Raw genomic sequence first — 56,513 nt, forward strand, 5'->3', positions numbered from 1 at the left:
GCGGGCGACACCGGCAGCGACCCGGAGGCCCGCAAGGCCAAATACGCCGAGGCGCTGACGCGGATCGCGCAGGAGGCCTACGCCCTGCCGATGTTCTCCTACCCCTCGAACTACGCCTTCACGCAGGACCTGAACTTCACCGCCCAGCCGGACGAGGTGCCGCGCTTCTACGCGGCCTCGTGGAAGTGAGGCGGCCATGCTCGGCTTCGCACTCCGCCGCATCCTGGTCGCGGTCAGCGTCGCGGTGACCGTGTCGGTGGCGAGCTTCATGCTCCTCCACCTCTCGGGCGACCTCGCGACGGCGATCGCCGGCCCCGAGGCCACGAGCGAGCAGATCGCGGCGATCCGCCGGCAATACGGGCTCGACGAGCCGCTGCTCGCGCAGTTCATGGCCTGGGCGGGGCGGGCGCTCCAGCTCGATTTCGGCCATTCCTTCTACTTCCGCGAGCGGGTGACCGACCTCATCGCCGCGCGCCTGCCGGTGACGCTGACGCTCGGCGTCATCGCCCTCGGCGTGGCGCTGGTCGTGGCGATCCCCCTCGGGGTGCTGGCCGCGGTGAAGCGCGACACCTGGATCGATCGGGCGGCGCTCGCCGTCTCCGTGATCGGCCAGGCGATGCCGAGCTTCTGGTTCGGCCTGACCCTGATCATGGTCTTCTCGGTCAATCTGCGCTGGCTGCCGGTCTCGGGGAACGCGACCTGGAAGCACTTCGTGCTGCCGGCGGTGGCGCTCGGCTACTACGCCATGCCCGCCGTGATGCGGCTGACCCGCAACGGCATGCTGGAGGTGCTGGCCTCCGACTACGTGCGCACCGCCCGCGCCAAGGGCCTCCCGCCGCACAAGGTCCTGCTCCGCCACGCCCTGCGCAACGCCGTCATCCCGGTGATCGCGCTCGCCGCCGTGCAGTTCGGCTTCATGCTCGGCGGCTCGATCGTGATCGAGGCGGTGTTCTCGCTCCAGGGCCTCGGCCAGCTCGCCTGGGAATCGATCGCCCGCAACGACTTCCCCGTCGTCCAGGCGATCGTGCTGGTGCTGGCGATGGTCTACATCGCCCTGACGCTGGCCGCCGATCTCCTCAACGCCCTCTTCGATCCGCGCCTGCGCTCATGACGACCCAGCCCGCCTCCCCCATGGCCGCGTCCGGCCGCGCCGCCGCCCCGGAGATGCCGATCCCGGCCGCCCCGGAGAACGCTGCGCCGCTGGCGCCGGCCCGCTCGCCGACGGCGCTCGCGCTCCGGCGCGGCCTCCACCATGGCGGCTTCCTGCTCGGGGCCGGCATCCTCGGCATCATCGTCCTGGCCGCGCTCGCCGCCCCGCTGATCGCGCCCCACGACCCCTATGCCCAGGACGTCGCCCGGCGCCTGATCCCCCCGGTCTGGCAGGCGAAGGGAAGCTGGGAGCACGTGCTCGGCACGGACAAGCTCGGGCGCGACTATCTCAGCCGCCTGATCTATGGCAGCCAGATCTCCCTGCTGATCGGGCTCTCGGCGGCGCTGATCTCCGGCCTCATCGGCACCACGCTCGGGATCGTGGCCGGCTATTTCGGCGGCCGGGTCGACGCGCTGGTGAGCTACGTCGTCACCACGCGCCTCGCCATGCCGGTGGTGCTGGTCGCCCTCGCCATGGCCTCCCTGGTCGGCGGCTCCCTGAAGGTGGTCGTGCTGGTGCTCGGCCTGCTGCTCTGGGACCGCTTCGCCGTCGTCACCCGCGCGGCGACCCGGCAGGTGCGGGGCCAGGACTTCGTGGCCGCCGCCCAGGCCGCGGGCTTCGGCACAGCCCGGATCCTGTTCCAGGAGATCCTGCCCAACATCCTGAACGCGCTGATCGTGGTCGCGACCCTCGAAATGGCGCACGCGATCCTGCTCGAGGCGGCGCTGTCCTTCCTCGGTCTCGGCGTGCAGCCGCCGCTGCCCTCCTGGGGCCTGATGATCGCCGAGGGCAAGCAGTACATGTTCTTCCAGCCCTGGGTGATCACCATCCCGGGGGTGGCGCTCCTCGTTTTGGTGCTGGCCATCAACCTGCTGGGCGATGGCGTGCGCGACATCACCGCGCCCGAAGGCCGGCACTGAAAGCCGGCTCCCCCGACCGTCCCGACCATCAGACCCCACGGAAAGCCATGTCCCGATCCGACGCCGTCGACCTGGCGGAACGGCACTACGACGACGGAACCTTCCTCGCCGCCCTGCAGGACGCGGTCGGCCGTCCCACGGAGAGCCAGGCTCCGGGCCAGCTGCCCCGGCTCCAGGCCTATCTGAGCGACTTCGTGGAGCCGGCGATCGCCCGGCTCGGCTTCGAGAGCCGCATCCTCGACAACCCGGACGGCGTGAACGGCCCCTTCCTGATCGGCAGCCGCCACGAGGGCGACGCACTCCCGACCGTGCTGGTCTATGGTCATGGCGACACCGTGCGGAACTATCCCGAGCAGTGGCGCGCGGGGCTGCATCCGCTGAAGGTCGTCGTCGAGGGCGACCGCTGGTACGGCCGCGGCACCGCCGACAACAAGGGCCAGCACGTCATCAATCTCGGCGCGCTGGAGGCGGTGATGCGGGCCCGCGGCGGCCGGCTCGGCTTCAACGTGAAGCTCCTGATCGAGATGGGCGAGGAGGCCGGTTCGCCCGGGCTGCGCGAGATCTGCCGGCAGGAGGCGGAGACGCTCCGGGCGGATCTCCTCATCGCCTCGGACGGGCCGCGGGTCAGCGCCGAGCGGCCGACCCTGTTCCTCGGCTCCCGCGGCGGCTTCAGCTTCGAACTCGCCGTGAACCTGCGCGAGCGCGGCCACCATTCCGGCAACTGGGGCGGGCTCCTGCGCAATCCCGGCACCGTGCTGGCGAGCGCCATCGCCAGCCTCGTGGACAAGCAGGGCCGGATCCTGGTCGAGGCGCTGCGCCCGCCGCCGATCCCGGAAGGCGTGCGCGCGGCCCTCAGCGACATCGCGGTCGGGACCGATCCCACCGCGCCGGCGATCGACCTGGATTGGGGCGAGCCCGGCCTCACGCCGGCCGAGCGCGTCTTCGCCTGGAACACCCTGGAGGTGCTGGCCTTCACGTGCGGCGATCCCGAAGGGCCGGTCAACGCCGTGCCGCCCTCCGCCAGGGCGACGCTGCAGCTGCGCTTCGTCGTCGGCACCGACTGGGAGAACCTGATCGCCGCCGTCCGGACCCATCTCGACCGGCACGGCTTCCCGATGGTCGAGGTCCGCCGCAGCCCCACCGAGATCTTCCGCGCCACGCGCCTGCCGGTCGAGGATCCGTGGGTGTCCTGGGCGCTCGCCTCCCTCGCGGCGAGCACGGGCAAGCGGCCGGCGCTGCTGCCCAATCTCGGCGGCTCGCTGCCCAACGACGCCTTCTCCGAGATCCTCGGCCTGCCCACCCTCTGGGTGCCGCATTCCTATCCGGCCTGCTCGCAGCACGCCCCCGACGAGCACCTGCTCGGGTCGCAGACCCGCGAGGCTCTCGGGCTGATGGCCGGGCTGTTCTGGGACCTTGGCGCGTCCGGGGCGGACGTGCTCGCCCGCCGCCGCGCAGGAGCGCACTGACCATGACCGAGCCCGTCGTCCGCATCGAGAACCTGACGCTCGCCCTGCCGAAGGGCGCCGACCGGCCGCATGCCGTCGAGGGCCTTTCCCTCGACCTCATGCCCGGCAAGATCCTCTGCGTCGTCGGCGAGTCGGGCTCGGGCAAGTCGATGAGCGCCTATGCGCTGACCGGTCTGCTGCCCCGGTCGCTCAAGATCGCGGGCGGGCGCATCACCTTCGAGGGCCGGGACCTCCTCACCCTCGACGAGCGCGCCTGGCGCGGCCTGCGCGGCCGGCGCATCGCCATGATCTTCCAGGAGCCGATGACGGCCCTGAACCCGGTGATGCGCATCGGCGACCAGATCGCCGAGATGTTCGAGGCGCACGGCCTCCACACGGCCGCGGAGCGGCGCGCCCGCGCGGTGGCGCTCGCCCGCGAGGTCGGCCTGCCGGAGCCCGAGCAGATCGTGCGGGCCTATCCGCACCAGCTCTCCGGCGGCCAGCGCCAGCGGGCGATGATCGCCATGGCGCTGGCGCTGGAACCGACCGTCCTGGTGGCCGACGAGCCGACCACGGCCCTCGACGTCACCACCCAGGCGCAGATCCTCAAGCTGATCCGCGAGCTCCAGCAGCGGCGCGGCATGAGCGTGCTGTTCATCACCCACGATTTCGGCGTGGTGGCCGACATCGCCGACCACGTCGCGGTGCTCCAGCGGGGCAAGCTCGTGGAGAGCGGCACCGCCCGCGCCGTTCTGGAGAATCCGCAAGCCCCCTATACGCGGGCTCTGCTCGCCGCGGTGCCGAGCCTGACGCCCCCGGAGCGCCCGCCCGTCGCGGCGAACCCGGTCGCCCTGTCGGTGATCGGCCTCGGCAAGACCTACACCACCCGCAACGGCTTCTTCGGCAAGCCGCGGGTGGTCGACGCGGTGAAGGAGGTGACCTTCGACCTGCGCCGCGGCGAGACGCTCGGCATCGTCGGCGAGTCGGGCTCGGGCAAGTCCACCACGGCGCGGCTCGCGATCCGCCTCGTCGAGCCGGACCGCGGCACGGTGCGGCTCGGCAGCCTCGATTTCACGGCGCTGGGGCCGAAGGCCCTGCGCGCCGAGCGCCGGCGGATCCAGATGATCTTCCAGGATCCCTTCGCCTCGCTGAACCCCCGCCGCACGGTCGAGCAGATCATCACCGCCGGGCCGATCGCCCACGGCACGCCCGCGCGGCAGGCGCGGGCCCGGGCCCGGGAGCTGCTCGACTTGGTCGGCCTGCCGCCGAGCGCCGCCGAGCGCTACCCGAACGCCTTCTCGGGCGGCCAGCGCCAGCGCATCGGCATCGCCCGGGCGCTCGCGATGGAGCCGGACGTGATCGTCGCCGACGAGGCCGTCTCGGCCCTCGACGTTTCGGTGCAGGCGCAGGTCCTCCGGCTGCTGGAGGACCTGAAGCAGCGCCTCGGCATCGCGATGCTGTTCATCACCCACGACCTGCGCGTGGCCGCGACCATCTGCGACCGGATCGCGGTGATGCATCGCGGCGCCATCGTGGAGGAGGGCCGCACGGCCGCGCTGTTCGCCGCGCCGGAGCATCCCTATACGCGCAGCCTTCTGGCCGCGGCGCCGGGCGGGGGAAGCGTGTTCGCGCAGGCGCGGGAGGCCTGCGCCTGACCCCATGGCGGGGGCGATCTCCCGGCCACGGTTCCTCGCAGGGGTAGGGGCGGCGCGGGAGGCGCGGTATAGGCGCAGCCGACTTGCGAGGATGCGGTGACCCTTCCCCCGATGCCGGCCGCTGGGCCGGAACCCCGCCCGCCCGGGCCTGCGGTGCCCGCGCCCGTCCTGCGGGCGGAGCCGACCGTCTGGTTCAACCCGCGCCGGGGAGAGGCCGCGGCGATCCTGCCGGGCCTCGCCCTCGCTGAGGTCGACATGCGCTCGGCGCAGGCGCGCTGGCGCCGCTTCGATCCCCTCCTGGCCCGGCTGTTCGACGGGCTCGAGGACGGGCGGATCGACTCGCCCCTCATTCCCCTCCCGCCGGAGACGGCCCGCAGCATCCTGCACGGCGCACCCGGCGCGGTCTGGGTCAAGGCGGATCACGACCTGCCGGTCACCGGCTGCATCAAGGCGCGCGGCGGCGTCTACGAGGTGCTGGCCCATGCCGAGGCGCTCGCCGGGACAGCCGGCCTGCTGCGCCCCGGCCTCTCCTATGCGGATTTCGCGACGGAGCCCTTCCGCGCCCTCTTCGCGGGGCACACGATCGCTGTCGGCAGCACGGGCAATCTCGGCTTCAGCGTCGGCGTGATGGGACGCGCGCTCGGCTTCGCGGTCGAGGTGCACATGTCCCACGACGCCAAGGACTGGAAGAAGCGGCGCCTTCGCGCGCTCGGGGCCCGCGTCGTCGAGCATCCGGGGGATTACGGGCTCGCGGTGGCGACGGCGCGGGCGGCCTTCCGCGGCCGGAGCGACGCGCATTTCGTCGATGACGAGGATTCGGTCGACCTGTTCCTGGGCTATGCCGCGGCGGCCCTCGACCTGCAGAAGCAGCTCGCGGCGGCGGGAATCGTGGTCGACGCGGCGCATCCGCTCTTCGTCTATCTGCCCTGCGGCGTGGGCGGGGCGCCGGGCGGCGTGGCCTTCGGACTGAAGCTGCTGTTCGGCGACGCGGTGCGGCCGGTCTTCGTCGAGCCGGTGGCCGCCCCCTGCATGCTGGTCCAGCTCGCCTCCGGGCTGGATCGCCCCGTCAGCGTCTACGATGTCGGCCTCGACAATCGCACCGCCGCGGACGGGCTGGCCGTGGCCAGCGCCTCCCTGCTCGTGGCGCGGACCGTGGGGGGCCTGATCGAGGCGGTCGTGACCGTGACCGACGACGCGCTGTTCGGCTGGCTCAAGGCGCTCTGGACCGGCGCGGGCCTGCGCCTCGAACCCTCCGCGGCCGCGGGCTTCGCCGCCGCCGGCCGGTTCGTCGCCGCGGCGGGCGCGCCGGATCCGGCCCGGGCCACCCACGTGATCTGGACGACGGGAGGCGCCCACCTCCCGGAGGCCGAATTCGAAGCCGCCCTCGCCCGCGGCTGACGCCCGCTTTCAGAAGCGACGGCGGTGCCGAGCCGGCCGCCATGGGCCGCATTGCTGTCTCTCCGCCGCCTGCGCCCGCACGAACCGGCGGACGCCAGGAGCCGCCATAGGAGCCCCGGTGGTTGATCCGAAGGACGCGTCGACTCGAAATGTCATCGTTGCCATCAGAGAGAGCATCCGCGGTGCGTCAACTGCAGCTTGACAGCTCAGGCTCATCTTGTGGGCGGATCCCTCATAAGGAGAGTAGATCAACGCATGAAAAAATCAAATTATTAAATTATATTATTATTTTACTAGAATTGCGGAATGTCTTCTGAGGGGAGGTTTCCAAGAAAAGATTTGTACGCTTGAGAGAACGCACTAGGATCCTTATATCAGCCATCAATGCAATTGTCTTTATTTCATAAATACCAAGTTTTATCTGATCTCTTGCCCATTCAAGGGCAATTTTCCGAGAATAAAGCCCTGGAGACTGTCCGAATATTTCTTTAAATCCTTCATTTAACAAATTTTTATTCAAGCCAGATCTCCGGCATATTTCTTCTATGTTGGGAGGGTTCCCGATTTCTTGACGAAAAATATCCGCGGCAATCTCGATTTTTTGCTTCATGATCTGATCTTTGGAATAACTAGACATAAGATTTGGCTTGCCGCGCGCGACACTCAAGGCATGAACAAGCTCGCAGACGAGTTCTTCTACTTTTGATTTAAAAAAATTATCTTTTAATTTTCCAGTCATGTCCGTTTTTTGCAGCATTTCTATGGATAGAATGCTGCGCTGCGGAAGCGCGATCTTGAAAGCGCTTGTCGGCGAATTTGGATTGAAAAGATGTCTTTTAAACGAGGGGGGCAACCAATCAGGGTCTAATCCATAGTGATCGACTAAGGCCATTGGCTCTATAAGAAAATTTATTCCTTTAATGTGCATGCCTTGCGGCGCTATCAGGCTTACACATTCTTTGCCCTTGATAACAAGCGCCTCTCCACAAGTCATGGATTGTATGCCGTATAGATGATTGAACTTATGGGATTCACGTAGATAGAAGCTTATCCGTATCAATCCCCCATAGTAACCATTTAATTTGATTGATTTGTGGAATAAGGTGTCAATGTGAAAATAATATCCGACGCCATAATGATCTAATCCAAATGTTTTATTTTCAGACAATGATCTGATTCCTCCAATATCGCTGTGATAGAAATAAACTTTCCTCGTTGATCTCAGATCAATGCATAAATCATCGAAAAAACATCAGACTTAATTGGCCTGTATCTTGCCATAATAAGCTCCATTTTATCTGATGGATTTCTTATAGACTGAAATATTAGAATTGATAGTGAATTTATTGCGCCTCTAAATCAAATCTAATTGAATCATCAGCGGCTGGTCTCTTGAGTGGCCGAACCGGCAGATTGTCACAAACTGCATGCCCGGCGTCACACCTGGAAAATCTCCCATTGAGAATATGAATATAAGCAGTATTCTGCCCGGTTTGATTTGATAGTATGCTGTATAAATATTTGTTATTTTCTTGAGTTAATACAATATTAATCATTATCTTGCAACGTCTACAGAATTGAAGTCGAGAGGCACATGATATGTTCCGGATCATCAGCAGCAACCGCGAGGGGATTCAAGGGACGATCACGCTGGATGCCCTGCGCACCAATGTGATGGTTGCCGATGCAGGCTTGAATATTACTTATATAAATCCGTCGCTTAAATCGTTCATGAAAGAAGCTGAGCAGGATCTCAAAGCCGAGCTTCCCCGATTTAGTCTGGAGACTCTGATCGGCAGCAATATCGATATTTTTCATAAAGACCCAGGCCATCAGCGCAGATTGCTTTCTGCTCTTGTGAAACCGCACTCGGCGACCATCCGCGTTGGACCACGGGTCTTCGATCTCCTCGTTACCCCTCTCATGGACGGGATGAAGTCGATTGGCTTCGTCGTCGAGTGGAGCGATGCCAGAGAACGTCTGCTGAATCTTGACTATAATGCGCAGATTGCCGCCATAGGCCGCTCCCAGGCGGTGATCGAATTTGCTCCGGACGGTCACATCCTGACCGCCAATAATATTTTTACTGATTTGATGGGCTACAAAATCGAGGAAATATCCGGAAAACATCATAGTTTTTTTGTTGAACACGAGCAAATCTCAAGCAATGATTACTCAAAATTTTGGGATAATCTCCGTTCTGGCCAGTTTCAGGCCGGAAAGTTCAAGATGATTACTAAGATTGGCAATGCGGTATGGCTCGATGGGTCTTACAACCCAATTTTTGATCGATATGGTAAGGTATCAAAGGTCGTAAAATTTGCATCGGATGCCACATCTCAGGTCAAGCTGTTCGCGGATCTGAAGACGCTGATCGATAAAAACTTCTCCGATGTCGATGCGGCGGTCTCGGTGTCTTTATCGGGGGTTCAACAAACGCGTCAGGCCGCCGCGCAGGCCTCTGACAGCGTGCAGACTGTAGCGGCTGCGGCCGAGCAGCTGGCCTCATCGATCAACGAAATTTCTGCGAGCATGACCAAGGCTCGCCAGATCAGTGACGACGCTCATTCGCAAGTCTCTGTTGCTGGAGATTTGACGCGTAAACTGACTGAAACCGCAAATGCAATGACGAGCGTTGTGGATGTGATCAATTCGATTGCGGGCCAGATCAACCTCCTTGCCCTGAACGCCACGATCGAGGCTGCGCGTGCTGGGCCTGCCGGCCGCGGTTTTGCTGTCGTGGCCGCTGAAGTCAAGAATCTCGCCGCTCAAGCGAGCCGCGCCACAGACCAAATCGCGAGTCAGATTAGCAATATACAAGGCGTATCGGGTGGGGTTGCGAATAATCTGTCTGAAGTATTGCATTCTGTCGAGACGATGCGGATGCATGTCTTGGGAACTGCGTCTGCTGTCGAGGAGCAAAGTGTCGTCACGCGCGACATGTCTGTGACGATGCAAGATGCGGCAGATCGCGTCCAGGTCATTACAAGGAGTTCTCAGGAAATATCTCAATCCGTCGATCGGGTTTCGCAGGCCGTCGAGGCCACCAAATCCGCTGCAATTGTACTGTCACGGTGAATGAGATGACGAACATTCACGTGATTTTGCCGAAAAATGAAGAAGATGTGCAAAGACAGATAGACATTATCTCCTACGCATTGCGTGAAGGATTTGATCTGGGGTCTAGGAGGGATCACATACGCGCACTCAGCATTTCTCTCCATGGCATGCTGTTGGATCTGATCAAAATGATCGGTCAAGACACTAACCGCGCATTGTACACATGTAGTTTAAATGGAAAGCGCTCTCTGGAGCAGCTTCTGATTGCCTATCTGCAAAATATCGAAAATATCATAGGTCTGGCGGACGATAGTCAGAGCAGGCTCGAAGCGAATTTGAATCTAAAGCTGTCTGGCGATCGAGGCGATCAGAGTTCTAGAGCGGCATCTGATCAGGTTGCATCGTAGCCAGCGGCGGCGAGGTAGGCTCGGCACTCGGCTGGCGCGAAGCGGGTCAGGCTGCGTCGGATGGCGTCCCAGAGGTCCGGGATGGTCCGCGCCGCCGCGCTGCGCAGCAGCGCCTTCAGCTTGGCGAAGGCCATCTCGATCGGGTTGAAGTCGGGGCTGTAGGCCGGGCGGTAGAGCAGCCGGGCTCCCACGGCCTCGATGCGTCGCGGACGCCGCTGACCTTGTGGGCCGGCAGGTTGTCGAGCACGACGGTGTCGCCGGCCTTGAGGGTTGGGGCGAGCACGTCGGCCACATAGGTGCGGAAGGCCTGCCCGTTCATCGCACCGTCGAGCAGCCACGGTGCGATGATGCCGTTGCTGCGCAAGGCCGCCGTGACGGTGGTGGTCTTCCAGTGGCCCTGAGGCACGCTCATCCGACAGCGCTCGCCGCGGGGCGCACGTCCGTAGCGGCGGGCCATGGCAGTGTTGGCGGCCGTCTCGTCAATGAACACGAGGCCATCCGGATCGAAGTCGAGCTGGCCCTCGAACCACGCCTCGCGCGCCGCCCTCACATCCGGCCGGTCCTGCTTGGCGGCGTGGCCCGTGTTTTTTTTCGCGAGATGCCATGGCGCTTGAAGAAGCGCGAGAGGCTGCTCTGGGCCACGCTGACGCCGCGCTCGGCCAGGGCCGCACGGAGTTCATGCAGGTAGATGCCGGGCTGCGCCTCGTAGAGCGACAGGATCAGGTCGGCCTGCGTCTCAATCCGGTGCGAGCGTCGATCGCCGCCCATCGGCTTGGGCGCGACGTGGCCCGCCCGGGCGCAGTGCCCGCACCAGCGGCTGGCGCTCGCCAGACTGACCCCGAAGCGTTCAGCCGCCTGATGCCGGGACGCCCCAGCCTCGACGGCATGGACCACGCGCTCTCGCAGATCGACGGACAAGGCTGAGGACATCGGCACTCTCCTTCACCGACCAACCTCATCACCCTGCCAGTCGTGTCAGCCCGCTCGGATGCCGCTCTAAGTGATGGCCGACCACGGTCGGGATGAACCCGATGGCCCGCTCGCGCTCGATCAGTCCGAGCAATTCGGTCTTCCGGGCGGGAGAGGTCTGGCGGCAGGAAACGAGGTGCGCGCCACGTTCAAAGCTGAAGCCGTTGCAATCACCGGCGGTGTCCCCGCCGCGGGGAGCGCGAGGACAATTTTGGGGCCTGGTTCCAAAGTCAATGCAGGGTCAGGATCACTGGGGCGTGATGCCCGTCTATAGGGCTATCGTCGCGTGTCGCGCGCCCGGCGGCCGCTCAAGGGCGGGCATCGGGATTGCCCGTCATCCCGCCGCCGCCTCCTTGCCCTCCATCAGACGCAGAGTGCGGCGCAGGGGCTGTGGTGGGTGGCCGAAAGCGCGTCGCATGCGGTCGCGGTCGGTAAAGCTGAACCGGCAGTCGAAGCAGCGGATCTCAGGAGTTGGCTGAATGGCGTGCAGGCGTTGATCGAAGACCTGACCATTCTACCGGATGGGCCTGTAGCAGGCTTTGCGATCTAAGCCTGTGAACGCCTCATCGAACGGGCTGGTATCTCAGAGCCGCTGCGGATCGATAGTGGGGTTGAAGTGGTAGCGAGGGAGGGATTTGAACCCCCGACACAAGGATTATGATTCCTCTGCTCTAACCAGCTGAGCTACCCCGCCACACGCGGGCATCGGCTTGCGCCGGGATGCCGTTGCGGGGCGGGGTATAGGGAGAAGGGCGCGGCCGTGTCAACGGAATCCCGCGGCGCGCGCGGAAGAATCCCGCATGGACGATCGGAGGGGCCTCGTCCCGGTTGCGGAGGGGGAGAACCGGGTTGGCCGATCGGGTGGCGGGCGGCCGGCCGCTTATGGGAACGTGGATCCTGGGCTTGCGGATCCTCGCCCCGGAGCATGTGGGTGGCTCCGCCTGGTCTCGGCAGGCCGTTGCCCTGCTGCCCGCGTGAAAGGTTTCCTTCTGGCGTCCGTCGCCCTCGCCGGCCAAGGGCCGGTCGGGCTCGGCCCATGCCCGTCCGGTCCGGCTGTCCGGACGGGTCGCGCCGCGGCATCGGCCGTCGTCCCGGGCCGAAATGGGGGCGTGCGCCGCGGCACCGGCACGGATGGCGGCGCTGGGCGCAGCGGTAGGGCCGGGGGGCTTGTGCGAGGCGAACGCTTTGCCCGGCTCCAGCGGAGAGACGGACGTCGCAGGGATCGGGCCCGGCGCGTCGGAGCTTTGTGCAGTGTCGGCGGGATCAGGAGCGGGGCGTCGTTGGTGGAGCTAAGCGGGATCGAACCGCTGACCTCCTGCATGCCATGCAGGCGCTCTCCCAGCTGAGCTATAGCCCCACGGTCAACACGACGTGGTCACGTAGATGAGTATGGTGGAGCTAAGCGGGATCGAACCGCTGACCTCCTGCATGCCATGCAGGCGCTCTCCCAGCTGAGCTATAGCCCCACTCTCAACACCCCGGCGGCTGGTCGGCGCGGGGTGGTCGATACGCCGGCGGGGCGTCCCGTCGGCGTGAGCGGCTCTATAAGCGGGCGGCGGATCGGACTCAAGCCCCGAACCACATCCGCCCGTCGTTTTTTAGCCGGCGGACTTGGGCGGCGGGCTTCAGCCCTCTTCGTCGCCGTCGCCCTCGTTGTCGATCAGGTCGGAGACGTCGTCGTCGCCGTCCTCTTCCTCGAGGAACGTGTCGTCGTCGCCGCCGGCATCGGTGCCGCCTTCCTCGTCGTCCACGTTGATATCGTCCACGTCGTCCTCGGAGGCTTCGACCTCATCGAGGGAGACCATGTCCGGGCCGGCCTTCTCCTCGTCCTCGTCATCCTCCTGCGTGGCGCGGGCGGCGACGGGGGCGGCGACGCGGCTGCTGGCGGCGACCTGGTAGATGGTTCCGCATTTGGGGCACACGGCGGGATCGCGGTCGAGGTCGTAGAACTTGGCGCCGCAGCTCATGCATTGACGCTTCAAGCCGAGTTCCGGTCTTGCCACGGGCGGTAACCTCAAGAAAACGGGGGGAAAGCGGCCGGTTAGTCGGCCCTGGCGGCCATGTCAAATACTGTCGGCCGCGCTCGAATCCGGGGGATGCCGGACGCCGCACGCTCGGGCTCCGGCGGGGCGTTTCGCGCAGCGCTCCGAAAGGGCCGCTGCGGGGCCGCCGCGGATGACGCGGCGGCGAGGCCGTGGTAACCGCCGCCATCCCCTCCCGAAGCCATGCCACGCCACCCGCGGCGCGGCCGCGGTGCGGGAGCCATGAAGACGAATCGCCTCCCAGGCGCAGGAAGCCCCGTGTCCCACGCCCCCGCCCAATCCCTCACCGCCGCGCCGGGCCACCCCTTGCGGGGATCGCTGCGCCCGCCGGGCGACAAGTCGATCTCCCACCGGGCGATGATCCTCGGCCTGCTCGCCATCGGCGAGACCCGCGTCGAGGGCCTTCTCGAAGGGGACGACGTGCTGCGCACCGCCGCCGCGGCCAAGGCGCTCGGCGCCACGGTGGAGCGCCTGGGCGAGGGGCGCTGGCGGGTGGCCGGCGTCGGCATCGGCGGCCTGTCCGATCCGGCGGAGGTGCTCGATTTCGGCAATGCCGGCACCGGCTCGCGGCTGATGATGGGCGTGGTCGGCGGCCAGCCGGTCACCGCGACCTTCGACGGGGACGCCTCCCTGCGCAAGCGGCCGATGCGGCGCATCCTCGACCCGATCCTGCGCATGGGCGCGCAGGTGGTGAGCGAGGCCGAGGGCGGGCGCGTGCCGCTGACCCTGCGCGGGCCCCGCGAGGCGATCCCGATCACCTACGAATCGCCGGTGGCCTCGGCCCAGATCAAGTCGGCCGTGCTGCTCGCCGGCCTCAACGCCCCGGGCACCACCACCCTGATCGAGGCCGCGGCCTCGCGCGACCACACCGAGCGGATGCTGCGCCTGTTCGGCGCTACGGTGGCGGTGACGCCCCACGGCCCCGGCGGCCACGGCCGCTCGATCGCGCTCACCGGCCAGCCCACCCTGCGCGGCACCGCGGTGGTGGTGCCGGCCGACCCGTCCTCCGCCGCCTTCCCGCTGGTGGCCGCCCTGATCGTGCCCGGCTCCGAGGTGACGATCGAGGGCGTGATGATGAACCCCCTGCGCACCGGGCTGATCACCACCCTGATCGAGATGGGCGGCGAGATCGAGCGCCTCAACGAGCGCGAGGAGGGCGGTGAGACCGTGGCCGACCTGCGGGTGCGCGCGAGCCGCCTCAAGGGCGTCGACGTGCCCGCCGAGCGGGCGCCGTCCATGATCGATGAATATCCGATCCTCGCCGTGGCCGCCGCCTTCGCCGAGGGCGAGACGCGGATGAACGGCCTGCACGAGTTGCGGGTGAAGGAATCCGACCGCCTCGCGGCGGTGGCCGCGGGGCTCGCCGCCAACGGCGTGCGCCACGCCATCGCCGGCGACGACCTGATCGTGACCGGCGACGGCACCGCGCCGCGGGGCGGCGGCACCGTCGAGACGCATCTCGACCACCGCATCGCCATGTCGTTCCTGGTGATGGGGCTCGCCGCGCGCGACGCGGTCACCGTCGACGACGGGGCCATGATCGCCACGAGCTTCCCCTCGTTCCGGCCGACCATGCAGGCGCTCGGCGCCGCGATCGGGGGCTGAGCCGATGCCCCTGGTCATCGCCATCGACGGGCCGGCCGCCTCCGGCAAGGGCACCCTCGCCAAACGCCTGGCGCTGCATTACGGCCTGCCGCATCTCGATACCGGGCTGCTCTACCGCGCCGTGGCCCTGACCCTGCTCGATGCCGGGAGCGCCCTGGGCGACGAGCGCGCCGCCGCGGCGGCGGCCACGGCGCTGATCGCGGACCGCCTGGCCGATCCGCGCCTGCGGGAGCGGGCGATGGGGGAGGCGGCCTCCCGCGTCTCCTCCGTGCCGGCCGTGCGGGCGGCGCTCCTGTCCTGGCAGCGGCGCTTCGCGGAGGCCGATACCGGGGCCGTGCTCGACGGGCGCGACATCGGCACGGTGGTCTGCCCGGAGGCGCGGGTGAAGCTGTTCATCACCGCGGCGCCCGAGGAGCGGGCGCGGCGGCGCTATGTCGAGCTGACCGGTCGGGGCGAGGAGACGACGCTCGCCGCCATCCTCGCGGATATCCAGAGCCGCGACGCCCGCGACCGCGACCGGGCCACGGCGCCCCTGCGGGCGGCCGAGGACGCGGTCACGCTCGACACGACGGAACTCGACGCGGACGAGGCGTTCCAGGCGGCCCGCCGCATCGTCGACCGGGCGCGGGACCAGTAGGGCCCGGAGCCGGCCTCAGCTTGTCGGGAAGCCGCCCTGGGCCTGGTCGAAGTCGAGATAGGCGGTCTCGATCACGATCTGCGTCCGGCTGATCACCTCGAGCTTGCGCAGGATCTCGGAGACATGGGCCTTCACGGTCGAGTCGCCGACCTGCAGCTCGTGGGCGATCTGCTTGTTGAGCTTGCCCTGGCGGATCATCATCAGCACGCGCAGCTGCTGCGGCGTCAGCCGGGCGATGCGCTCGGCGAGCGGCGACTTGCGCCCGCGGCCCGGGGGCGGGGCGAGGGGCGCGCCGAGATCCGGCGGCATGAACAGGGCGCCGTTCAGCACCTCGGAGATCGCGCGGGTCAGGGTCGCCTTGTCGACGGCCTTGGGCACGAAGCCGGCCGCGCCGTGATGGATCGCTTCGTGCATGATGCGCGGATCCTCCAGGCCCGACACGATCAGGATCGGCACGCGGGGGAAGCGCGTCCGGATGGTGACGAGCCCGTCGAACCCGTTCACGCCCTGCATGGTGAGGTCGAGGAGCGTCAGGTCGATGCCCGGCGTCGCCGCCAGGATCTCGCAGGCGCTGCGGATGCCGTCGGCCTCGTGCAGGCGGGCGCCGGGGAAGGCGAGGTGGATCGCGCTCGACAGCGCGTCGCGAAACAGAGGGTGATCGTCGACCACGAGAAGCTCGACCGCGCCCTGTGCGGGCGCCGTGCCGGGGATCGTGCCGCCGGTCGGGGAGGGGTCGTTCGCCATGAGGGTGGCCGTCATCGAAGTCGCGCCATCGTCGATGCGGGTCGCGCCGTCCCCGCGGGAGCCGGGAAAGCCGGCCCCCGGCGGGACCACGGGGTTCCGCCGGGCGCCATGGTGAAGGGGTTCGCGGGGCGGCGCAATCGCCGCCGCCCCGCCGCCGGTCACCGCGTCAGCGGGCGGCCACCTTCTTCGGCAGCTTGAAGGCCCAGAAGCTGCCGCCCTGGTTGATGCCGGCGGTGGACTTGGCCACCTCGCCGCCCCAGAGCGGAACCGCGCCGCCCCAGCCGGCGGTGATGCCGATCCACTGCTCGCCGTCCTGCTCCCAGGTGATCGGGGAGCCGACGATGCCGGTGCCGACCTGGAACTTCCAGACTTCCTCGCCGGTCTTGGCGTCGAAGGCCTTCAGGAAGCCCTCCGGCGTGCCGGTGAAGACGAGGCCGCCGGCGGTGGAGAGGACGCCGCCCCAGAGCGGAGCCTTGTTCTTGTAGTTCCACACCACCTTGCCGGTGGCCGGGTCGATGGCCTTGAGCGAGCCGATATGGTCCTCGAAGAGCGGCTTGATGGTGAAGCCGGCGCCGAGATAGGCGGCTCCCTTCTTGTAGTTCACCGGCTCGTTCCAGATATCCATGCCCCATTCGTTGGAGGGCACGTAGAACAGCTTGGTGTCGGGGTTGTAGCCGATCGGCATCCAGTTCTTGCCGCCGAGGAAGCTCGGCACCGCGAACACGGACTTGCCCTTCTTGCCGTCCTCGGACTTGGCCGGGTCGCCCGGGCGGAACTCGGGGTCGTAGATCGGGCGGCCATCCTCGCCGATGCCCTTGGCCCAGTTGATCTTCTCGACGAACGGCGTCGCCGAGATGAACTTCCCGTTGGTCCGGTCGAGCACGTAGAAGAAGCCGTTGCGGTCGGCGGTGCCGCCGGCCTTGATGGTCTTGCCGCCCTTGTTCAGCTCGAAGGGCACGAACTCGTTCACGCCGTCGAAGTCCCAGCCGTCATGCGGCGTGGTCTGGAAGCCCCACACGATCTCGCCGTTGTCCGGGTTGAGCGCGATGCGGGAGGCCGACCACTTGTTGTCGCCGGGGCGCAGGGCCGAGTTCCACGGACCGGGATTGCCGGTGCCGAAATAGAGGAGATCGGTCTCGGGATCGTAGGTGCCGCCGAGCCAGGTGGCGCCGCCGCCATACTTCCACATGTCGCCCGGCCAGCTCTCGTTGACCTTGCCGGTCATGGTCGAGGGCTTGCCGTTCAGTTCGCCCATATGGCCTTCGATCACGGGGCGCTTCCACACCACCTCGCCGGTCTCGGCGTCGCGCGCCTCGACCCGGCCGACGATGCCGAACTCGCCGCCCGACACGCCGGTGATGATCTTGCCCTTCACGATCAGCGGAGCGGCGGTGTAGCTGTAGCCCGACTTGAAGTCGTCGATCTCCTTGCGCCACACGACCTTGCCGGTCTTGGCGTCGAGGGCCATCAGCTTGGCGTCGAGCGTGCCGAAATAGACCTTGTCCTTGTAGAGCGCGGCGCCGCGATTCACGACGTCGCAGCAGGGCAGGATGCCCTCGGGCAGGCGGGCATCGTATTCCCACAGCTTCTCGCCGGTGCGGGAATTGATCGCGTAGATGCGCGAATAGGAGCCGGTGACGTAGAGCACGCCGTCCTTGACCAGCGGCTGGCTCTCCTGGCCGCGCTGCTTCTCGCCGCCGAAGGAGAAGGAATAGGCCGGCACGAGGCCCTTCACCGTCTCCTTGTTGATGGCCTTGAGGCCGCTGTAGCGCTGACCCTGGGTGCCGAGGCCGTAGGTGACGACATCCTCAGGGGTCTTGGCGTCGTTGAGGATGTCCTGCTCGGACACGCCGGCCGACGCTGCGGCCTTCTCGGGCTCCCTGGCCTGGACGCTCAGCGCCGCCGAGGCGACCAGCAGCGAGGCCATCCCCGCGGCCGCCAGAAAACGGTCACGCACTCTCATGACATTCCCTCCTCGTCACGGGCGGCCTCGGCGGCTGCGCCGCCGATAGGGGAATTCCCCCTTTTATGACTTGAGCCACGCCCTTGATTCCGAGACTACCGGCTGGTTCCCCGCCGGGTTATTGGCCATAAGTCGAAGATAAGAGTTTTTGCGCCCGAGACCTCTGCTGATCGGCGCCCCTGCGCGATCAAGGCCTGTAAAGGCCGAAGCGAATGCGCGGGATCTATTGTTGATTTGATCGACAAACGCCGCCGGCGCCCGCGTGCGCGGACGCCGCAACCATCTTGGACCGGGGCTCGTCCCGCCGGAAACCTTCGGGATCAGAAACCCTGCGGGGCGGTGTAGGTCACCCCGTAGCGGTCGCAGATCGTCTTCACCGTGCCGTCCGCGATCAGGGCGGTCACCGTGTCGCCCACGGCGTAGCCGAGATCGCGGGAATTCGCGCGCACCGCGCCGCCGAGGTCCCATTTCGCGCGCATCATGCCGGGGATGGCGATCTCGACGACGGGGTTCTCGTCTCGCGGCGCCTTGGCGGCGAACAGGGCCGCCTCGATCGCCGCGCGGGAACCGGCCAGGATCGGTGCCTCGCCCGCGAGATAGGCCTGGGCCGCGGCCTCCGTGCTGCGGAAATGCAGGAGATTCTCCCGCAGGTTTCCGCCGCCGGCCATCAGGAGCTGCGCGTCGGAGGCGCTGTTGCCCTCGAGCGCGACCTTTTTGCCCTCGAAATCCTTCAGGCTCTCGAGCCCCTCCAGCTTGTCCTTCTTCCAGGCGAAGGCGAGGTGCTGGTCGAAATAGGGGGTCGTCATGAAGACCTGCTCGTTGCGCAGAGCGAGCTGCTTGTCGTTGGGCACGTGCAGCATCAGGTCCGCGAGGGGCGAGCCGGCGAGGTCGCCCTTCCAGAGGTTCAGGCGGAAATCGCCGTCGACGTTCTCCCCGGCATCGACGATGCGCAGGTTCAGCTTCACCTTGAGGCGGTCCGCGATCGCCTGGGCGAGATCGACGTCGATGCCGACGGGCTTGCCGTCCTTCATCTCGGAGAAGGGGGCGTTGTCGCCGTAGAGCGCGACGATGATCTCGCCCGCGGCCACCACCTCGTCATAGGGGCGGGCGGCGGCGGGGGCGGCGAGCCCGAGGACGAGCGCGCAGGCGAGGGCGAGGCGGCGGGCCTTGCGGGTCATGGCGTCGTGCCCCGGCCTATTCTTCGTGCTTGGCGTCGATGTAGGAGCGGATCGCCCAGAGGGCTTCCTGCGAGAGCACGCCCTCGAAGGCGGGCATCTTGGTGACGCCGTTGATGACCGCGCCGTGGCGCATGCGCTCGACGAAGTATTCGTCGCCTTCCTTGCCCTGGGGCAGGTAGCGCAGGTCCGGGGCGAGGCCGCCGGAGATCATCTGCAGGCCGTGGCAGCGGGCACAGTTCTGGTTGAACCCGGACGAGCCGATCGCGATCGCCTTCTCGTTGCCGCGATAGGGGTTCTCGCTCTTCCACTCCGTGCCGAGGGGCTCGAGGCCGGCCGTGTCCACCGGCTGAGGCTGGACGTCGCCATGGGCCCGGGCCGCCCCCTGCGCCAGGGCGAGGCCGAGCGCGAGGCTCCCGGCGAGAACGAGCGCCTTCTTCATCGAAACGTTTCCTCCGGTCCATGCCGCGGCTCGTGACCGGCCGCGTGCCGAGCGACGGGCTGTCGCGCCGGCCGCTGATCTTGAGGAACGCTACCAACCCCCCGGCGGGGAACCCATTGTGCTTTGGTACGACGCCGGGAAAGACGCTCTTCCGAAACCACCTGCGACCTTGGTCCAATATCGGCCCGCCCGAGGCCCGGCCTAACCTGCCGCAAACAAGACCATGGGCGGAAACGAGACCTGTCTCGGGATGTGGGCACAGGCTGATCGACGTGACGGCCGGTCGTCCCGTTTCCGGGGCGTGGCCGTCCTGCTGGGCCTCGCCGTGGCGATGCTGCCGATGGGGCTCGCGCCGCCGGCCGCGGCGGCGGCCGAGAGGATCCCCCTCACGATCGGCTATTTCGAGCACCGCATCGAGCGCCCGACGCCCCTCAATAACGAGGATCCGGTTCCCGAGGACGAGGGCCTGCGCGGGGCCGAGCTCGGCCTGCAGGATTCCAACGCCACCGGCCGCTTCGTCGGCCTCGGCTTCTCCCTGAAGCAGGCGGTGGTCGAGCCGGAGGGCGACGTGAAGGCCGCCTTCGCGGCCTTCATGCAGGCGGAGAGGCCCCGCTTCGTCATCCTCAACGCCCCGGCCGAGGACGTGCTGGCGCTCTCCGGCATGGAGGAGGCGCGGGAGACGGTGCTCCTCAATATCGGGGCGCCGGACACGCACCTGCGCGACGCCGATTGCCGGCCGCGCCTGCTCCATGTCCTGCCCTCCCGGGACATGCTGGCCGACGCGCTGATGCAGCTCCTCGTGTTCAAGCGCTGGAACCGGATCCTGCTCGTCTCCGGCCCCAATCCCGGCGACCGGCTCTACGCGGAGGCCCTGCGCCGGAGCGCCAGGAAGTTCGGTGCCCGCATCGTGGCGGAGGCCGCCTTCGACGCCAGGGGCGCGGACCTGCGCGATTCTGCCCTGAAGGAATTCCCCGTGATCACCCGGGGCCCCGAGCACGACGTGGTCGCGGTGGCCGACGAGCTCGGCGAGTTCGGGGCCAACCTCGTCTACAACACCGCCTCGCCCCGCCCCGTGGTCGGCACGCAGGGCCTGACCCCCGCCGCCTGGGGCCGCCCCGTCGAGGCCTGGGCCGCGGTGCAGCTGCAGCAGCGCTTCCGCCGGCTCGCGGGCCGGGCGATGTCGCCGGTCGACTGGGCCGGCTGGATGGCGGCCCATGCCGTCGGCGAGGCGGCGGTGCAGCTTAAATCCGCCGATGCGGGCGCTGTGCGCGACCTGATGCTCTCGCCCACCTTCGAGGTCGGCGGCTTCAAGGGCCGCTCCCTGAGCTTCCGGCCCTGGAACGGCCAGCTGCGCCAGCCCCTGTTCGTGCTCTGGCCGGGGGCGGTGGTCGCCGCCGCCCCGGTCGAGGGCTTCCTGCACCGGCGGACCGATCTCGACACCCTCGGGCTCGACCAGCCCGAAAGCGCCTGCAAGGCCTTCGGAGGACCCTGACGATGCGCCGCGCCGCCCTGCTCCTCGTCCTGTCGCTCGCGGCCGCGCCGGCGCGCGCGCACGAGGTCTATGTCACCAACGAGCGGGACAACACCGTTTCGGTGATCGATTCCGCCACCTGGGAGGTCACCCGGACCTTCCCCGTGGGCCGCCGGCCGCGGGGGCTCACCTTCTCGAAGGACGGCGCCCGGCTCTTCGTCTGCGCCAGCGATTCCGACGCGGTGCAGGTGATCGATCCGGAGAGCGGCAAGCTCCTGCACAACCTGCCCTCGGGCGAGGACCCGGAGCAGTTCGCCCTCTCGCCGGACGGCAAGACGCTGTTCATCGCCAACGAGAACAACGCCACCACCACGGTGGTCGATGCCGACAGCCGCAAGGTGCTGGCCCAGATCGATGTCGGCATCGAGCCCGAGGGCATGGCGGTGAGCCCCGATGGCCGAATCGCGGTGACGACCTCCGAGACCACCAACATGGTCCACTGGATCGACACCGGCACCCTCCAGGCCGTCGACGCGACGCCGGTCGGCCAGCGCCCGCGCCACGCGGAGTTCTCGAAGGACGGCAGCCGGCTCTGGGTCTCCTCCGAGATCGGCGGCACCGTCTCCGTGGTCGATGTGGCCAGCCGCAAGGTCGTCGAGACGATCGGCTTCGCGGTGAAGGGCATCTCGGCCGACCGGATCCAGCCGGTCGGCATCAGCCTGACCGAGGACGGCCGCCTCGCCTTCGTGGCGCTCGGCCCCTCCGACCGCATCGCCGTGATCGACGCGAAGACCTACAAGGTGCTGAGCTACGTGCTGGTCGGCCGCCGGGTCTGGCACACGGCGCTGACGCCGGAGCAGGACCGCCTCGTCACCACCAACGGTGTCTCCGGCGATGTCACCGTCATCGACGTCGCGACCCTGAAGCCGATCAAGAGCGTCAAGGTCGGCCGCTTCCCCTGGGGCGCCGCCTTCCGCCCCCGGGGCGGGGAGGCGACGCCGCAGAACCGCTCGGCCGGGGTGGTGGAGTGAGCGCCGCCCTCCGAGCGCTCCTCCTCCTCCTCCTCTTCCTCGTCCTCCTCGCCCCCGCCGAGGCCGGCACCCTGGACCGGGCGGGGATGGAGAGGCTGTTCCCGGCGCCCCTCGTCGTCGGGGAGAAGGACGAGGTATTGTCGGTCTGGCCGATCCTGAAGCAGCAGGCGGGATCCTACGAGGTCTTCGCCTACGCCTTCGAGTCGATCGACTTCGCGGCGATCCCGGGCTTCGGCGGCACGGCGCCGAACCTGCTCGTGGCGCTCGCGCCGGATGGCAGCTTCCGCGACGTGAAGGTGCTCTCGCATCACGAGCCGGTCTTCCTCGAAGGGCTCGGCGCCGAGCCGCTCTTCGCCTTCGTCGAGCAATATGTTGGGATGTCCGCCCGGCGGCCGATCCGGGTCGGGCGGCCGAACGCCCGGGCGAACGGCGCCTCGCCCCTCGGCGTGGTCGACGGCGTCTCCATGGCCACCGCCTCGACGCGGGTGATCAACGAGACCCTGCTCGCCTCGGCGCTGGCCGTGGCCCGGGCGAAGCTCGGCTTCGGCCAGGCGGCCCAGGTCGGGCTGAAGGTCGAGGCCAAGCCCGACCTCTACGAGCCCCTCGACGGGCCGGCCCTGCTCCGCCGGGGCTGGCTGAAGCGCTTCCGGCTCGGCAACGGGGAGGTGGACCGGGCCTTCGCCGGCACGGCTGTCGAGGGCGTCTCGGAGGGTGCGCCGGAGGAGACCTTCGCCGATCTCTTCCTCGCCTATCTCAACGCGCCCTCGATCGGGCGCAACCTCCTCGGGGAGGCCGCCTTCGCCCGGCTGATGCGGGAGCTCGGCCCTGGCGACCACGCGGTGATGGTGGTGAGCGCCGGCCCCTGGAATCTCCTCGGCGAGAGCTTCGTGCTCGGCTCGATCCCGGACGGGCTCTCGGTGGTGCAGAACGGCCTCGCGGTGAATGCCCGCGACATGGCGATCGAGCGCCGCGGCCTCGGGGAGGCGGGGCTGCCGGAGGGGCCCTGGACCATCCTCAAGATCGTGCAGCAGGCCGGCTTCGACCCCTCCGCCCCCTGGACGCTCACCATGAAGGTCACCCGCGCGCGCGGGCAGATCTTCCCCGAGCGCGTCACGAAGGAATTCTCCACCGATTACGTCCTGCCGCCGAACCTGTTCACCCGCGAGAAGCCGGAGGACGGGCCGTCCTGGACCGAATCCTGGCGCGCCCGTGCCCCGGAGATCGGGCTGATCCTGGCGAGTTTCGGCCTGCTGGTGCCGGTGCTGGCGCGCCAGCGCGGACTGGTGGCCGACCGGCGGCGCTTCCCGGTCTTCCGCCTCGCCTTCCTGGCCTTCACCCTCGGCTTCGTCGGCTGGTACGCGCAGGCCCAACTCTCGATCGTCACCGTGGTTGGCGCCGTGCGCGCCGCCCTCGTCACCCACGATGTCGCCTTCCTGCTCTACGATCCGCCCTCGCTGGTGATCTGGGCCTTCGCCCTGGCCGCCCTGTTCGCCTGGGGGCGGGGCACCTTCTGCGGCTGGCTCTGCCCCTTCGGCGCCCTGCAGGAACTCGTCGCCGCCCTGGCGCGGCCCCTGCGCCTGCGCCCGATCGCGGTGCCCGAGCGGGCCGACCGGCTGCTGCGGCTCCTGAAATATGGCGTGCTCGCCGGCATCGTCCTGGCCGCCGCCGCGGGCTCGCCCCTGGCCGACAGCCTCAGCGAGGTCGAGCCGTTCAAGACCTCGATCACCCTCTATTTCCTGCGCAGCTGGCCCTTTGTCGTCTACGCGGTCGGGCTCGTCGTCCTCAACCTCTTCGTCTTCAAGGGGTTCTGCCGCTATCTCTGTCCGCTGGGCGCCACCTTCGCCCTGCTCGGCAAGGTGCGGCTCCTCGACTGGATCCCCCGCCGGGCCGAATGCGGCAGCCCCTGCCAGCTCTGCAAGGTGCGCTGCCGCTACGGCGCCATCGCGCGCTCCGGCCGCATCGATTACGACGAGTGCTTCCAGTGCATGGATTGCGTCACCATCGTCCGGGATCCCGGCCTCTGCGTGCCGCAGATCCTGGAGCGCAAGCACGCCCGCCCGAAGCCGCTCCAGCCCCTGGCCGCCGAATGACCCGCCCGATCCTCCCCTGGCGCCCGGGGCGGCGCCGGCTCCTCCTCGGCGGAGTCGGGGCCCTGGCGGGCCTCGCGGCCGGGCCGAGGGCCTTCGCGCGGCTCTCCCGCGACCACGGCCTGCAGGCGCGCAGCCGCGCCGGCCTCGCCTTCGGCACCACCGTCGCCCTGACCGTGGCGGGGCCCTATGCGGAGGCGCTGGAGGCGGGGCTGCACGACGCCTTCCGGGCGATCCGCGCCGTCGAGGCCGCGGTCAGCCTGTTCCGGCCCGACAGCGCCCTGTCGCGGCTGAACCGCGACGGCCGCCTCGATGCGCCCGATCCGCTCCTGCGCGCACAGCTCCGCGTCGCCCTCGAGCTGGCCCGGGCCAGCGCGGGCGCCTACGACCCCACCGTCCAGCCGCTCTGGACGCTCTGGGCGCAGGCCTCCGCCCGCGGCGAGCGGCCGGACGGGGCCGCCCTGGCGCGAATCCTTCCCCTGGTCGACTGGCGCGGGATCGAGATCGGCGAGGAGCGCATCCGGCTGACCCGGCCCGGCATGGGGATCACCCTGAACAGCCTCGCCCAGGGCTTCGCCGCGGACCGAGTGATGGCGGCCCTGGACGCGGCCGGGATCCGGGACGCCTTCGTCGATACCGGGGAGTTCGGCGCCACCGGCCGCCACGCCGACGGCACGCCCTGGCGCCTCGGGCTCGCCCGGGTGCGGGCGCCGGGGGAGATCGCGGCGGTGATCGATCCGTTCTCCGGCTTCGCCTCGACCTCGGGGGACGAGTCCACGACCTTCTCGGCGGACCACAAGGACCATCACATCTTCGATCCGCGGACCGGCTTCTCGCCGACCGCCCTGTCCGCGGTCACGGTGACGGCGCCGAGCGGGCTCCTCGCGGACGGGCTGTCGACGGCCGCCTTCGTGCTCGGGCCGGAACGCGGCGCGGCGCTGGTGGCGCGCTACGCCGCCTGCACCGCCCGCTTCACCGCCAAGGTCTGAGCGTTGATCCGCGCGACGAGCGCCGGGTCGGGCTTCCGCGGTCCCGGCGGCGGCAGCAGGGCGAGGGGCGGCTCCGTGCCGCCCCCGGGCAGGGCCGGTATCCCCTCGGCGGCGACGTAGCGGTCGGTGTCCGCCTTCGACATCGGCTTGCCGAAGAGGTAGCCCTGGCCGAAGTCGCAGCCCTGGTTCGACAGCCAGGCCACGCTGGTGTCGTTCTCGATGCCCTCCGCGGTGGTGGCGAGCCCCAGGCTGTTGCCGAGCTTGATGATCGCGTCCACGAGCTTCGCCCGCTCGTCGCCCATGTCGATGGAGCTCACATAGGAACGGTCGATCTTCAGCTTGTCGAACTTCAGTTCGCGCAGGTGGTAGAGGCTCGAATAGCCGGTGCCGAAATCGTCGAGGGCGATGCGCACGCCCAGCGCCTGGAGCGAGGCCAGGGTCGCCCGCGTGGCGTCGAGATCGTTCATCAGCACCGTTTCGGTGATCTCGATCTCCAGGCGCTCGGCGGGAAAGCCGGATTCCGTCAGGATCGCGAGGATCTTCCGGGCGAGCAGGGGATCCTGGAACTGCACCGGCGAGATGTTGACCGCGAGCTGGAGGTGGGACGGCCAATGGGCCGCGTCGCGGCAGGCCTTGCGCAGGAGCTGGTAGCTCATCTCGGCGATGAGGCCGGTCTCCTCGGCGACCGGGATGAAGGCGGCGGGCTGCATCAGGCCCTGCTCGGGATGGCGCCACCGGGCCAGAACCTCGAACCCGATCAGCCCCTGGCCGGGCAGCGCCACCACGGGCTGGTAGAAGGGCTCGATCTCGCTGCGTTCGAGGGCCCGGCGCAGGTCGCATTCCAGCTTGGCCCGGGCCTTCAGTGCCGCATCCATGGCGTCCTCGATGACCCGGTAGGGGAGGCCCTCCCGCTTCGCCTGGATCATGGCCAGGTCCGCAGCGTGCATCACCGCCTCGGCGCCCCGCTCCCCGCTGGCGAGGGCGATCCCGACCGTGGCGCCGACGGACAGCGCCTGCCCCTCCCAGACGATGGGCTCGGAGATCGCGGCGACGAGGCTCTGGGCCAGCCGGGCGAAGCTCTCCCGCCCCCCGTCCTCCTCCACGAGCAGGGCGAACTCGTCCCCGCCGAGACGGGAGGCCATGCCGCCCGGCGGCAGAAGCCGGGACAGCCGGTCCGCCACGGCGCAGAGAACAGCATCGCCGGCGGCGTGGCCATGGAGGTCGTTGATCGGCTTGAAGCGGTCCAGATCGATCAGCAGCACGGCGGCATCCGCCGCCTCCGCCCGGCTCCGGCAGGCCTCGACCGCCTCCACGAAATGGCGCCGGTTGGCGAGGCCGGTGAGCGGATCGTGGCGGGCGGCGGCCGTCGCCTCGCCCTCCGCCGCATCCCGCTCGCGCATGGTCCGGCGCAGCTGGAGCGACTTGCGCAGGCTCGCGGCGAAGCCGCCGAGCCCGAGGAAGAAGCCGAGCATCAGAAGATCCGACAGGCCGTAGGTCACGACGAGGCGGTCGAGGGCGCGGAACGCCTCCAACTGGATGCCGACGACCCAGCAGCACACGCCCATCATCATCAGGCAGAGCGCCTCGTAGAACTCGCTCTGGCCCCAGCCGATCCTGCGCCCCGGATCCATCCTGTCCTCCGACGGTGCGCCACTTGGCCAGCGGTTGATTAACGAGCGGTTTAAGAATCCCGATCTGTGGATTGTTGAAATCACGCTTCACACGCTGAGGTCGCGGTCCTTCCCGGGCATTGCACCGCGTCTGCCCACGGGACATAACTTCCGGTCAAAGATCGGGGGCCGCTTTGCCGGAACACCCCGCGCCATGGGAGGAAGACGGTGGTGCACGGCACCCAGATGCGTCGGCATCTGTGCGGCATACAGACGGCCTGGTCCGATGCGGGCGAGGCCGAGCCTGCCGTCGCGTCAATCGTGGCCGAGATCGATCCGGCCGTGGTGGGGCATCTGCTGGTGTTCTTCTCGCCGGTCTATTCCGCCGAGGAGGTGGCCGCGGCGCTGGCGCGGCACTTCCCGGGCGTCGGCGTCTCCGGCTGCAGCACCTCCGGGGGCATCAGCCCGGCGGGCGCCATCGATCGCGGGCTCGTCCTAATCGCCTTCCCGCGCAAGGGCTTCCGCATCGTCTCCGCGATCCTGCCGGCGATCGACCATCTGGACGTGGAGCGCACCGCCTCCTCCGTCCGCGCCCTGCGCCGCACCCTCGACCAGGGCCGCGCCGACGCGGCCCAGACCGGCCGCTTCGCGATCTCCCTCATCGACGCCCTGGCCAATGCCGAGGAGACCGTGGTCTCCGCCGTGGCCTGGGCCCTCGACGGGATCCCCCTGGTCGGCGGCTCGGCAGGGGACGATCTCGCCTTCTGCGGGACGGCGCTGCTCCATGACGGCGTGATCCACCGGAACGCGGCGATCATCGTGCTGGTCGAGACCGATTTCCCGGTCCGCATCTTCAAGAGCGACAATTTCGAGCCGACGGACAAGAAATTCGTCGTCACCGCCGCCTGCGAGGACCAGCGCCGGGTCCAGGAGCTCAACGCGGAGCCCGCCGCCCGGGAATACGCCATGGCGGTCGGCCTCGATCCCGAGCACCTGACGCCGTTGAGCTTCGCCGCCTATCCCCTCGCGGTGAAGATCGGCGGCGAGTATTTCTGCCGTTCGATCAGCCGCTGCGAGCCGGATGGGTCGCTCACCTTCTTCTGCGCCATCGGCGAAGGCGTGGTGCTGACCCTGGCCCAGCCGCGCGACATCGTGGAGGCGACCCGGGCGGAGCTCGCCGCCCTGGACCAGGCGCTCGGCGGCCTCGACCTCGTGATCGGCTTCGATTGCGTGTTGCGCCGGCTCGACGCCGAGAGCCGGCAGGTCCGCCACCGCATCGCCGACCTCTACCGCCGCTACGGCGTGGTGGGATTCGAGACCTATGGCGAGCAGTACCGCTCGATGCACCTGAACCAGACCTTCACGGGCATCGCCATCGGCCGGGCCGAGGGGCCATGAACCGGCCGACCCTGTGGGGAGCCGCGATGGACGCCGAGACGCCGGACACCGTCGAGGGCCTGACGCGCCGGGTGGCCAAGCTGGAGCGCATCAACGCCGCGCTCATGGCCCATGTCGAGCGCACCATGGACCAGCAGGGGGGCGCCTATTCCCTGTTCCAGACGGCGATCATGCTGGAGGGCCGCGTGCGGACGCGGACCGAGGAGCTGACCACCCTGATGCACCGCCTGGAGCGCTCCAACGAGGCGCTGGTGGCGGCCAAGGAGGAGGCGGAGACCGCCAACCGCTCCAAGACCCGCTTCCTCGCCGCAGCGAGCCACGACCTGCTGCAGCCCCTCAACGCCGCCCGGCTCTCCCTCTCGGCCCTCACCGACCTCGCCACCGCCCCCGACGCGCAGACCATCGCCGGCCAGGTCGAGCGCGGTCTGCAGACGATCGAGGACCTGATCAAGACCCTGATCGACATCTCGAAGCTCGATGCCGGCATCGTGCGCCCGATGATCAAGGCGGTGCGGCTCGCCGACATGTTCGCGACTATCGACGCGAGCTTCCGGCCCTTCGCCGAGCGCAAGGAGCTGCGCCTCGTCAGCCGCTGCCCGGACCTCGTCGTGCAGACCGACGTGGTCCTGCTCCAGCGCATCCTGCAGAACCTCGTCTCCAACGCGATCCGCTACACGGAGAGCGGCGGCGTGCTGCTCTGCGGCCGGTTGCGGGGCAAGACCTGCCGCGTCGACGTGATCGATACCGGGCGCGGCATCGCGGAGACCGAGCGCAGCCTCGTCTTCGAGGAATTCTACCGGGGCGCCAAGGACACCGACGACGGCGAGGTCGGCCTCGGGCTCGGCCTCTCGATCGTGCAGCGCATGGCCTCGACCCTGGGGCACCCGATCACGCTCGCCTCCCGCGTCGGGCACGGCACGCGCATGACGCTGGAGCTGCCCATCGCCACGACCCGGCCGGACGCGCAGGTCCGCATCGCCCCCGTCGCCACCACGCTGACCGGCGCCCGCGTCCTGATCGTCGAGAACGACGCCACCGCCGCCGACGCCCTCCAGCGCCTGCTGCGGGGCTGGGACGCCAAGGTGCAGACCTTCCGCGACCTCGAAGCCGTCGTCGCCGGCCTCGAAGCCGGGATGATGCGTCCCGACGTGATGTTGATCGATTATCATCTCGACCACGGAGCCTGCGGCCTCGACGTCGTCACTCACCTCCGCCAAACCCAAAACTGGGCCACGCCGGTGATCGTCACCACCGCCGATTACGCGCCCGAGATCCAGGCTCGGGTGATCGAGGTCGGTGCCGAGCTCGTGCACAAGCCGATCAAGCCGGCGCAGTTGCGCTCGCTGCTCGCCTATATGCTGGCCTGACGACCGGTCGGGGCCTTTCACGAAGGTTGCATGCGGGATCGCGCGGTCGCGTCGGGGGCGGCGCATCCGCGACCTCGGCAACCCGTGAAGGCTATCCTCGATGCCCGCGCACCACGACATCCCCGCGACCCCCGACGTCCTGGTCTTCGGTGTGTTCGAGCCTGGCCGTGCCCCGGTCCTGGAGATCGCCTCCGGCGATGAGGTGACGCTGCATTCGTTGCCCGCCGGAGGCCGGAGCTGCCTGCACCCGGATCCGGCCCGCGTCCCCGCCGAGCTGCGTGCCGCCCTCGACGCCCACGACGCCGCGCCCGGCCCGCATTTCGTCACCGGCCCGATCCATGTGCGCGGGGCCGAACCCGGCGACGTGCTGCAGATCGACATCCTCGACGTTCGATGCCGGCTGGATTGGGGCTCCGTCTCCATCCTGCCGCTGCTCGGGACGCTGCCCGACGAGTTCACCGAGTACGAGACGATCCATGCCGAGATCGATGCCGCCCGCGGCGTCGCCGTCCTGCCCTGGGGCCGGGCGCTGCCGCTCGCGCCCTTCTTCGGGATCCTGGCGACGCAGCCGCCCCGCATCTGGGGGCCGGTGACGACGCCCGTGCCCCGCGCTTTCGGTGGCAACATGGACAACAAGGAGTTGCGGGCCGGGGCGACGCTCTACCTGCCGGTCTTCGAGCCGGGCGCAGGCTTCTATGCCGGCGACGGCCATGCCCTCCAGGGCGACGGCGAGGTCTGCATCACCGCCCTCGAAACCGCGCTGACGGGCACCTTCCGGCTCACCGTGCGCAAGGACCTCGGCTATGCGTGGCCCTTCGCCGAGACGCCGACGGACCTCATGACCATCGGCCTGCACGAGAGTCTCGACGAGGCGATGCGGCAGGCCGTGCGCGAGATGGTCCGGCACGTCTGCGGCCGCACCGGCCTCACCCGCAACCAAGCCTACATGCTCGCCTCGCTCGCGGGAAACCTGCGCATCACGCAGACGGTGGACGGCAACAAGGGCGTGCACATGCTGATGCCGAAAACGGCGCTCTGAGCACCGTTCTCCCGCAAGCCGTCACAGCGTCCGCAGATAAGGCGCCGGTTTTTGGCCGAGGATGCGCCAGGTGCCGGCGAGTCCGACCAGGACCGCGAAGGCCACGGCGAGGCCGGCCGCGAGCAGGGCGCCCCCCCAATCCGGCACGAAATCGAGCCGCATCACCTTGGCCACCACCACCCAGGCGGCGAGGGTACCGGCGCCGAGCCCGAACAGGGCGGTCGCGAGCCCGAGGGAGCCATATTCGAGGGTATAGGCCGAGAGCAGCCGGCCGCGGGCCGCGCCGAGGACCTTCAGCACCACCGCGTCGTAGAGCCGGGCCTGGTGCCCGGCGGCGAGCGCACCGGCCAGGACGAACAGGCTCGCCAGGATCGCCACCGCGCTCGCCGCGCGGATGCCGAGCACCAGCTTGCCGACCACGTCGTTGACCGCTTCGAGGGCGTCCTTCACCCGCACGCTGGTGACGGAGGGGAATTGCCGCGCCGCATCGCGCAGCACCCGCGCCTCCAGTGCCGGATCGGGCCTGTTCGGCAGGGTGAGGGTGGCGAGGTCCGAATGCGGCGCGCCCCGGAAGGTGCCGGGCGAGAACACCATCACGAAGTTGATGCCGAGGTTGCGCCACTCGACCTTGCGCAGGTTCACGATCGTCGCCGTCAGGTTGCGGCCGAGGACGTTCACCGTGACCGTGCTGCCGAGCTTCAACCCGAGCGCCTTGCCGAGCTCCGCATCGAAGGAGACGAGGGGCTTCTTCGCGTCCTCGGCGTTCCACCAGGAGCCGGCGACCAGGGTCGAGCCCTCGGGCAGATCCGTGGCGTAGGTGATGCCGCGGTCGCCCTCCAGCACCCAGGCCGCGTCGTCCGGCGGCCGGATCTTCTCGGCCGGCGTACCGTCCAGCGCCACGATGCGCCCGCGCATCATCGGCACGCGCTCGATCTTCCCCTCCGGCGCCGCCTTGCCGAGGAAGGCGTTGAAGGCATCCGCGTCCCGCGAGGGGATGTCGAGGAAGAACAGGCTCGGGGCCTTCTGTGGCAGGGAGCGGGTCAGCGTGCGGGTGATATTGGCGTCGATCAGGCTCAGCGCCACGAGGAGCGTGGTGCCGAGGCCGAGGGAGAGCACGATGGCCGGCGTCAGGGCGCCGGGGCGGTGCAGGTTGGCGAGCGCCATCCGCGGCGCGGCCTGGCGCGGGCGAGGCAGACGCGCGGCCCCCTTCATCAGCCCGTAGGCGACGAGGCGCAGCAGGGCGAAGGCGATGGCGGCCGCGGCCATGAAGATCAGCGCCACCTTGCGGTCGAAGGCCGTGGCCAGCGCCAGCCCGACCAGGGCGGCGAGGGCCGCTGCGAGCACCAGCCGGTAACGCAGGCGCGGGCGGCGCGCGGAGGGATCGACGGTGTCGCGAAACAGCCCGGAGACCGGGATGTCATGCGCCCGCCCCAGCGGCGTGATCGCGAAGGCCAGGGCGGTGAGGAGGCCATAGGCGGCGGCGAGGGCCAGCTCGCCGGGGTCGAGGGTCGGCTCCAGCGGTAGGGGCAGGGAATCGCGGAAGACCGCATCGATCAGGAAGGGCAGGGCGGCGCCGACGGCGAGGCCGAGCCCTGTGCTGAGCAGGGCGATCAGCATCACCTGCGTCAGGTACAGGGCGACGACCTGTCCCCCCGGCGCGCCGACGCTCTTGTAGGTAGCGATGGCGCCGCGCTTGCGGTCCACGAAGGCGCGCACGGCATTGGCCACGCCGACCCCGCCGACGATGAGGGCGGTGAGCCCGACCAGGGTGAGGAACTGGGTGAAGCGCTCGATGCTGGTGGCGAAGCGCGGGTCGGCGTTGCTCCGCGAGCGCACCTCCCAGCCCGCCTCCGGTTGGGTCTTGGCGATCGCCTTGGTGGCCGCTTCCAGCGCGGTGTCGCTCGTGTCCGGAAGCTGGAGCCGGTAGCTCCAGCGGTTGAGGCTCCCGGGCTGGATCAAGCCGGTCGCCCGCAGGGCCGCCATGGAGACGAGGAGGCGCGGACCGAAGCCGAGTCCGGTGCCGATCCGGTCGGGCTCCGAGACGAGGCTCGCCCGGATCGCGACGGGCGTGCCGGCGATGGTGATGCGGTCTCCGGGCTTCAGGTCGAGCCGGGTGAGCAGGGCCGGATCGGCCACGGCGCCATAGGCCCCGTCGCGTTCGGCGAGCAGGTCGGCCAACGGCGCCTTCGGTTCGGTGACGAGCTCGCCGGCGGTCGGGTAGGCCGCGTCCACCGCCTTCAGCTCGACCAGGGCCGCGCCCTCGCCGGCCAATGCCATGGCGCGCAGGGTCGCCACGGTGGCGAGCCGGCCTTGGGCTTCGAGCGCCGCGATCTCGGCCGGCGTCGCCTCGCGGTTGATCAGGTTGTAGGCGAGGTCGCCGCCGAGGATGCGCCGCCCCTCGCGGCTGAGCCCGTCCTCCAGGGAACGGGCGATCGAGGCGACGCCGGCGATGGCGGCGACGCCGAGCGCGATGCAGGCGATGAAGACCATGAAGCCCGACAGCCCGCCGCGCAGCTCGCGGAATGCGAGACGCAGGGTAAGCGGAAACCGGCTTCGGCGCTCGGGCGCCGGGCGGGGCAGAGTGCCGTGCATCAGGCCACGGCCTCCGCCGCCTCGATCAGCCCCGAGCGCAGGCGGATCGTGCGGTCGCAGAGCCGGGCGAGTCCCGGGTCGTGGGTGACGAGGACGAGGGTCGATCCCCGGTCCCGCTTGAGCGCGAAGAGCAACTCCACGATCTGCTGGCCGGTCGCCTCGTCGAGATTGCCGGTGGGCTCGTCCGCCACCAGGATCGCCGGGTTCGGCGCCACCGCGCGGGCGATGGCGACGCGCTGCTGCTCGCCGCCGGAGAGCTGGGCCGGGTAATGGTGAAGCCGGTGACCGAGGCCGACCGCCTTCAACTCCGCCTCCGCCCGCGCATGGGCGTCGGTGGCATCGGCGAGCTCAAGGGGCAGGGCCACGTTCTCCAGGGCCGTCATGGTCGGCACCAGATGGAAGGCCTGGAACACGATGCCGATCCGCCGCCCCCGGAAGCGGGCGAGGGCATCCTCGTCCAGGCCGGAGAGATCGGTGCCATCGACGGCGATGCGGCCCGCATCCGGCCGCTCCAGCCCCGCCATCACCATGAGCAGGGTCGATTTGCCCGAGCCCGAGGGCCCCACGAGGCCGACCGCCTCGCCGCGGGCGACGTCGAGGGAGATGCCGCGCAGCACGTGCACCTTGGCGGCCCCGCGTCCCAGGCTGAGGTCGATGCCGGAGAGGGCGATGGCGGGGGCGGGGTTGTCCATCATCGGCAAACGTCCGATCTGTGCGGGCGGGTCGGAGGCATCGGCAGGAGAGGCGGCCTCGATGGCGGAGGAGAAGCGCGTTGTGTCACGCATCGTCCGGTTTCGCGAGGGCGAACGCCCACGCTTGCGCCCGCATGTGGGGGCGGCGCTCGTGGCCTGCATGGGTGCGCTGATGATGCTCGTTGCCGCAGCCCTCGGCTCCGGCGCCTCGGCGGAGACCGGCCGCACCCTCAAGCTCGTGGCTCTGGGCGACAGCCTCACGGCCGGCTACCGGCTGCCGGCGGACCAGGCCTTCCCGGCCGTGCTGGAGCGCGCCCTCAAGGCGAAGGGCTTTTCCGTCGAGATCGCCAATGCCGGCGTCTCCGGCGATACCACCACCGGCGGCCTCGACCGGCTCGACTGGTCGGTGCCGGACGGGACCGACGGCGTCATCCTGGAGCTCGGCGCCAACGACATGCTGCGGGGCACCGACCCGGCCGTGCCGCGCAAAGCCCTCGGCGCGATCCTCGCCCGGCTGAAGGAGCGGAACATCCCCGTGCTGCTCGCCGGCATGAAGGCCTCGCGCAATCTCGGGCCGGACTACGTCGCGAGGTTCGACGCGATCTACCCCGACCTCGCCCGGGAATACGGGCTGGTGCTCTATCCCTTCTTCCTCGACGGCATCACCGGCGACCCGGCTCTCCACCTCGACGACAATCTCCACCCGAACCCGAAAGGCGTCGCGCGGATCGTCGACGGCATCCTGCCCTCGGTCGAGCGTTTCCTCGGCACGCTCGCCGCGAAGGGCTGATCGGACATGCCCCGCCTCTTCACCGGCCTGGAGATCCCGCCCGAGGTCGGGGCGGCGCTCGCCCTGTTCCGCGGCCGGCTGCCGGGCGCGCGCTGGGTCGAGCCGTCCGACTACCACATCACCCTGCGCTTCCTCGGCGACGTCGACGACGAGCTTGCCGAGGCCCTGCATGCCGGCCTGGTCGAGGCGCGTCCGCGGGAGCCGCTTGCGCTCACCTTGGAAGGTCTCGCCGTTTTCGGCGGCAGCCGGCCGCGCTCCGTCCATGCCGCCGTCGCCGCCAGCGAAGCGCTCGACGATCTGCAGGCCGAGCACGAGCGTCTGGCCCGCCGGGCCGGGGCCGAGCCGGAGCCGCGCAAGTTCACGCCCCACGTCACCCTCGCTCGCTTGAACCGCGAGGCCAGCGCGGAGGCCGTGGCGCAGTACCTGAGCGAGGCCGGCATCTTCGCCCCGCTCCGGTTCATGGCGACCCGGGTGGCTTTGTTCTCGGCGCGCGCCTCGCGCGGCGGCGGCCCCTACATTCTTGAGGCCGCCTATCCGCTGTGACGGCGGATTCGGTGCATCCGGGCGATTGAACTGCGGCAAATCGCACGCCATATCGCGCCCCGGAAAATTCCTGGAACCCTGGAGGCGATCCTTTGAGCGAGACGGTCAACGCGCAGGTCGAGCGCCACGATTTCGGGGCCGAGGTCGGGCGCCTTCTCGATCTCGTCGTCCATGCCCTCTATTCCGACCGCGAGATCTTCCTTCGCGAACTCGTCGCCAACGCGGCCGATGCGACCGACCGGCGTCGCTTCGAGGCCCTGACGAACGAGGCCCTGGCCCTGCCGTCGGACGCCAAGGTGCGCGTCGTGCCCGACAAGGAGGCGCGTACGCTGACCATCTCGGATGCCGGTATCGGCATGACCAAGGAGGACCTGGCGCAGAATCTCGGCACCATCGCCCGCTCCGGCACCCGCGCCTTCTCCCAGTCGCTCGGCGAGGTGAAGACCGGCGAGGACGGGCAGGACCTGCGCCCGAGCCTGATCGGCCAGTTCGGCGTCGGCTTCTACTCCGCCTTCATGGTGGCCGACCGGGTCACCGTCACCTCGCGGCGCGCCGGTACGGACGAAGCCTGGCGCTGGGAGTCGGACGGCCGCGGCAGCTACACCCTGGCGCCGGCCGAGCGGGCGGAGGCCGGCACCGATATCGTCCTGCATCTCAAGGACGATGCCGAGGAATATCTGGAGAGCTACCGGCTCGACCACGTCGTGCGCAAATGGGCCGACAACATCGCCGTGCCGATCGCCATCGTGGACGCGGAGGGCAAGGAGGAGGCGGCCAACAAGGGCACGGCCCTGTGGCGCAAGTCCAAATCCGAGATCACGGACGAGCAGTACAAGGAATTCTACCGCACGGTCGGGCACAACTTCGACGAGCCCTGGGCCACGATCCACTGGCGGGCCGAGGGCGCCCTCGAATTCACCGGCCTGCTGTTCGTGCCGGGCATGAAGCCCTTCATGCCCATGGAGGACGACCGCCGGTCCAAGGTGCGGCTGCATGTGCGCCGCATGTTCATCACCGACGAGGCCGAGCTGCTGCCGAACTGGCTGCGCTTCGTGCAGGGCGTGGTCGACACCGACGACCTGCCCCTCAACGTCTCCCGCGAGATGCTGCAATCGACACCGGCGCTGCAGAAGATCCGCCGGGCCGTGACGGGCCGGGTGCTCAGCGAGCTGACGAGCCGTTCGAAGAACGTCGAGAAGGCGGAGGACTATCTCAAGTTCTTCGAGAATTTCGGGCCGGTGCTGAAGGAGGGCATTTACGAAGATTTCGAGCGCCGGGCCGAGATCGCTCCGCTGCTGCGCTTCCGCTCCACCACGCAGGAGGGCTGGACCTCGCTGCCCGACTACGTGGCGCGGATGAAGCCGGAGCAGGAGGCGATCTACTACCTCGTCGCCGACGACCTCGAGACCGGCCGGAAATCGCCCCAGCTCGAGGGCTTCAACGCCCGCGGGATCGAGGTGCTGCTGCTCTCCGACCATGTCGACGCGTTCTGGCCGGAGCAGCTCGGGAAGTTCGAGGACAAGCCCCTGCGCTCGGTCACCCAGGGCGGCGCCGACCTCTCGAAGTTCAAGCCCGAGGGCGAGGAGGCCGAGGCGCCTCCGGCCGACAAGCTCGTAGCGGCCCTGAAGCTCGCCCTCGAGAAGGACGTGTCGGAGGTGCGCACCACCGATCGCCTGGTCGACAGCGCCGTGGTGCTCGCCGCCTCCGGTGCGGGGCCGGACCTGCAGATGCAGCGCCTGCTGCGCCGGGCCGGCCGCGGCTTCGGCGGTGGCCTGCCGATCCTGGAGATCAACCCGCGCCACGCTCTCATCAAGGCGCTGGAGGCCAAGGCCGAGGCCGGCGCGGATCTGACCGAGGCTGCGGGCACCCTCCTCGACCTCGCCCGCGTGCAGGACGGCGACACCCCGCGCGATCCGGCGGCTTTCGCCCGGGCCGTCGCGGCGGCCCTGGCCGGCGCCGCTTCCTGATGGGGGCCGGGCGGCGTTGACAGCGCCGCCCGCTTCCGGCGAACACCGCAGCATGGCTTTCGACGCGCTCGACGATTCCGCCACCGCCGCCCGCGACCGGCGGCTCGCCTGGGCCATCGCAGCCCTGGTCGCGGCCACCGTGCTGATCGGCGCCCTGGCACCGGCCCCGCAGAAGCAGGCCGCGCTCGCCCCGGAAAACGACCCGTCTTGCGCCGAATGGGGCAATGGCTGCGTGGTCTGCCAGCGCCTTGCCGAAGGGCCGGCCTGCTCCCTGCCTGGCATCGCCTGCACGCCCGCCACGACCCGCTGCCTGCGCGCCGCCGGAGAGCCGTGAGCGGACCGCTCCTCCGCTTCGCCCCCAGCCCGAACGGCCGCCTGCATCGTGGCCATGCCTATTCGGCGCTCCTGAACGCGCAGCTCGCAAAGGCGTTCGGCGGCGGCCTGCTGCTGCGGATCGAGGACATCGATCTCGCCCGCTCACGCCCCGACTTCGTCGCCGGCATCCACACGGATCTCGCCTGGCTCGGCCTCGTCTTCCAGGGGCCGGTGCACCGCCAGTCCGAGCATTTTTCCGACTATGCCGCCGCGCGCGACCGGCTCGCGGCTTCAGGCTTCACCTATCCCTGCTTCTGCTCCCGCGGGCAGATCGCCGCGCGCATCGCGGCTCTGGAGGGGCAGGGCCGGATCATCGCCCGCGACCCGGACGGCACGCCGCTCTATCCCGGCACCTGCCGCGGGCTGCCGAAGGAGGCGGTGCAGGCGCGCATCGCGGCGGGCGAGCCGCATACCTGGCGGCTCGACATGGGCAACGCGCTTCGGGCGCTCGGCGAGCCCCTGACGATCCGCTGCTGCGCCGTCGATGGCACGGAGGCGACGCGTCCGGCCAATCCGGCCCGTTGGGGCGACGCGGTCATCGCCCGGCGCGACGTGCCGACGAGCTATCATCTCTCGGTCGTCTGGGACGATGCCGTGCAGGGCATCACCCATGTCGTGCGCGGGCAGGATCTCGAGGCGGCGACCGACCTGCATCGTCTGCTGCAGCACCTGCTCGGGCTGCCTGTCCCGGCCTACCACCATCACGCCCTGATCCGCTCCGGCGACGGCGAGAAGCTCGCCAAGTCGAAGGGCTCGGAATCCCTCGCCGATCTGCGGGCGAGGGGCGTGAGTGCGGAGGAAATCCGGCAAAGCCTCGGCTTCACTTAGGGCCTGTCGTCACCTGATCCAGTCGAGGGCGGTGACGGGGCAGAGGACGCTTGTGAAGCCGCGGGGCGGCCTTCGGCGCAGTGGCTAGCGATGCGAGACACTGTTTGAGGCGGTTGATCGGTTGCTCGACCCGATTGCGTTCGCGGCAGGCGGCTTCGTCGAAGTGGTGCTGGCGCGGCGGCTCCTTTCAAGGGGCACCCGCGCGCAGATCCAGAACATACCGTTCAGAACTTTGCAGCCCATCATTCGGATCGGGCCATACGCGGCCTGCTGGAAGGCCGCTACGGGGCGGTCTGGTTGCACTTCGCACCGGCCAGCGAAAAGCGTCGCATTAAGCCCCCGTGGCATCATTCAACCCAGCCTATGAGCCTTTCACAGAGCTGTTATAGGAACATTTGCCTTGACACATCGGAGATTTTGGTGTGTTCTACTTTTGTTCTCGTTCGGAGGGCATCCGAGCAGGCTACGAGCCACCACTATCAAGGAGGAGTTGATGAGATTCAAATAGATTATTCGCGTTAAAGCGCTGCAATATGAATATATAAAATTAGATCTCCATAACTGTTAAGTGCATATTTTTATTATAAAATATATTCTGAATATACTGGCTGGAAAAATATTCTTACCATCAAAAGGAGAAGTTCATGAAAAAGCTGAATTCAATTATGGCTGCTCTTGCTCTTGTCGCTACACCAGCCTTCGCTCAGCAGAAGACATATAATCTTCAGGTGACCGAGTCAGACCTCGTTGCTTTGTCAAAGTACCTCGGCAAGGCGCCCTACGACGAGGTTGCGCCAATTATTCAGCGGCTCGGCGCTCAGGTGCAGCGGCAAGCGGCATCGCTTGCATCGCAGTTGGCGTCCGGCGAGCCCCAGTCGAAGCAGAGTCCGCAGATCCCAACCATCGGTAGCAAGGCGGCTGCACAGGGCGGCCAACCGGTCGCCACGAAGGAAGGTCCGAAGACCCTGAGCCCAGCCGATATGGAGGCTGAGATGAGGGCGAAGGACACGAGCCGCCCGTCGATCCCAATGAATAAGGCCGAGCCGGCTGACATCCTGACCGTCCCCTCCGCTCCGACCGTGAAGTAACGATTCTCGGCGGCGCAAAGAAAATCACCCAACCAACCAGGAATCGATATGACCAGAACTTTCCGCTTCGCACTCCTCACCGGAGCCTCACTCTTCGCGACTGCTCCTGCGCTCGCGCAGTCGCCGGGAACCTTCTCGGACCTGACCTATCAGCGGTCGCGGGCTTCGGGCGTCGCGCCCCTAGATTTGACTTATGCCACCACCATCAACCCGAATGCCATTGTCGCGGCACCCGGCAACATGGTGTCATTCTGCCCCGCACTTTCGTGCGTCTACGGCGGCAACTTTCAGGACCACCAGCGCGCGTCACTGTTTGTCTCGTCTGTCACACAGGATGACAACCACAGTGAGGAGCAGACGGTTGGGATCACCACGAGCATCAACAAGGGTCAGCTTTCTAACTACGCGCCCAACAAATCGTTCGGTCTCGGGGAGAACATAGCGGTTGGGAACGCTGTCTATCGCGTTGTACAAGCTGGCACTACGGCCTCCAATACGCAACTCTCGGGCTCCCGCCCGTCCTTCGAAGGGCAAACTTTCCAGGATGGCTCTGTGGTTTGGCTATGGATCAACGATGCCGCCATCGCCTCGAAGGTTGGATTGTACAACGAAGTCGTAAATGAAGCCGGCGGAGGTGCATCATGGGCGCAGGCAAACAACTTCGAGCTGCGCTCCGGTCATAAGCCGAGCTTTAATCTCAATACTGAGTTTGATTATACAAATAACAGCGGTGTCAACTGTGAATTTGGCATAAATTGCATCAATATTTACGTTGCAATGGGCGGATCATTTACTTCGAGTGCCGGCATTAATATCGTTTCGAACAACACGGACAACTGGGCTTCTATCTGGGGCCTTCGCCTTAATGGCAGCATGCTTGCTCGTGAAGCGGCCATTGCGATTGACAGCAATAGCAAATATGGGATTGCGGCTAACCAGTTTGGGCTCGGCGGCGACCACTTCAGCGAGTCGTTCGTCTACGACAACAGCACATCGCTCCGCGGCGTCGAGGTGGTAGGGCCGAAGGGCTTTGGTGCATTCGTGGACGGGTCGAATGGCTCCCAATCGTCGTTCCTCGCTGGCGGAAACAAGACCAACGCCGTGTTCCTGGACCTCGCGGCCTCGCCGAAGTCTATCAGCATCGTCGGCCAGAAGACGGTCGCCTCCATTGAAGACACCGCAACCTCGCCAGCGGCACTATCCATCGGGGGCTCGAAGTCATTCGCCGGCATCTTTGAGAACTCGACTGCGCCGGTTGCGCTGCGGCTCAGCGGCTCCTATTCGGACGCCCAGATCCTCGGCAAGAACTTCCGCGTCTGGCCGGATGGCGGGCTAAATGCTCTGAATTATAACGTCAACGGCACGTCCGGTGCTTCGTGCTCAGGCCTGCCCACGAACAACTTCCGCGTCCAGAGCGGGATCGTCGTCGCCTGCTAATTCTGCTGCTGCTCTTGAGAAGGCGCCACGTCGACGAGGTGAGATGACGTGGCGCCTTCTTGCACACTGTCGAGGTTTACAGCGAGGCCGTTATCGGCATTTTCGTGCGTTGTCCCCCTCGACAATCCCTTTCAGCTCTGCGCCCGCGTCATTTTCGTGGATGTGAGCTATCTGGAGATTTGGGTGCGATGTAGGTCAGGCGGTAATGGCGATCTGGACTTGCGGTGATTTCGGCCTTGAACCCGTTGCGTGCTGATGTGCACGCGCCACCATGGCATCCGCGAAGTGCAACTCACAGTCCAGTTCGCTAAGGGCATCCGCTCGCGCCTGCAGCCGCTGCAGTACCTGATCGAACACGCAGGCCTTGCTAACGGTAGAACTGGCTCGACATGGTCCTGACAGCACCGTAGCACGCTGGTAGCTTCTCCCAGGGTGCGCCTCTGTGCGCAAGATTTAGAGAATACCGTTGAGGATCTGGCTGTGATCCTCGGCAGGCCGGCTCGTACATGGCTTCTGCGGCGACAGGAGCGGAGCGAGTTGCTCCCACTGCAAATCGGCCCGTTTAAGGCGTCGCATCGAACTGACATGGGGCAACTCACCCCACTATAAAACCCTTTGCGACAACGCCTCAAAACCCGATCAGCGCATCGCGTCGCGCTGGGCCATGGCCGTGGCGCTCTTCGATTTCTGCATGGTCTGCTCGATCTGGTCGCGCTGGCGCTTGAACTCGGCGAGCAGGCGGCCGTCGAGCTCGCGCCCGCGGGGTACGCGGATCTTCATCGGGTCGACGAAATGCCCGTTGATGATGACCTCGTAATGCAGGTGGGCGCCGGTGGAGAGGCCGGTCGAGCCGACATAGCCGATCACCTGCCCCTGCCGCACCCGGGCCCCGGCGGTGACGCCCCGGGCGAACCGGGACATGTGGTTGTAGGTGGTGACGTAGCCGTTGATGTGCTGGATCTCGACCCGGCGGCCGTAGCCGGAATCCCATTCCGCCTTGATCACCGTGCCGTTGCCCGCGGCGACGATCGGCGTGCCCACGGGATTGGCCCAATCCACGCCGGTATGCAGCTTGGCGTAGCCGAGGATCGGGTGGCGGCGGTAGCCGAAGCCCGAGCGCATGATGCCGTCGGCGATGGGCTTGCGGATGAGGAACTTCTTCAGCGAGCGGCCCTGTTCGTCGAAGTAGTCGACGGAGCCGTCGTCGGGCGATTGGAAGCGGTAGATCTTGCGCCACTCGCCGCCGATATTGAGCGCGGCATAGAGCAGTTCGGGCCGGTCGGCCGCGCCGGATCCGGAATCCTCGTCATAGGTGTAGAACACGTCGAGGGCGTCGCCGGACGCGATCCGGCGCTGGAAGTCGATGTCGTAGCTGAAGACGCGGACCATCTCGTCCACGGCGGCCCGGGGCAGGTCGTGGCGGGCGGCGGTCTCGTAGAGGCTCTGATAGAGGCGCGGGCCGGAGCCGGTGTCGTCCTCGGACTCCTCGCCGTCCTCCGGCTCGGTCTGGGCCTGCGCCGTCGGTGCCTTGGTCTCGTCCACGGGCGGGGCCACGGAGACGAAGCTGCCGCGGTCGTTCATCGCCGCGATCGCCTGGACCCCGCTCTCGCCATAGAGCACGACGCGGGTCACCTGCCGCCCCTCGGCGGCGTTCGGGCTCGGCGCGATCTGGACGCGGAACTGCTGGCCCTCCGAGAGGCCGGAGACCTTCGGCTTGCCGCCGAGCGCCGCGACGATCCCCTGGATCGCCGCCTCCTTGGCGAAGCCCGTCCCGGTGAGCACGCTCTCCAGGCTCTCCCCGCGCTTGAGCGCGAAGTCCTTCTCCTCGACCAGGGGCGGCTCGCCGGGCCGAAGTTCCACCTTGGACAGCTTCGTCACGTTCTCGGGCACGACGAGCACGTCGATCGATTTGAACAGGCCGGTGCCCGGGGCCGGTCGGTCGCCGCTCAGGGCCGAGAGCGAGGGTCCCTGTTGCAGGGTGCGCGAAAGCAGGATCTGCGGGGCGAGCGGCAGTGCCGTGCGGCGCCCGGCCTCCGCCGTGAGCCGCCGCTCCTCCGCGACCAGGGCGATCACATCGTCGTCGGAGAGCGCCGGGGCGCTGGCCTCGACGGGGATCTCCGCGAGGTCGCGCTTGATCACCGTCACCTCGGCGCCCGGCGCTTCCGCCTGCGCGCCGGGATCGACCAGGCGTTCGGGCGAATCGTCGGCGACGATCTTCATCGGATCGAAGCGCGGGATGTCGGTGGCGTAGACCCCCGTCGTCATCGACAGGGTCGAGGAGACGCGCACGAAGGGACGCACCTTGATGATCTCGCGGTCGGCGAGACGCACCGTCACGGGCGAGCGGTAGCTCTGCTTGGCCGAGGCGATCATGAGGTTGCGCACGAGGCGGTCGCCCTTGCGGGCGATATCCCCGTCCGAGGCGCGTGGTCGGGGTGCGATGCTCGCACGCTCGGGGATCGCGGCGTAGGAGACCTCGCTCTGCAGCGAGACGTGGATGGCCGCGCCGATCAGGCCGGCACCGGTCAGGCCGGTGAGGATGCTGGCGGTGAGCCAGCGGAGATTCACGTCGCGGCGATCCACCTGCTTGGCGTTGCGGCCCAACAGGTTAAGGGGCGGCTCGCCGCCCTTGGCTTCGAAGCCGCCGGCCCGCATGCCCGAAGGCGCCTCGGAGCGCCCGATCTTGACCCGCTGCCGGCTCAACCGACGATCCTCGACTGCTTCGGCATGTTATCCGTCTCGAAGGGCAGCGTGTCGAGATTGAGGCCGCGGCGCCCCGCCGCTGGCCGGAAACGTGGAGAGGGCGTCACGGCCGCTCGAGGGTGAGCTTCTGCAGGCCGCCGCGGGCGAGCACGGGCTTCTTCGCGCTGATGATGCGGGAATTCACCCCCGTCCAGCCGATCTCCCCCGAGAGCCGCCCGTACTCGATCTTGGGACAGCGGTTCATCACGACGGCGACGCCCCGCGCCTCCGCCCGCGCGGCGGCCGCGTCGTCGCGCACGCCGAGCTGCATCCAGATCACCTTCGGGAGGACGGGCAGGGCCAGCGCCTCGTCCACGAGGCCGCCGGCCACCGCCGCGTTGCGGAAGATCTCGACCATGTCGACCGGCCCCGGCAGGTCGGCGAGGCGCGCCACCACCGGCCGGCCGAGCAGAGTCTGCCCGGCGAGTCCCGGATTGACCGGCGTCACCGCGTAGCCGCGCTCCGACAGGTACTTGAACACGATGTAGCTCGGCCGGGCCGGGTTGGCCGAGGCCCCGACGAGGGCGATCGTGCGCGTCTCCTTCAGGATCGCGCGGATCCGCTCGTCGGGATAGCGGTCGTGGCAAGCGGCCGGCGGCATCGTCTCAAGCATCGCCGATGCTTGTCGGCCATTGCCGGCCGTGCTGCAAGGCGAACCATGACCGCGCCCCCCTCCGACGCCGCCGCGCCCGGCCCTCTCATGACCCTGGCGGAGACCGCCGCCTTCCTCGAGCGGGAATTCCCGCAGATGCGGGCGGGGGGCCATTGCTACCATCTCGAGGCGGTCGGCCCGATGCGGGCGCGGATGCGGCTCGATCCCGGGGAGCAGCATCTGCGCCCCGGCGGTACGGTTTCCGGCCCGGCCATGATGGCGCTCGCCGACTACGTGCTCTACGCCGCGGTGCTCGCCCAGATCGGCCCCGTCGCCCTCGCGGTGACGACCAATCTCGGCTTCAACTTCCTGCGCCGACCCGAGCCCGGGCCGCTCGCCGCGGAATGCCGGCTGCTCAAGCTCGGGCACCGGCTGGCCGTGGGCGAGGTGAGCATCACGGCTCTCGGGAGCGCGGACGTCGTTTGCCACGCCACCGGCACCTACGCGATCCCGCCGGGACGGGATGCGGTATCTTGATACCACTATCGCCAAGTCGCTGATCCGGCTGTACTTTCGCGAAAATGTGCCGGCTCGGATTGACGGGCGCCCGAATCTCCCGTAACTGGCCGCCATCGCCGCTGCATCCCCGGATGCGGCGGCGTCCTGTTTCGACCTCACACGACCTCACCGGCACGGGAATCGGCCATGAAGACCACTTCGCTGAAGCCCGCCGATGTCGACAAGAAGTGGGTGGTGATCGACGCGGAGGGCCTCGTGGTGGGCCGTCTCGCCTCGATCGTGGCGATGCGCCTGCGCGGCAAGCACAAGCCCGCCTACACCCCCCATGTCGATTGCGGCGACAACGTCATCGTCATCAACGCGGAGAAGGTGAAGTTCACCGGCCGCAAGTACGACCAGAAGAGCTACTTCCACCACACCGGCTATCCGGGTGGCATCAAGGAGCGCTCGGCCAAGTTCATCCTCGAGGGCCGGTTCCCCGAGCGTGTGGTCGAGAAGGCCGTGGAGCGCATGCTCCCGCGCGGTCCGCTCTTCCGCCAGATCCTCGGCAACCTCCGCGTCTATAAGGGCGCCGAGCACCCGCATGAGGCGCAGTCCCCGCAGACGCTCGACGTCGGCGCCCTCAACCGCAAGAACGTGAGCGCTTGATCATGGCGACCCTTCAGTCTCTCGCCGATCTCAATCGGGCGAACACCCAGACCTCCTCGGAGAACGAGGCCCCGGTCCATGTCCAGAAGCTGGACGCCCAGGGCCGCGCCTACGCCACCGGCAAGCGCAAGGACGCGGTCGCCCGCGTCTGGATCAAGCCGGGCAACGGCACGGTGGTCATCAACAACCGTCCGATCGAGACCTACTTCGCCCGTCCGGTGCTGCGCATGATCCTGCGCCAGCCGCTGGAGATCGCCGGTCGCGTCGACCAGTACGACATCACCGTCACGGTTGCCGGCGGCGGTCTCTCCGGCCAGGCCGGCGCCGTGCGCCACGGCCTCTCCAAGGCCCTGACCTACTACGAGCCGGAGCTGCGTGGCCCGCTGAAGCGCGAAGGCTTCCTGACCCGCGATTCCCGGACGGTCGAGCGCAAGAAGTACGGCCGCAAGAAGGCCCGTCGCAGCTTCCAGTTCTCGAAGCGCTGATCGGACCTCGACGGTCTTCCAACGAAAGGGCGGTCCCGCGGGGCCGCCCTTTTTCGTGTCCGCTCCCGCCTTCAGAGCCTCAGGGCGACCCAGAGCAGGACGACGCTCTCGGTCGCCAGCAGCGCGGCGATGACGATCGCGATCGCATCGTGTCGACGGACATTTCGATCGATGTTTTGGGGGGAGTACATCACCCATCCTCAGCTACGATTCGAGGTAGCTGGGGGAGCCAGGTTCTGGCACTAAAGTGCATTAATTACGGCACGCTTTGTGTCGAAATCTCGACATTCCTGTGTAATTTTTCAGGAGCTCCGGCTCGATTCCGCTTCCGGAGGAGGGAGGCGGGCTGCCTCGCCCCCTCACTCCGGCAGGGCGAAGACCACGAGGGCGTCGCCGGTGCCGAAGCCGCTGGCCTTGGTGAAGGAGGCGCCGCCGGCCGCGACCGCGACATATTGCTTGCCGTCGATGGCGTAGGTCACCGGCGGGCCGCCGATGCCGGCGCCGCATTGGAAGCGCCAGAGCAGCGTGCCGTTTTCCGCGTCGTGGGCGTCGAGATGCCCGTCCTCCTCCCCGGAGAAGACGAGGCCGCCCGATGTGGCGAGCGTGCCCCCGGACAGGCGGCTGCCCGCCTTCACCGACCAGGCGACCGCGCCGCCCTTGTTGAGGTCGAGGGCGGTGAGCGTGCTGAAGGTCGGCACGCCCTTGGCCTCGCTCGTCTCGGTGTAGCGGATCTCCGGCCGGCCGTTCGCGGCGGGCACGGTCTTCACCGTGTAGGTCGCCGCGCCGTGCCGCACCTGGGCGAAGGCGAGGCCCGTCTGCGCGTCGTAGGAGACCGGATGCCAGGAGATCGCCCCCAGGGGCCCGGGGCTGACGGTGATGCCCGCGGCACTCGGCGGCTCGAACAGGTTCCGGTGCTCGATCAGGGCCGGCGAGCGCCCGATCAGCGCCCCCGTGGCCCGGTCATGCACGTAGAGGAAGCCGATCTTGCTGGCCTCGGCCACCGCCTTCACCGGCCCCTGCGGCGTCGGATAATCGAGCAGGAAGGGCGGGCTGGCGACGTCGTAGCCCCATTCCTCGTGCGGCACCTGCTGGTCGTGCCAGCGCAGCTGCCCCGTCTTCACGTCGAGGGCGACGAGGCTCATCGTGTAGAGGTTGTCGCCCGGCCGGGAGAGGCCGAAATTCTGCGGGGCCGGATTGCCGGTGCCGAGATAGATCAGGCCGAGCGCCGGGTCGTAGGCGGGCGTCATCCAGAGGGAGCCGCCGCCGACCTTCCAGGCATCGGGAAATCTCGCGGCCGCCGCCTTCTCGGCGGCGATGTCCCGGTGGAGCGGCAGGCCGTCCCCGGTCTTCTCGACGTAGGCGCCCTCCCAGCCCTTCTCCTTGGTGACGTACCAGCGCCAGCGCTCGGCGCCGGTCCTGGCGTCGAAGGCGGCGAGCCAGCCGCGGCGGCCATAGCCGCCCTCGATGCCGACCACCGCGCCGCCATCGAGACCGCCTTTGTCGTCCTCCACGTGCAGGCCGTAGCCCGCCCCCGTCACGCCGACGATGACGAGCCCCTCCGCCACCAGGGGCGGCATCTTGAAGCCGAGGCGGCTCGAGCCCTGGACCGGCTTGTCGCCGAGCCGGGCGGCCAGCCCGGAGGCGGTCTCCGTCTCGCCCTCCTCGGGCCGCACTGCCTCGTGGTCCCAGACCAGCTTGCCGGTTTTGGCGTCGAGGGCGATCACCCGCCCGTCCATGGTCGCCTCGTAGACGAGGCCGTCCGCGACGGCGACGCCGCGGTTCGAGGGCGGCCCGAAGATCTTTTCTGTGCGCGCCTTGTGCGTGTAGGTCCACAGCACCTTACCGGTGGCGGCCTCCAGCGCGGCCACGTGGTTGGCGGTGGTGGAGACGTACATCACCCGGTCGACGATCACCGGCTCGGCCTGGAAATAGCCGGTCACCCCGGTCTGGAAGAGCCAGGCCGGCCGCAGCCGGCCGACATTGCTCCGGTCGATCTGGGTGAGGGGGGAGGCGTGCCGGTTGTCGGCGCCCCCGCCGAAGGCCGGCCAATCCTGCGCCGCGGCGGGCAGGCCGAGGACCAGGGGCGGCGCCAGAAGCGCGCAGGCCCGCAACACGGACGATCTCGCCACGCCGGATCTCCTCCCACTTGTCTTCGTTGGAAGCGCTTCTCGCACGGATCCGTTCGCCGGTCGTGCCCGACTTCGGGCCGGCGCGGGCTCAGCCGGCGGGCGCGAGGTCGCAGATGCGGATCTGGACCCGCTCGCTGCCGCGCCAGACCTGGCAGGACAGGGTGCCGGCGACGTGCAGGCTGGTGCCGATGCCGCCCAGCAGGGCGCGGCCCAGGGGCGTCTCGGCCGAGCGGAAGGCGATGGCGTCGACCGCGCGCCCGTCCCCGCTGCCGAGGCGGGCGCGGACATGGCCGTTGCCGACCACGCCCGCATGCAGCAGCCGATGCCGCGGCAGGACGAGCACCGGCTCCGGCGCGCCCTGGCCGAAGGGGCCGGCGCGCTGCAGGGTGCGGAACAGCTCCGCATGGGCGCCGCCCGCCCCGACGGTGCCGTCGATGAGCAGGGCATCGACCGCGCGGGCCCGATGGACCGCCGCGGCGAGGGCGGCGTCGAGATGGGCGCGGAAGGCGGAGAGATCCGTCGTGGCGAGCGTCGCGCCCGCGGCCATGCCGTGGCCGCCGCCCTTGGCCGCCGCGCCCTGCTCCACCGCCTGACGCACGGCGAGGCCGAGATCCACCCCCGGCACGGAGCGGCCGGAGCCGACCGCCGTGCCGTCCGGGCGCAGGGCGAAGGCGAAGGCCGGGCGGCCGTAGCGCTCCTTCACCCGGGCGGCGACGAGGCCGACCACGCCCTGGTGCCACTCCGCCGAGCCGCACACGATGACCGGGCGCTCGGGATCCTGCGCCAGGATGAAATCCGCCTCCGCCAGGGCCTCGGCGACGGCCTGGGCCTCGATCGCTTGGCGCTCGCGGTTGAGCCGGTCGAGCTCGGCCGCGATGCGCTGGGCCTCGCCGGCCTCGGCGGTGGAGAGCAGGCGGGCGCCGAGCGCCGCGTCGCCGATGCGGCCGCCGGCATTGATGCGCGGGCCGACCAGGAAGCCGAGATGCCAGGATTCCGGCGGCTCGGAGAGGCCGGCGGCATCGAGCAGGGCCGCGAGCCCGGGCCGGCCGCGGCCGCGCATGACGGTGAGCCCCTGCACCACGAAGGCGCGGTTGAGGCCGGTGAGGGGCACCACGTCGGCCACGGTGGCGAGGGCGACGAGGTCGAGGGCGTCGGTGAGCCGCGGCTCGGGGCGCGCGGCGAAGGCGCCGTCCCGGCGCAGGCGCCGGACCAGGGCGACCAGGGTGAGGAAGACCACCCCGGCCGCGCAGAGATGGCCGAGGCCGGATATGTCGTCCTGCCGGTTGGGGTTCACCAGGGCCGCGACGGGGGGCAGGGTCTCCGCCGCGCCGTGATGGTCGAGCACGATCACGTCGAGGCCCAGCGCCCGGGCGGCCTCCAGGGGCTCGAAGGCGGCGGTGCCGCAATCGACGCAGACCAGGAGCCGCGCGCCGGCCTCGGCCAGCGCCGTCACCGCGGCGACGTTGGGGCCGTAGCCCTCGGTGATGCGGTCGGGGATATGGACCTGCACCGGCACGCCGAAGGCGCGGAGCGCATCGGCGAGCAGGGCGGCGCTGGCGGCGCCGTCCACGTCGTAATCGCCGAAGATCGCCACCGATTCCGCGGCCGAAACGGCGCGGGCCAGGCGGTCGACGGCGGCCTCCATGTCGAGGAGGACGTCGGGATCCGGCATCAGGTCGCGCAGGCGCGGGCTGAGGAAGGCCTCCGCCTCCTGCGGGCGCACGCCGCGGGCGGCGAGCAGGCGGGCCAGGGCGTCCGGCAGGCCGTAGGCCTGGGTCATGGTCGCGGCGGCGGCGAGGGCGGCCGCATCGGTGCAGCGCTCGCGCCAGGGCCGGCCGAGCACGGAGCAGGCGACGTCGAGGAAGGGCCGGTCGGGGGCGGGGAGGGGGCTGGCGGACACGGGGCGCATCATAGCGCCCCCGTCGCGAAACCGCTGCGGCCTTCAGACGACAGCGGGGCGGGCGATTGCTCGCCCGCCCCGCCGCGAAGGATCGTCCGAGAAAGGCTCAGAAGGCCTTGAGGATCGAGTCGACCACCTTCTTGGCGTCGCCGAACAGCATCATGGTGTTGTCGCGGAAGAACACCTCGTTCTCCACGCCGGCATAGCCGGAGCCCATGCCGCGCTTGATGAAGAGGACGGTCTTGGCCTTCTCCACGTCGAGGATCGGCATGCCGTAGATCGGCGAGGCCTTGTCCGTCTTGGCGGCCGGGTTGGTGACGTCGTTGGCGCCGATCACGAAGGCCACGTCGGCCTGCGGGAACTCGCCGTTGATGTCCTCCAGCTCGAACACCTCGTCGTAGGGGACGTTGGCTTCCGCCAGGAGCACGTTCATGTGGCCCGGCATGCGGCCCGCGACCGGGTGGATCGCGTATTTCACCTCGACGCCCTCCTTCTTGAGGATGTCGGCCATCTCGCGCAGCGAGTGCTGGGCCTGGGCCACCGCCATGCCGTAGCCCGGCACGATGATGACGCGCTCGGCGTTCTTCATGATGTAGGCCGCGTCGTCGGCCGAGCCCTGCTTCACCGGCCGAGTCTCGACCTGGCCCGTGCCGGCCACGGCGGTGTCGCCGCCGAAGCCGCCGAGGATGACCGAGATGAACGAGCGGTTCATCGCGTGGCACATGATGTAGGACAGGATCGCGCCCGAGGAGCCGACCAGCGAGCCCGTGATGATGAGCGCGAGGTTGCCCAGGGTGAAGCCGATGCCGGCCGCCGCCCAGCCCGAGTAGGAGTTGAGCATCGACACGACCACCGGCATGTCCGCGCCGCCGATCGGGATGATGATCAGGCCGCCCAGCACGAGGGAGACGATCACGATCAGCCAGAACAGCGCCTTGGACTCGGTGCCGATGAACAGGGTGATCAGCAGCACGAGGCCGATGGCCAGGGCCAGGTTGATGGCGTGACGGGCCGGCAGCAGGATCGGCTTGCCGGACATGCGGCCGTCGAGCTTGGCGAAGGCGATGACCGAACCGGTGAAGGTGATCGCGCCGATCGCCACGCCGAGACCCATCTCGAACAGCGACTGCTTGTGGAAGTGGCCGTTCTCGATGATGCCGAAGGCCTGCGGGGCGTAGAGCGCGCCCGCCGCCACCGCGACGGCCGCGAGGCCGACGAGGGAGTGGAAGGCGGCCACGAGCTGCGGCATCGCCGTCATCGGCACGCGCTTGGCGATGACCGCGCCGGCACCGCCGCCGATGGCGAGGCCGAGCAGCACCAGCACCCAGGCGCCGAGACCCGCCGGCGGATGGCCGACGAGGGTGGTGAGGATGGCGAGCCCCATGCCCACCATGCCGTACATGTTGCCCTGGCGGGAGGTCGTGGGGTGCGAGAGCCCCCGCAGCGCCATGATGAACAGGACGCCGGCGACGATGTAGAGAAGGGAAGAGACGTTTTCCGACATCGCCTCAGGCCTTCTTCTTGTACATGCCGAGCATGCGCTGGGTGACGAGGAACCCGCCGAAGATGTTCACGCTGGCGAGAACGATACCGATGAAGCCGAAGAAGCGGGCGAAACCGGTGCCCTTCTCGACCAGGGGGACACCGACGGCGAGCAGCGCGCCGACGATGATGACGGAGGAGATCGCGTTGGTGACCGACATCAGCGGCGTGTGCAGGGCCGGGGTCACCGACCAGACCACGTAGTAGCCGACGAAGATCGCCAGGACGAAGATCGCCAGGCGGAAGACGGTCGGGTCGACGGCGCCGTGGGTGGCAGCGGCGACGCCGTGGCCGAGGGAATCGGCGACGGACTGGGCGTAATCGGCGTGCTGCCGGGCGATCTCGGCGGCGGCACGCGCCGCGGCCGCTGCGGACTGGGCCTGGTCGGCCGCCGCATCAGGGGGAGGAAGGGTTGCCATGTGAGAAGATCCTCCGCGCGGGTCAGGCTGCGGGCTTGAAGGAATCGTGGACGATCGCGCCGTCGCGCGTGAGGTTCGTGGCCTTCACGAGCTCGTCGTCCCACTTCACCGCGAGCGCCTTGCTCTCCTTGTCGACGAGGGTCTCGACGAAGGCGTAGAGGTTGCGCGCGTAGAGGCTGGACGCGGTCGCGGCGAGGCGGCCGGGCACGTTGATGTGGCCGACGATCTTCACGTCGTTGCCGGTGGTCACGATCTCGCCCGCCTTGGCGCCGGCGACGTTGCCGCCGCGCTCCACCGCGAGGTCGACGAGAACCGAGCCCGGCTTCATCGAGGCGATCATCTCCTCCGACACCAGCTTCGGGGCCGGGCGGCCCGGAATCAGCGCCGTCGTGATGACGATGTCCTGCTTGGCGATGTGGCCCTTGACCAGCTCCGCCTGCTTCTTCTGGTACTCGGCCGACATCTCCTTGGCGTAGCCGCCGGAGGTCTCGGCCTGCTTGAACTCCTCGTCCTCCACGGCGACGAACTTGGCGCCGAGGGATTCGACCTGCTCCTTGGTGGCCGGGCGCACATCGGTCGCCGTCACCACGGCGCCGAGGCGGCGGGCGGTGGCGATGGCCTGGAGTCCGGCCACGCCGACGCCCATGATGAAGATGCGCGCGGCCGGGACGGTGCCGGCGGCGGTCATCATCATCGGCAGGGAGCGGCCGTACTCGGCGGCCCCGTCGATCACCGCACGGTAGCCCGCGAGGTTCGCCTGCGAGGAGAGCACGTCCATCACCTGCGCGCGGGTGATGCGGGGCATCAGCTCCATGGCGAAGGTGCTGATCCCGGCATCGGCCATGGCCTTCAGCTCGGCCTCGCGGCCGTAGGGATCCATGATCGCGATGACCGCGGCGCCCTTCGGGATCTTGGGGAGCTCGTCCGCGCCGGGGCGGCGGACCTTGAGCACGAGGTCGGCGCCGTTCAGGGCCTCCTCGGCGGTCGCGGCGATCTTGGCGCCGGCGGCCTCATATTCGGCATCCGGCACGCCGGCCTTCTTGCCGGCACCGGCTTGAACGACCACGTCGCCGCCCAGTGCAATGAATTTCTTGACGGTCTCGGGCACAGCGGCCACGCGCGGTTCGGCCGCGTCCGATTCCGCCAGTACGGCGATACGCATTAAGGAGCTCCCGTTCTTACAGCCGTCCGTTCAGGACGCGCCGGTATCCGAGCCTAATCGTTTTCGTAGCGATGACTCGCGGCGCCGGCGTCGCGGACCCTCAAACGGGTTCACGAACGCCGCGAGCCAAGAGCAGGATCAGGCGAAAGCCAAAGCCGCCGCGAGGAGGACGACCACAACCGCGGGCGCCTTCCAGCCGATGGCGGGGACGAAGGCGCCGACCGCGCCGGCCGCCCATGAGAGAAGCACACCGCCGATCGCGGTGAGCCAAGCCTCGCGGATGCCGCCGACCGCGAGGGCGAGAACCCAGCAGAGAACAACCGCCGTGCCGATTTCCACGAAGCGGACGAAACCACGATAGGTCTGCTCGTGGGTGTTGCCGTCCATGGCCGGGCTGTACGTCACACCCGACAGGGTCTTGGTCTCGGCCATTGTGCGTTCTGTCCCTGCGACTCTTTTGTTGGTTCGCAGCGGATTTAGCGCAAGCGTTTCACAGTCGCAATCAGCTTGTCCATGAGCGAAATAGCCGGCTGTCGACTTTCCTCAGGCCGGTCGCAGCAATCCCGCCGCATCGAGCGCGGCCCCTTGACGCTCCGAAAGGGCTTCCAGAGAGAAGCGTTCGATCTCCGCTTCGAACAGCCTGTGGTAGTTCAGCTCCGAGCGCAGATGCAGGAACACGGCGCCCAGGCCGACCGCGGCGCGGTCCATGAACACGAATTCCTGGGGAACGGTGACCGGGCCCCGCTCCTTCAGCGCCTGATGCACCTGGAAAGCCTGGCGGCGGCCGTATTCGCCGGGCTTCACCCCGTCCGCGACCGTCCGCACCCGATCCTCCAGGAGCGGCCCGTAGATGAAGCGCGCCCAGATGTTGAGGATGTCGATCGTCTCGTTGGTGAGCTTCTTGAAGCCCCAGACCTCGTAGGCGTGAACGACCCGCTCGCGGTCGTCCTCCAGCAGGCCGCGATAGAGATCGACCACGCCGCCCACGAAGCGCGGGTGGAAGATGCGCACGCAGCCATAGTCGAGCAGGTTGATGCCCTGCGCCTCGCCGCCTTCCGAGAAGACGGTGTAGTTGCCGAGATGCGGATCGCCGTGGATGACCGCGGCGCGGCTGAAGGGGTGCCACCACGCCTTGAACATGGCCTGGGCGATCCGGTTGCGGATCTCGATCGGCGCCTCCGCGAAGCCGAGGATGCGCGCGCCCTCGAGCCAGCCGAGGGTGAGGAGCCGCTTCGTGGAGAGGTCGCCATGCACCGCCGGCACGCGCACGGCCTCGATGTCCTTCAGCACGGCGCCGTAGAGGGCGGCGTGCTTGGCCTCGCGGGTATAGTCGAGTTCCTCGCGGACCCGCGCGCCGATCTCCTTCTTGATCTCGCTGGTGTCGAGCCAGGCGTTCATGCGCCGGTGCAGGGCGAAGGCGAGTTCGAGCTGCTTGAGGTCTGCCTCAACCGCTGATTGCATATCAGGGTATTGCAGTTTGCAGGCCAGGGAGGCCCCGTCGCGGGAGGTCGCCCGGTGGACCTGGCCGAGGGAGGCGGCGGCGGCGGGCTTGAGATCGAAGCTGCCGAACCGGCTCTGCCAGTCGGCGCCGAGCTCGGCCATCATCCGCCGCTTCACGAAGGCCGCCCCCATGGGCGGGGCGTCGGCCTGGAGCTTCTGCAGCTCGGCGGCGTATTCCGGCGGCAGCAGGTCCGGCACGGTGGCGAGGAGCTGCGCCACCTTCATGATCGGCCCCTTCAGGCCGCCGAGCGCCTGGGCGAGGGCCGCCGCGTTGCTCGGGGCCTCGCCGCCCTTGCCGCCGAACAGCTTGGCGCCGGCCATGCGGGCCGCGACCCCGCCGACATTGGCGCCGACGCGGGCGTAGCGGCTGGCGCGGGCGGAGAAGCGGTTCGCTTCCGGGTCGGTCTCGGCCATGAAATCCGGTCTGAGGTTCTGTCGGCTGCGGACCGGAGATAAGCGCCACCCCCGAGCTTGCCCAGGCCCGGGCGGGCAAAGGCCGATGAGGCCTCGCGTCGCGGCGCGTCAGCGGCCCGTGCGGATCCCGGCGGTGGCCGAGCCGGTGAAATGCGAGGCGGCGAGCTCCTCCCCCGGGCTGCGGGCGGAGAATCGGCTCAGCACGGCCTCGGCGACCTGGGCGAACACGCCCTCCGGCACCGCCTCGTTATGCGGGCGGGCCTCGGCGACCTCCACCGGCGCGGAGGGGCCGACCGGTTCGGACGCGCCCTGCGACACGGCCAGGAAGAGGCCGCGCAACTGCGTCTGCGTATCGGCATCCGGCGCGACGAGATGGGTCCGCGGCGCCGGCTCGTCGGCGAGCTTGGCCATGCCGGACAGGCCGGCATCGCCGAGGCCAGCCACCTGGATCGGACGCGGGGGCGGGATCGGCATGGCGATCGCCGCGGCCAATGCGGCGAGCTCCGCCGGCCGGCGCGGGGGCAGGGGCGCCACCACCGCCTGCTGGCTCTCGCCGCCCATGGCGCCGGTGAGCAGGGCCTGGGCGCTGGGCGCCTCGCGCCGCAGCAGGGTGTCGCGCAGGGCCCCGGAGGTGTTCGGTGCGGCATAGGCCAGGGCGGCGCGGGCGTCGGCGGGGTCTTCCGGATCGGCGCTCGCCACGGCGACCGGGGCGGCTTTGCCCTTGCGGGGAGCCTGAGCCTGAGCTTGGGCGGGCGTCGCCGGGGCGGCGGGCTGTCCGGCGCCTCCGCCGAACAGGCTCGCGAAGAAGCCCTTCAGGCCCGGGCCGTCATCCATCTCCTCGGCGCTCGCCACCGTGGTCTGGCCGAGCACGGTGCCGCCGCGGGCCAGGATCTCGGCGCGGGCCTCCTCGTAGCGGGCCAGCGGCCGGTTGTCGGCGGGCAGGTGCACGGTCTTGCCGTCGGGGAAGAGCCGGGCGAGCTGGTCGTGGGTCATGCGCGGCCAGGAGCGGACCGAGCCGACATCGAGATGCACGAAGGGCGAGCCCGAGCGCGGATACCAGCCGACGCCGCCCCGCTGGAGCCGCATGCCGGCGGCGCGGATGTCGTCGATCGAGGCATCGGTGAGGAAGAAATCCATCGCCTTGCCCTGCATGTGCTGGCTGAACTCGGCGACGCCCGCCGAGCGCCGGCGCAGCATGCCGTTGGTCTTGGGGCTGCGATAGCCGCAGACCACGCGGATCGGCGCCGAGGAGCCGACCGAGCGCTGCGCCTCCCAGACCACGTCGAACAGGCGCGGATCCATCTTGGTGGCTTCCGATTCGCGCCAGTCGCGCAGGAGCCAGTTGAGCTGGTCGAGGGCGGCGCGGTCGTAGCGGCCATCGCGCTTGAAGGTGATGGTCGCGCTCTCCTGGGTGTGCTCGTGGATCAGCGAGAGCGTGCGGGTATCGCCGTTGGCGACCGCGTTCTCGGTCTCGGCCGTGCCGGCCACCACCGCGAGGCCGATCGCGCCCAGAAGCGAGAGGACGCGCAGGGCGCCGCGGGGATG

The 56,513-nt window shown here is 68.7% G+C and carries 46 protein-coding genes, 3 tRNA genes and 3 pseudogenes (2 of these 52 running past the window's edge); 27 read left to right on the forward strand and 25 right to left on the reverse strand.

All coding sequences use genetic code 11. The features are described 5' to 3' along the window. From MFF21_RS03180 to dsdA, 6 genes are all read left to right on the forward strand, one after another. Positions 1-189, forward strand: the final stretch of a protein-coding gene (locus tag MFF21_RS03180) for an ABC transporter substrate-binding protein (RefSeq protein WP_238309769.1). It extends 1,323 nt beyond the left edge of the window; 189 of the gene's 1,512 nt are visible here — the last part of the coding sequence; its start codon lies beyond the left edge, outside the window; its stop codon occupies positions 187-189. A 7-nt stretch (positions 190-196) separates the two neighbouring features. After that, a complete protein-coding gene (locus MFF21_RS03185) occupies positions 197-1,111 on the forward strand; it encodes an ABC transporter permease (protein ID WP_238309770.1) in 915 nt (304 codons plus the stop codon). Positions 1,112-1,164: 53 nt separating this feature from the next. Next, entirely contained in the window at positions 1,165-2,070 is a 906-nt protein-coding gene (locus tag MFF21_RS03190; RefSeq protein WP_238310174.1) for an ABC transporter permease, read from the forward strand. A 47-nt stretch (positions 2,071-2,117) separates the two neighbouring features. Then, the gene (locus tag MFF21_RS03195) at positions 2,118-3,536 is read left to right on the forward strand and encodes a M20 family metallopeptidase (RefSeq protein WP_238309771.1); all 1,419 of its coding nucleotides are present in this window, start codon (positions 2,118-2,120) and stop codon (positions 3,534-3,536) included. Positions 3,537-3,538: 2 nt separating this feature from the next. After that, positions 3,539-5,170 carry an ABC transporter ATP-binding protein gene (locus tag MFF21_RS03200; RefSeq protein ID WP_238309772.1) on the forward strand — a complete coding sequence of 544 codons (1,632 nt, stop codon included), beginning with the start codon at positions 3,539-3,541 and terminating at the stop codon, positions 5,168-5,170. A gap of 111 nt (positions 5,171-5,281) precedes the next feature. Next, a complete protein-coding gene (dsdA, locus tag MFF21_RS03205; RefSeq protein ID WP_373324927.1) occupies positions 5,282-6,568 on the forward strand; it encodes a D-serine ammonia-lyase in 1,287 nt (428 codons plus the stop codon). Positions 6,569-6,845: 277 nt separating this feature from the next. On the opposite strand, the gene MFF21_RS03210 is transcribed toward dsdA, so the two are convergent. Further along, a complete protein-coding gene (locus MFF21_RS03210) occupies positions 6,846-7,736 on the reverse strand; it encodes a helix-turn-helix transcriptional regulator (protein WP_238309774.1) in 891 nt (296 codons plus the stop codon). 431 nt (positions 7,737-8,167) lie between these two features. On the opposite strand from MFF21_RS03210, the gene MFF21_RS03215 reads away from it, so the two are divergent. Together MFF21_RS03215 and MFF21_RS03220 are read left to right on the forward strand one after the other, a co-directional pair. Further along, positions 8,168-9,646, forward strand: a complete 1,479-nt coding sequence (locus tag MFF21_RS03215; protein WP_238309775.1) for a methyl-accepting chemotaxis protein — start codon at positions 8,168-8,170, stop codon at positions 9,644-9,646. 5 nt (positions 9,647-9,651) lie between these two features. Next, positions 9,652-10,035 (forward strand): hypothetical protein, encoded by a 384-nt coding sequence (locus MFF21_RS03220; protein ID WP_238309776.1) that lies wholly within the window; start codon positions 9,652-9,654, stop codon positions 10,033-10,035. On the opposite strand, the pseudogene MFF21_RS03225 reads toward MFF21_RS03220, so the two are convergent. The 5 genes and pseudogenes from MFF21_RS03225 to MFF21_RS03250 all read right to left on the reverse strand — a co-directional run bounded on the left by MFF21_RS03225 (position 10,020) and on the right by MFF21_RS03250 (position 13,007). Then, positions 10,020-10,965: pseudogene (locus MFF21_RS03225) on the reverse strand (IS630 family transposase). The gene MFF21_RS03220 and the pseudogene MFF21_RS03225 sit on opposite strands and share 16 nt — an antisense overlap. A gap of 656 nt (positions 10,966-11,621) precedes the next feature. Beyond that, positions 11,622-11,698 (reverse strand) — tRNA-Met (locus MFF21_RS03235). A gap of 587 nt (positions 11,699-12,285) precedes the next feature. Further along, positions 12,286-12,361, reverse strand: a tRNA-Ala gene (locus tag MFF21_RS03240). A gap of 33 nt (positions 12,362-12,394) precedes the next feature. Beyond that, positions 12,395-12,470 (reverse strand) — tRNA-Ala (locus tag MFF21_RS03245). 159 nt (positions 12,471-12,629) lie between these two features. Beyond that, complete coding sequence (locus MFF21_RS03250) at positions 12,630-13,007, reverse strand: TIGR02300 family protein (protein ID WP_238309777.1); 378 nt, start codon at positions 13,005-13,007, stop codon at positions 12,630-12,632. A 297-nt stretch (positions 13,008-13,304) separates the two neighbouring features. Here MFF21_RS03250 and aroA point away from each other — a divergent pair, with 297 nt between their 5' ends. Further along, positions 13,305-14,651, forward strand: coding sequence for a 3-phosphoshikimate 1-carboxyvinyltransferase (gene aroA, locus MFF21_RS03255; RefSeq protein WP_238309778.1), 1,347 nt, complete (start codon positions 13,305-13,307; stop codon positions 14,649-14,651). Between the two features lie 4 nt (positions 14,652-14,655). Continuing rightward, positions 14,656-15,288 (forward strand): (d)CMP kinase, encoded by a 633-nt coding sequence (cmk, locus tag MFF21_RS03260; RefSeq protein WP_238309779.1) that lies wholly within the window; start codon positions 14,656-14,658, stop codon positions 15,286-15,288. Between the two features lie 15 nt (positions 15,289-15,303). Here cmk and MFF21_RS03265 read toward each other — a convergent pair whose 3' ends face one another. The 4 genes from MFF21_RS03265 to pedF all read right to left on the reverse strand — a co-directional run bounded on the left by MFF21_RS03265 (position 15,304) and on the right by pedF (position 19,612). Further along, positions 15,304-16,047, reverse strand: coding sequence for a response regulator (locus MFF21_RS03265; protein ID WP_373324902.1), 744 nt, complete (start codon positions 16,045-16,047; stop codon positions 15,304-15,306). 151 nt (positions 16,048-16,198) lie between these two features. After that, on the reverse strand, positions 16,199-17,995 hold the full coding sequence (locus MFF21_RS03270) for a PQQ-dependent methanol/ethanol family dehydrogenase (protein WP_238309780.1): 1,797 nt from the start codon (positions 17,993-17,995) through the stop codon (positions 16,199-16,201). Between the two features lie 320 nt (positions 17,996-18,315). After that, positions 18,316-19,173, reverse strand: a complete 858-nt coding sequence (locus tag MFF21_RS03275; protein ID WP_238309781.1) for a substrate-binding periplasmic protein — start codon at positions 19,171-19,173, stop codon at positions 18,316-18,318. 16 nt (positions 19,174-19,189) lie between these two features. Next, the gene (gene pedF, locus MFF21_RS03280) at positions 19,190-19,612 is read right to left on the reverse strand and encodes a cytochrome c-550 PedF (protein WP_238309782.1); all 423 of its coding nucleotides are present in this window, start codon (positions 19,610-19,612) and stop codon (positions 19,190-19,192) included. Between the two features lie 250 nt (positions 19,613-19,862). Here pedF and pedA1 point away from each other — a divergent pair, with 250 nt between their 5' ends. Genes pedA1 through MFF21_RS03300 form a run of 4 tightly spaced genes read left to right on the forward strand, consistent with a single transcriptional unit; the run spans position 19,863 to position 25,190 of the window. Then, positions 19,863-21,104 (forward strand): lanthanide ABC transporter ABC transporter substrate-binding protein PedA1, encoded by a 1,242-nt coding sequence (pedA1, locus tag MFF21_RS03285; protein WP_373324903.1) that lies wholly within the window; start codon positions 19,863-19,865, stop codon positions 21,102-21,104. 2 nt (positions 21,105-21,106) lie between these two features. After that, a complete protein-coding gene (locus tag MFF21_RS03290) occupies positions 21,107-22,114 on the forward strand; it encodes a YVTN family beta-propeller repeat protein (protein ID WP_238309783.1) in 1,008 nt (335 codons plus the stop codon). Continuing rightward, positions 22,111-24,204 carry a 4Fe-4S binding protein gene (locus MFF21_RS03295; RefSeq protein ID WP_238309784.1) on the forward strand — a complete coding sequence of 698 codons (2,094 nt, stop codon included), beginning with the start codon at positions 22,111-22,113 and terminating at the stop codon, positions 24,202-24,204. Before MFF21_RS03290 ends, MFF21_RS03295 begins: the two co-directional genes overlap by 4 nt. Further along, a complete protein-coding gene (locus MFF21_RS03300; protein WP_238309785.1) occupies positions 24,201-25,190 on the forward strand; it encodes an FAD:protein FMN transferase in 990 nt (329 codons plus the stop codon). Before MFF21_RS03295 ends, MFF21_RS03300 begins: the two co-directional genes overlap by 4 nt. Here MFF21_RS03300 and MFF21_RS03305 read toward each other — a convergent pair. Beyond that, positions 25,151-26,821, reverse strand: coding sequence for a putative bifunctional diguanylate cyclase/phosphodiesterase (locus MFF21_RS03305; RefSeq protein ID WP_238309786.1), 1,671 nt, complete (start codon positions 26,819-26,821; stop codon positions 25,151-25,153). The two genes, MFF21_RS03300 and MFF21_RS03305, sit on opposite strands and share 40 nt — an antisense overlap. A 207-nt stretch (positions 26,822-27,028) precedes the next feature. Here MFF21_RS03305 and MFF21_RS03310 point away from each other — a divergent pair, with 207 nt between their 5' ends. The 3 genes from MFF21_RS03310 (at position 27,029) to MFF21_RS03320 (ending at position 30,604) form a co-directional block, all read left to right on the forward strand. Beyond that, positions 27,029-28,198 carry an FIST N-terminal domain-containing protein gene (locus tag MFF21_RS03310; RefSeq protein WP_238309787.1) on the forward strand — a complete coding sequence of 390 codons (1,170 nt, stop codon included), beginning with the start codon at positions 27,029-27,031 and terminating at the stop codon, positions 28,196-28,198. After that, positions 28,195-29,565 (forward strand): hybrid sensor histidine kinase/response regulator, encoded by a 1,371-nt coding sequence (locus tag MFF21_RS03315; RefSeq protein WP_373324904.1) that lies wholly within the window; start codon positions 28,195-28,197, stop codon positions 29,563-29,565. Before MFF21_RS03310 ends, MFF21_RS03315 begins: the two co-directional genes overlap by 4 nt. Before the next feature lie 100 nt (positions 29,566-29,665). Then, positions 29,666-30,604, forward strand: coding sequence for an acetamidase/formamidase family protein (locus MFF21_RS03320; RefSeq protein WP_238309788.1), 939 nt, complete (start codon positions 29,666-29,668; stop codon positions 30,602-30,604). A 21-nt stretch (positions 30,605-30,625) separates the two neighbouring features. Here MFF21_RS03320 and MFF21_RS03325 read toward each other — a convergent pair whose 3' ends face one another. Next, positions 30,626-33,196, reverse strand: a complete 2,571-nt coding sequence (locus MFF21_RS03325) for an ABC transporter permease (RefSeq protein ID WP_238309789.1) — start codon at positions 33,194-33,196, stop codon at positions 30,626-30,628. Further along, on the reverse strand, positions 33,196-33,891 hold the full coding sequence (locus MFF21_RS03330; RefSeq protein WP_373324928.1) for an ABC transporter ATP-binding protein: 696 nt from the start codon (positions 33,889-33,891) through the stop codon (positions 33,196-33,198). Before MFF21_RS03330 ends, MFF21_RS03325 begins: the two co-directional genes overlap by 1 nt. A 169-nt stretch (positions 33,892-34,060) precedes the next feature. Between MFF21_RS03330 and MFF21_RS03335 the strand changes: the two genes are divergently transcribed. The 5 genes from MFF21_RS03335 to gluQRS all read left to right on the forward strand — a co-directional run bounded on the left by MFF21_RS03335 (position 34,061) and on the right by gluQRS (position 38,391). Continuing rightward, positions 34,061-34,678 (forward strand): arylesterase, encoded by a 618-nt coding sequence (locus MFF21_RS03335; protein ID WP_238310179.1) that lies wholly within the window; start codon positions 34,061-34,063, stop codon positions 34,676-34,678. A gap of 6 nt (positions 34,679-34,684) precedes the next feature. Beyond that, positions 34,685-35,221 (forward strand): RNA 2',3'-cyclic phosphodiesterase, encoded by a 537-nt coding sequence (thpR, locus tag MFF21_RS03340; protein WP_238309790.1) that lies wholly within the window; start codon positions 34,685-34,687, stop codon positions 35,219-35,221. 92 nt (positions 35,222-35,313) lie between these two features. After that, entirely contained in the window at positions 35,314-37,188 is a 1,875-nt protein-coding gene (gene htpG, locus MFF21_RS03345; RefSeq protein ID WP_238309791.1) for a molecular chaperone HtpG, read from the forward strand. Between the two features lie 52 nt (positions 37,189-37,240). Next, positions 37,241-37,522 (forward strand): hypothetical protein, encoded by a 282-nt coding sequence (locus MFF21_RS03350; protein WP_238309792.1) that lies wholly within the window; start codon positions 37,241-37,243, stop codon positions 37,520-37,522. Next, positions 37,519-38,391, forward strand: a complete 873-nt coding sequence (gluQRS, locus tag MFF21_RS03355; RefSeq protein ID WP_238309793.1) for a tRNA glutamyl-Q(34) synthetase GluQRS — start codon at positions 37,519-37,521, stop codon at positions 38,389-38,391. The genes MFF21_RS03350 and gluQRS overlap by 4 nt, the downstream gene beginning before the upstream one ends. A 100-nt stretch (positions 38,392-38,491) precedes the next feature. Here gluQRS and MFF21_RS03360 read toward each other — a convergent pair. After that, positions 38,492-38,578 (reverse strand): annotated as a pseudogene (locus MFF21_RS03360) (IS5-like element ISMra2 family transposase); the annotation flags it as partial. Between the two features lie 457 nt (positions 38,579-39,035). Here MFF21_RS03360 and MFF21_RS03365 point away from each other — a divergent pair. Beyond that, on the forward strand, positions 39,036-39,479 hold the full coding sequence (locus tag MFF21_RS03365) for a hypothetical protein (protein ID WP_238309794.1): 444 nt from the start codon (positions 39,036-39,038) through the stop codon (positions 39,477-39,479). Between the two features lie 48 nt (positions 39,480-39,527). Beyond that, positions 39,528-40,916 (forward strand): hypothetical protein, encoded by a 1,389-nt coding sequence (locus MFF21_RS03370; protein WP_238309795.1) that lies wholly within the window; start codon positions 39,528-39,530, stop codon positions 40,914-40,916. Between the two features lie 234 nt (positions 40,917-41,150). On the opposite strand, the pseudogene MFF21_RS03375 reads toward MFF21_RS03370, so the two are convergent. From MFF21_RS03375 to MFF21_RS03385, 3 genes and pseudogenes are all read right to left on the reverse strand, one after another. Further along, positions 41,151-41,492: pseudogene (locus MFF21_RS03375) on the reverse strand (transposase); the annotation flags it as partial. A 63-nt stretch (positions 41,493-41,555) separates the two neighbouring features. Next, a complete protein-coding gene (locus MFF21_RS03380) occupies positions 41,556-43,619 on the reverse strand; it encodes a M23 family metallopeptidase (RefSeq protein WP_238309796.1) in 2,064 nt (687 codons plus the stop codon). 103 nt (positions 43,620-43,722) lie between these two features. Beyond that, positions 43,723-44,271, reverse strand: coding sequence for a CoA-binding protein (locus tag MFF21_RS03385; RefSeq protein ID WP_373324905.1), 549 nt, complete (start codon positions 44,269-44,271; stop codon positions 43,723-43,725). A 45-nt stretch (positions 44,272-44,316) separates the two neighbouring features. On the opposite strand from MFF21_RS03385, the gene MFF21_RS03390 reads away from it, so the two are divergent. The 3 genes from MFF21_RS03390 (at position 44,317) to rpsI (ending at position 45,902) form a co-directional block, all read left to right on the forward strand. Further along, a complete protein-coding gene (locus tag MFF21_RS03390; protein WP_238309797.1) occupies positions 44,317-44,787 on the forward strand; it encodes a PaaI family thioesterase in 471 nt (156 codons plus the stop codon). Between the two features lie 168 nt (positions 44,788-44,955). Beyond that, entirely contained in the window at positions 44,956-45,417 is a 462-nt protein-coding gene (gene rplM / locus MFF21_RS03395) for a 50S ribosomal protein L13 (RefSeq protein WP_238309798.1), read from the forward strand. A gap of 2 nt (positions 45,418-45,419) precedes the next feature. Beyond that, a complete protein-coding gene (rpsI, locus tag MFF21_RS03400; protein ID WP_238309799.1) occupies positions 45,420-45,902 on the forward strand; it encodes a 30S ribosomal protein S9 in 483 nt (160 codons plus the stop codon). 359 nt (positions 45,903-46,261) lie between these two features. Here the strand turns inward: rpsI and MFF21_RS03405 are convergent, their stop codons facing one another. From MFF21_RS03405 to MFF21_RS03440, 8 genes are all read right to left on the reverse strand, one after another. Continuing rightward, positions 46,262-48,013, reverse strand: coding sequence for a pyrroloquinoline quinone-dependent dehydrogenase (locus tag MFF21_RS03405; RefSeq protein WP_373324929.1), 1,752 nt, complete (start codon positions 48,011-48,013; stop codon positions 46,262-46,264). 106 nt (positions 48,014-48,119) lie between these two features. After that, on the reverse strand, positions 48,120-49,931 hold the full coding sequence (gene recJ / locus MFF21_RS03410; protein ID WP_373324906.1) for a single-stranded-DNA-specific exonuclease RecJ: 1,812 nt from the start codon (positions 49,929-49,931) through the stop codon (positions 48,120-48,122). A 106-nt stretch (positions 49,932-50,037) separates the two neighbouring features. Further along, a complete protein-coding gene (locus MFF21_RS03415) occupies positions 50,038-51,435 on the reverse strand; it encodes an NAD(P)(+) transhydrogenase (Re/Si-specific) subunit beta (RefSeq protein ID WP_238309801.1) in 1,398 nt (465 codons plus the stop codon). Between the two features lie 4 nt (positions 51,436-51,439). Beyond that, a complete protein-coding gene (locus MFF21_RS03420) occupies positions 51,440-51,892 on the reverse strand; it encodes a proton-translocating transhydrogenase family protein (protein ID WP_238309802.1) in 453 nt (150 codons plus the stop codon). 22 nt (positions 51,893-51,914) lie between these two features. Next, the gene (locus MFF21_RS03425) at positions 51,915-53,054 is read right to left on the reverse strand and encodes a Re/Si-specific NAD(P)(+) transhydrogenase subunit alpha (protein ID WP_238309803.1); all 1,140 of its coding nucleotides are present in this window, start codon (positions 53,052-53,054) and stop codon (positions 51,915-51,917) included. Positions 53,055-53,192: 138 nt separating this feature from the next. Continuing rightward, positions 53,193-53,486, reverse strand: coding sequence for an aa3-type cytochrome c oxidase subunit IV (locus MFF21_RS03430; protein WP_238309804.1), 294 nt, complete (start codon positions 53,484-53,486; stop codon positions 53,193-53,195). Between the two features lie 111 nt (positions 53,487-53,597). After that, positions 53,598-54,968, reverse strand: a complete 1,371-nt coding sequence (locus MFF21_RS03435; RefSeq protein ID WP_238309805.1) for an ABC1 kinase family protein — start codon at positions 54,966-54,968, stop codon at positions 53,598-53,600. A gap of 108 nt (positions 54,969-55,076) precedes the next feature. Next, positions 55,077-56,513 carry the 3' portion of a peptidoglycan L,D-endopeptidase MepK gene (locus tag MFF21_RS03440; RefSeq protein WP_238309806.1) on the reverse strand. It continues 45 nt past the right edge of the window, so the window shows 1,437 of its 1,482 coding nt (coding positions 46-1,482); its start codon lies beyond the right edge, outside the window — the gene reads right to left on this strand; the stop codon is at positions 55,077-55,079.

It is taken from the genome of Methylobacterium organophilum (assembly GCF_022179465.1).
GTDB lineage: Bacteria > Pseudomonadota > Alphaproteobacteria > Rhizobiales > Beijerinckiaceae > Methylobacterium > Methylobacterium organophilum.

What these genes read in the sequence shown, in the direction of transcription:
- MFF21_RS03190 (WP_238310174.1), top strand. Translation starts at nt 1,165, where the DNA reads ATGCCGATCCCGGCCGCCCCGGAGAACGCTGCGCCGCTGGCGCCGGCC.
- MFF21_RS03315 (WP_373324904.1), top strand. Translation starts at nt 28,195, where the DNA reads ATGAACCGGCCGACCCTGTGGGGAGCCGCGATGGACGCCGAGACGCCG.
- MFF21_RS03265 (WP_373324902.1), bottom strand. Translation starts at nt 16,047, where the DNA reads ATGACGGCCACCCTCATGGCGAACGACCCCTCCCCGACCGGCGGCACG.
- MFF21_RS03275 (WP_238309781.1), bottom strand. Translation starts at nt 19,173, where the DNA reads ATGACCCGCAAGGCCCGCCGCCTCGCCCTCGCCTGCGCGCTCGTCCTC.
- MFF21_RS03290 (WP_238309783.1), top strand. Translation starts at nt 21,107, where the DNA reads ATGCGCCGCGCCGCCCTGCTCCTCGTCCTGTCGCTCGCGGCCGCGCCG.
- MFF21_RS03415 (WP_238309801.1), bottom strand. Translation starts at nt 51,435, where the DNA reads ATGTCGGAAAACGTCTCTTCCCTTCTCTACATCGTCGCCGGCGTCCTG.
- pedF (WP_238309782.1), bottom strand. Translation starts at nt 19,612, where the DNA reads ATGAAGAAGGCGCTCGTTCTCGCCGGGAGCCTCGCGCTCGGCCTCGCC.
- MFF21_RS03215 (WP_238309775.1), top strand. Translation starts at nt 8,168, where the DNA reads ATGTTCCGGATCATCAGCAGCAACCGCGAGGGGATTCAAGGGACGATC.
- MFF21_RS03185 (WP_238309770.1), top strand. Translation starts at nt 197, where the DNA reads ATGCTCGGCTTCGCACTCCGCCGCATCCTGGTCGCGGTCAGCGTCGCG.
- MFF21_RS03325 (WP_238309789.1), bottom strand. Translation starts at nt 33,196, where the DNA reads ATGCACGGCACTCTGCCCCGCCCGGCGCCCGAGCGCCGAAGCCGGTTT.
- MFF21_RS03435 (WP_238309805.1), bottom strand. Translation starts at nt 54,968, where the DNA reads ATGGCCGAGACCGACCCGGAAGCGAACCGCTTCTCCGCCCGCGCCAGC.
- MFF21_RS03200 (WP_238309772.1), top strand. Translation starts at nt 3,539, where the DNA reads ATGACCGAGCCCGTCGTCCGCATCGAGAACCTGACGCTCGCCCTGCCG.
- MFF21_RS03420 (WP_238309802.1), bottom strand. Translation starts at nt 51,892, where the DNA reads ATGGCAACCCTTCCTCCCCCTGATGCGGCGGCCGACCAGGCCCAGTCC.
- MFF21_RS03220 (WP_238309776.1), top strand. Translation starts at nt 9,652, where the DNA reads ATGACGAACATTCACGTGATTTTGCCGAAAAATGAAGAAGATGTGCAA.
- MFF21_RS03390 (WP_238309797.1), top strand. Translation starts at nt 44,317, where the DNA reads ATGACCGCGCCCCCCTCCGACGCCGCCGCGCCCGGCCCTCTCATGACC.
- MFF21_RS03425 (WP_238309803.1), bottom strand. Translation starts at nt 53,054, where the DNA reads ATGCGTATCGCCGTACTGGCGGAATCGGACGCGGCCGAACCGCGCGTG.
- MFF21_RS03350 (WP_238309792.1), top strand. Translation starts at nt 37,241, where the DNA reads ATGGCTTTCGACGCGCTCGACGATTCCGCCACCGCCGCCCGCGACCGG.
- pedA1 (WP_373324903.1), top strand. Translation starts at nt 19,863, where the DNA reads ATGTGGGCACAGGCTGATCGACGTGACGGCCGGTCGTCCCGTTTCCGG.
- MFF21_RS03370 (WP_238309795.1), top strand. Translation starts at nt 39,528, where the DNA reads ATGACCAGAACTTTCCGCTTCGCACTCCTCACCGGAGCCTCACTCTTC.
- dsdA (WP_373324927.1), top strand. Translation starts at nt 5,282, where the DNA reads ATGCCGGCCGCTGGGCCGGAACCCCGCCCGCCCGGGCCTGCGGTGCCC.
- cmk (WP_238309779.1), top strand. Translation starts at nt 14,656, where the DNA reads ATGCCCCTGGTCATCGCCATCGACGGGCCGGCCGCCTCCGGCAAGGGC.
- MFF21_RS03305 (WP_238309786.1), bottom strand. Translation starts at nt 26,821, where the DNA reads ATGGATCCGGGGCGCAGGATCGGCTGGGGCCAGAGCGAGTTCTACGAG.
- MFF21_RS03195 (WP_238309771.1), top strand. Translation starts at nt 2,118, where the DNA reads ATGTCCCGATCCGACGCCGTCGACCTGGCGGAACGGCACTACGACGAC.
- MFF21_RS03335 (WP_238310179.1), top strand. Translation starts at nt 34,061, where the DNA reads ATGATGCTCGTTGCCGCAGCCCTCGGCTCCGGCGCCTCGGCGGAGACC.
- rpsI (WP_238309799.1), top strand. Translation starts at nt 45,420, where the DNA reads ATGGCGACCCTTCAGTCTCTCGCCGATCTCAATCGGGCGAACACCCAG.
- MFF21_RS03300 (WP_238309785.1), top strand. Translation starts at nt 24,201, where the DNA reads ATGACCCGCCCGATCCTCCCCTGGCGCCCGGGGCGGCGCCGGCTCCTC.
- MFF21_RS03320 (WP_238309788.1), top strand. Translation starts at nt 29,666, where the DNA reads ATGCCCGCGCACCACGACATCCCCGCGACCCCCGACGTCCTGGTCTTC.
- thpR (WP_238309790.1), top strand. Translation starts at nt 34,685, where the DNA reads ATGCCCCGCCTCTTCACCGGCCTGGAGATCCCGCCCGAGGTCGGGGCG.
- MFF21_RS03430 (WP_238309804.1), bottom strand. Translation starts at nt 53,486, where the DNA reads ATGGCCGAGACCAAGACCCTGTCGGGTGTGACGTACAGCCCGGCCATG.
- MFF21_RS03365 (WP_238309794.1), top strand. Translation starts at nt 39,036, where the DNA reads ATGAAAAAGCTGAATTCAATTATGGCTGCTCTTGCTCTTGTCGCTACA.
- rplM (WP_238309798.1), top strand. Translation starts at nt 44,956, where the DNA reads ATGAAGACCACTTCGCTGAAGCCCGCCGATGTCGACAAGAAGTGGGTG.
- MFF21_RS03330 (WP_373324928.1), bottom strand. Translation starts at nt 33,891, where the DNA reads ATGATGGACAACCCCGCCCCCGCCATCGCCCTCTCCGGCATCGACCTC.
- MFF21_RS03385 (WP_373324905.1), bottom strand. Translation starts at nt 44,271, where the DNA reads ATGCTTGAGACGATGCCGCCGGCCGCTTGCCACGACCGCTATCCCGAC.
- MFF21_RS03270 (WP_238309780.1), bottom strand. Translation starts at nt 17,995, where the DNA reads ATGAGAGTGCGTGACCGTTTTCTGGCGGCCGCGGGGATGGCCTCGCTG.